Source organism: Butyrivibrio sp. VCB2006 (genome assembly GCF_000420945.1).
Classification (GTDB): domain Bacteria; phylum Bacillota; class Clostridia; order Lachnospirales; family Lachnospiraceae; genus Butyrivibrio.
The window spans coordinates 115,344-173,014 of record NZ_ATVX01000007.1 but is presented as its reverse complement, the minus strand read 5'-3'; the positions used below and the strand labels follow the sequence as shown (position 1 = coordinate 173,014).

The window sequence follows — 57,671 nt, the reverse complement described above, 5'->3', positions numbered from 1 at the left end:
AATTTCATATATAGTGTCATCTATATGTACATATGGATCATTATCATCATCTTCTATGGAATTAGGTGTTATTTCCCTAATTGCTCCCTTAACCTCAGCCTTAGGTATATTGGAAACATAAGAAATTGTAAACCTATCTTTCCAAACCGCGTATAGATCCAAATAGAACTTACCGGTTTCCTTATCCTTAGTCAAAAGAGCTTCATTCGGCCGCTGGATCTTGGCTGCATTCTTATAGACAAAGTCATCTGACAGTACCTTGTCTGTCAGTGTCTTGTCTGATAGTGTCTTGTCTGATAGTGTCTTGTCTGATAGTGTCTTATCTGATAGTTCCATATCTGTCAATTTCTCTTCAGACAGCTCTATGCTTGAAGCTATCGTCCATCCCATAAACGCATAGCCCTGATTCTTGAATGCATTCTTAGTAAGATTTGCCCCGGAGTCATACTTAATGGTCTGATCCTTCATAGTACCTGAAACTTCCTGCCCCTTCATTCCATTTCCATGGAATCTTACCACAAAGCTCATATCCCAGCGGGCATAGAGAGTCATGTCGCTTGCTGCTGACTGGGCGATGCTTGTCACCTTTGTCCTATAGCTGGGATCAGAATACCAGCCCACGAAGCTATATCCTTCCTTTGTAGGAGTTGGAAGCTTGTAGCCGCCTTTATGATTGAATTCATAATGAGCTACTAAACTCTCTCCGTCATTAGTTATTTCATTTCGTACAATAAGTTCATTAGTACCAAGCTTGGTATCTACAAGCTCAACCTCTGAACTTTCTGTATCATCGTAAACCTCAAGCTGCCCACCATTAGTCTTAAAATCAATATTATATTTTCTAGGCTTCCACTGGGCGTACAATGTGTAAGTCACATTATTTCTGACGCCGCCATCATTCTGTAAAAGATCCGCAAAATACCCCTGGGTAAAAGAAACCTCGCACTTATCATCAATATTTCCTGTATAGTCCTGTGCACCTTCTTCATCGACAGGAGTTTTAACTATATTCCAACCTTCAAAAGAGTATCCTTTTCTTACGAAGGTATTGGCTCTAAGACTGCCATCTATACCATACGAATACTTCGTAGCAGCCATACTGCCGGAAGTTGCTCCGTTTCCATTGTATTTCACGGTATAGGTGTAGGGTGTCCACTTAGCATAGAGAACAAAATCTCCATAATTTGATGCTGTAATGCTATTAACTTTAGTCTTGTAATTTGTATCCTTGTACCAGCCGCCAAAGGTGTATCCGGTCTTTACAGGAGTCGGCAACTTAACTGCATTGGTATATTTATATGATTTTTTATCCTCAATCGTGCCATCAAAATCACATTCCTTAAAACTATCTGCATTTGATCCCGTAGGATCTTTTTCCAAATAAGTGATGTAGAAGGTATCCCTCCACACAGCCTTTAATGTGATCTCACCGTCTGAATCGTTACGCCTTTCTACAAGGTCTGTAGTTACCAAATATTTATCCTTGTAATCAACAGCTACATTGCCCACTTCATCTTCTAATTCCCTAGCATTCTTTTCCATCGCATAGCCATCATAGGCTACAGCCCATCCCTGGAAGATAGCTCCCTTTTTAGCAAACTTGTTAGCATTAAGTGCCTTTTGCACGCCAAAAGAGAACACTTCATCAGGCATTGATCCTGATGTTGCGCCGTTTCCGTCGAAATGAACTGTGTATTTGTAGGGCACCCACTTGGCATAAAGGTCGTAGTTTGTGGTGGAGAACTGCTTGATCTGCTCCACTTTCTTTTTATATCCATTATCAGAGTACCAGCCGCCAAAGTAATAGCCTACAGGCCACTGATCCTGGTCCGGCGCCATGATGTCGAAGGTTTCATCCTCGGGAGTATAGCTAAGCTTAGTGTTTCCTGGGTTATTTACTCCGCCGTTTAGGTGGTAGGAAATGTTGTAGACATTGATTGCCCACTGGGCATAGAGATCCACAGTCTCACCATCTGTGGTGGTGAGGTTTTTAACGGTCTGTGCGTTGTTAAAAGATATACCGGTTCCGTCACTTTCGGTATTCCACCCGGTAAAAGAGTAGTACTGTTTCTTGAAGGACAGCCCTGTCAGCTTATAGTTTGTACCAACCTTAAGCCCGGTCATATCCTTCATAGTTCCGGTTACGTTTTCGGCATTTGAAATAAGATGGATTCTATAAGTATTAGGAATCCACTTGGCATAAACAGTCATATCCACTGCAGTATTGGCTTTTAGAGTCCCCACCTTGGTCCTGCACTGCTTATCCTTGTACCAGCCGCCGAAGGAATATCCTTCTCTGGTTGCTGTGGCCAGGGCATAGCCTGAATCCATGGCATTATTATAAGAATCTACATAGCCAACTCTACTGGTATCCAGCACTGCATGGAGCTCTGTACCAGCATCTTCGTTCAGATCATATCTGATTGTATACTGAGATTTGGCCCACTTAGCATAGAAAGTCTTATTTCCTGTGGTGCCTTTCTTGATTTCTTTTACCCTGGTCCTGAAGTTCTTGTCAGAATACCAGCCAAGGAAGGTGTCGCCGATAGCCTGAGGCTCAGCCAAAGTCACGGTGTCATCTATGGTATAGGCATCAGGGTTAGCACTATTATCGATATCTTCTACATTTTCATATGTGATTCCATAGGATATCTTTTCCCATACAGCATAAAGAGTGACTGACTCTTTGTACCCGGACTCCATCCCGGCCACATTTACATGATCAACCTTATCTCCTGCCATGTATTCAGGTCCGGCCTCCCCTCTATCCTCCAGCGGAAGAGTGGACCATCCCACAAATTCAAAGCCCGGAATCTTAAAAGAGCTGTTGGCAATAGCCTTTTCCGTGCCATAGATATAGCTTTGCGAGGTCGAAGTTGCTTTTACATTAGTTGTCGGAGAGTCGTTTTTATAAGTAATGGTATATTTATTGCCTGTCCATTTGGCGTATAAATCCTTATCTCCTGTGGTGTTTTTGGGAAAACTGGTTACCTTTGTCTTGAAATTAGGATCTAAGTACCAGCCGCCAAAAGTATATCCATCCATTTCAAGAACAGGAAGCTCAGTAATTGGCAGGGATTCAGCGTCATATTCTACATCCCCTATTTGCTGCTCAATAATACTTGCCGTTCTAATGGCCGGACCGCTCTTAATGAGGCTCTCAGTATTGGAACTATATCTAATACTAAATCTATTTCTCCAAACCGCATAAAGTCTGATATATGGTTTTTCTTCACTTCCATCTTTAGGATACACAAGTTTTTCCGGTCGAATTATCTTTTGACCGTTTGTATACATTACCTCTATGGTATCAACATATTTATCCGTAGTATTCTGCCCGTCATCTTCATCAATGACAGCCCATCCCATAAAAGTATATCCCGGACATTTAAACGCATTCTTTGTGAGGTTTGCACCAGCATCATATCCGATATTCTGAGGTTTCATAGTTCCCGAGAAATTGGTCACTCCTGGATTATTGCCTTCATAATAAACTGTAAAGGTTAGATTCCAGCGAGCGTAAAGTGTAATATCCGAGCATGAGCTCTGGGAAATGCTATTTACCTTTGTCCTGTAATTGTTATCGGAATACCAGCCCATGAAGGAATAATACTTCCTGGTTGGCGTAGGAAGCTTATAACCGCCCTTATGGTTATATTCATAGTAATAGGTGTTTGCGCCGCCCTCATCACCCTCGAAATTAGTCTTGGTAAAGCCAAGTTCGGCCACTAATTCAGGATCAACAGAGCCGCCGTTTGTGTCAAAAGAAACAGCATACTTTGTCTCTTTCCACTGAGCATAAAGAGTTATAGTGGCATTATTCTTGATCTGGCCATAGCCTGCCAGTACCTCTGCAAAGTATCCTTCATCAAAGGTCACACTACCACCGTCAGCGAAATTATTGCCGTAGTCCGCCTCTCCCTGATCATTCACCGGATTCTTAACCGCATTCCACCCCGCAAATTTATAACCGTTTTTAACAAAGGCATTTGTCCTGAGGCTTGCGGCCGTACCATAGGTGAACTTCTGAGCCGACATTCTGCCGGAGGTTGCCCCATTGGAGTTAAAAGAAATATTGAAGGTGTAAGGTGTCCACTTAGCCACCAGGTTCACATCCCCGGTGTTTGTCCTGGAAATGCTCTTAACCTGAGTTTTGTACGTGCTGTCTTTGTACCAGCCGTTAAAGACATAGTAGTCCCTTACAGGCGTTGGCAGAGTTACTGCTGTTCCGTAGGTATAGCTGTAAGGAACATTTGTATTTTCTGCAAATCTTCCGCTGGCCAGATCATAGTTAATCGCAAATTCAGACTTCCATACGGCATAAAGAGTGACTGTTGTGTCAACATCATTTCTCGGTGTTGTAATATTTTTTACCGTCTGCTTGTTCTGGTATGTAACCTTCAGCGCATCTGCATCTTCCTGGCTAACCGCCCAGCCCTGGAAAACAGCGCCTTTCTTGGAATAAGCATTTGCAGTAAGTGCCTTGCTTACGCCATAGGAGAACACCTCATCCACCATGCTGCCGCTTGTTGCGCCATTTCCATCAAAACGAACCGTATAAGTATACGGAATCCACTTTGCATACAGTTCAAGGTCTCCATAGGAGCCCTTTGCAACCTCAGTTATCTTGGTGGTATATCCGGAGTCTTTGTACCATCCTGCAAACTGATAGCCCGGGGCCCAGTTAGCTTTGTCCGGAGCGGCAATTGAGAAAGTATCTGTCTCAATTGTATAGGTTGCAGGGTTAGCCGGATTGTTCTGTCCACCATTGGTATGATAAGTTATCTTGTATTCTATCGGCTTCCACTGGGCATAAAGGGTAATATCCTCTGTTCCCAGGGATCCATCATTAATAAGCTCCGCCTTATCATCGTAGGCAGTTCCTTTTCCATCGGCCTCTGTATTCCATCCTGCATACTCATAGTACTTTCTGACAAATTTATTCGCTGTAAGGGTAATTGTCGCATTGGCATTCAGGGTCTGCTTGGCCATAGTACCGGAAGTTGCACCATTGCCGTTATAGATTACGCTTATATTCTTGATTTCAACAGCTGGAGGGAGAATTGTGTACTCTCCCGTGATTTCCTTACTGTACCTGTTAAGCCAGGTTGCGGTAATCTTCATCCTGGTTCCGGCAGGGACAATATCAGTCAAAAGAGCTGTCTCGCCAGCTTTTCTTGCTGTTCCGTCAAGAAGTACACAGTCAGTAGCATAGGTGTAGACAACTGCTTTGTCATAGTCCACACCACTTTCCAGCTTTTTACCATCCTTATCAGTTACCACATAGGTTGTGACATAGTTTCCGGCCTTATTCTCAAAGACTATATCCTCTGCAGATAGAAATGCATCATAAATCAGAACATCAATATAGAAGACAATGTCAACCGAGCCTGTAAAGTTGCCCTTACCGGTTATGGTGATTGTTGGCATTTTCTGAGGATTTTCGCCTTTGTTCGGTGCAGTATTATTCTTGTAACTTACGGTATAATCTTTGTCTTTTACCAGAGTCTTGGATGTTGCGGCATTTGCGTATGTGAGCCCTACTGAAGGCTTCACGTCTTCATCGTCATAGATATAAACGTAGTTTCCATTCTCATCCGGAGCCTTCACTGCGCCATTTTCGTCGTAAAGAGTAACGGTAATAAGCGGCTCTTTTAACTTAGAATCCTTCTGAATGTCATAGGCATTTATCGTATATGTCTTGGAAATAGTTCCTGTAAATCCGCCTTTTCCCACGTGGGAAACGGTCTTGGTGCCTGCATTTATAAGGTCGGCTCCGTAGTAGGTCTCGTAATCTTCGCCTTCTACAAGGTTAGTGTTTGCAGAATCCCAGATAATATGCGTATTCTGTAAGTGTTCCTGTCCATCGTAGTCAAAAGAGCTGACAAAGCCCTCCACTGCAAATCCGCTTATGTCAGTCTTGGAAAACTTCGCATAAAACGTAAGATCTGTTGTGTCGGATTGCAGAATAGAGATTCTCTTCTTGTTAGCACTGAAAGCAGCATCAAGGTACCAGCCTTCAAATACATAACCCTTGGAGTGGGTCGGTGTATAAAGGCTAGTGGTTGTGCCCAGAACATAGAAGCTTGGATTAGCAGGGTTGTTTGTTCCGCCGTTAAGAACATAAGTTATATTCGCAGTCTTTCTAAGTGTGACATCAAGTGAAACCTTATAGACTTTACCGGCTATCACATACCCGATGCCATAGGTGGTTTTGGCGGTATTGTAATTGTTTTTGAAGGTTGCATCTGAATAGGTATACTGGTTGTCGCCGTTATTTGCGCTAACTGTAGTGTATGAAGATGTATTGGTTCCCTTGTAAATGCGGTATGAAGTAGCATCTGAAGATCCATTCCACCACAGTTTGACAATATTATCCGAATAAACTGTGTATCCATAATCAGTGGAGGCCGGATAAGCATCAAAAGTCACCGACTTTGACACACCATCAAGCGTGGCTGTAACTGAACATGGACCGGGTCTTAGAACTTTTACCTCGCCGGTAGATTCGTTAACAGATACTCTTGTGGGAGTCGTGGTCGACCATTTAATATCGCCTTCAGGCTCGTAGTTACTTGGAACCATGGCAGCGGTAAACTTATAGGTATTTCCAACTGTAGCATTGCCTGACAGATTACTTGATATATTAAGATCCTCAAGTTCTACCTTGGGCTCTTCAGGTTCCTTCGGTTCCTGTTCCCAATCCGTAGTTACATTATTGGTATAGGCCTTGATACTGAAGTTTCCTACATTTCCGTAGTCTGTTAAATCACCCCATTTTCCGTTACTGTAATAAAAGCTCTGACCTTCGGAAAGAGTAACTGTTCCATAGGTGTAACTGAACTCAAGCCCATATGGCACTGTTTCTCCGCTTTTTTTCAAAGAAACCACAACAGAAAAAGTAGTGTTTGCAGGCATAGTAACACTATCTGCAAGCTCAATCGTGTACTGTCCTGAATAGGTTGTAGTACCTCGTGTAGTTGCAGAGGTGACATGAGTTCCGCTTTCCGGGTTATTAAGGTCTTTTAAATCCGTATAAATATCGATAGTATAGGAGACATTTGAGGAAGATGTATAAAAGTTAACCGCCTCCAGGCTTTCTCCATTCTCTCCTCCCTCAGCATGAGTTTTGAAAATATTGGCAGCTTTAGTAAGCTTCATTGAACTATAAAGCAGTCCTGCATCATACTGATAGTTATTATCATAGTTATCAGCTGTGGTAAACTCTGCTGCATAAGCCCTGCTTCCAAGACTGGCCTCATAGTATGACATCCAAAAATAACCGGAATAGCTGTAATCATCACTAGATCCATCGCCTGATCTCCAGCTATTTCTTACAAGAAATGCTCCATCTCCGGGTGCTTCCTGAGCAAAGTTTGTTTTCGGAAAATCATCATCCCAGCCCACTAAAACTACTGAATGGTTGGTTTTAGTGTCTGTACTTGGGTTGTAATAGGCATTGGTCTTAACATTGTAAATTTTGTCACTATATGAATCAGACATTGAACTATAGGCATAAAAATCTATACTTATAGCTCCAAAATCTCTGATCATTCGTTTTAAATTTGCATGTTTACCGGTAGTAATCAGCCCAGTATCCCGTTGAATAGGCTCCGTATAGTAATTGACTATATGCGCAACCGAACTATAGGCAAGACTGGAATCCAGACCTGTACTGTTTGCTTTACTGCCAAGAGAATACGGAACGGTTGCTTCATCAGCAACACCCATCCATCTCTCCCAGGCATTAAATCCCCATTCTGTCCTTCCACCATAATTGAGAATATTCCTGGCTCCAATCTTGCTGTAATCGCCTGCTGTTCCTCCAAGGGGATCTGTTTCTGTATTATACATAAAATATGCAAGATGTAACTCCGACAAGTCGGCATCAGGCATAATCCCTGACTTCATGAGATTAATCTCAGCCAGAGCTACCGCAGCGAATGCCCAGCAAGTTGCATAAGGGGATTGTTTTCTTAGTCTTGGTAAATCAGGGGTAACATAATATGAATCGAGATAATCGGCTTGGAGAAGACCTTTTCGACCATTGGAATAAGATTCAATATCAACCAGAGGTTCCAGATCAATTACTCCCCCGGTTGGATACTCTGTATAGAAATCTTCCGGAAGTTCCTCCGGGAGATCATCAGTACTAATATCTTCTAAATCATCCGCATTCTTAATGCGGTCTTCTTCTAAATTGTCAGTATTCTTAAAAAGATCCTTTTCTGTGTCATCAGTAACTTCAAGAAATCCATCATCTATATCGGCATCAGGTTCTGTAGATGATAAAGAAGCTGAATCTTCGCTTTCATCTGCCTCATCATCCGGAAAAATAATAATATCATTGCTATCAATAATTAATCCATCACTTAATCCGGTCGAGGCGCTGGTGTCCTCATTAGAAATGTCCGTTGGCTCCAGTGACAATTCATCTGCTGCAAAATCAGTTGAATAATCCACTGCTTTGGCTGTAATCTGGCCATTTCCAAGAGCCAATGTTCCAACAAGTAACAATGATACCAGCTTTTTGTACATTCTCATTTCCAGCTATGCCTCCATTATGATGTAATGAAAATATTATATATACTTTATTTCGTTAGTCGCAATTAAATTGATATAAAATTTCATTAATTTTCGCACAATTTTATAAATTAAATCGTTTTCGTACTATTATCAGAGTACTATTGCAGGCTCAATCTATTTGACCACCTATTTTCACACAAAAAACCAGCCCTGGCTATCGCCAAGGCTGGTTTAATAAGCTTCAACTATTTGATTTCAATTCTCATGTAATACCATTCCGATTGTCTATGATTCTTTGGTATTACCGCCGCCAGATTACTTACCGTAGATTACTTACCAGATCACTTGCCCTTCTTGAGGTTTGTAACTGTTCCGTTGAAGGTACAGCCATCAAATGTCATTCCATATCCAGAATAATTACCAAAGTAGCCGTTAAATACGCTGTTCTTGAACTTGACGTTGCTGGCTGTCTTGTAGTTCGAATTATAAGGATTGTAATGAGTCATAAAGCACATCCACTCAGGATCATTCTTGTTCTGATATGCTGTAATAGCGCAGTTCTTAACTGTAAGGTTTGTGCAAACCTTGTCGCCGCTGGAATCACTGTTAGGCTCAATATAGATTCCGCACTGAGGAGCTGTTCCGTGGCTATCATAGATAAGGCAGTTTGAAATGGTAGTATCATCAGCATCTGTAAGAGAAATGCCGTTTCTTCTGTTCTCATAGATTCTGCAGTTATTTACAGTTACATTTTCGCAGCCTCTATAGTCCTGTCTATCTTCATCAAATAAGTAAACTGCCTGAGTTCCGAGGTAAACACCATCTCCCCAGTTTCCGTAAATAGTCATGTTCTCAACAGTGACATTTTTTGAGCCATAAACGCCGACACCATGGCCGCCTTCGCCGCCTGTGTTTCCGTGCCTACTTCTGCCGCCGTCAATCTGTCCACCGCTAATCTGTACGTTACTTGCATTCTTGATTGCAATAGTATCGTATTCAGTAAAATCATTACCACCGACTCTGAGAATAGCGTCATTATCAAAAATAAGCTGTATTCCGCCCTCCCATATAACAATCATTGTGTCAAACTGATGATCAGGCCAGTAATTATAAGTTCCGGCAGGGAAATAAACGCATGTTGTGCCGCCGTTTTTGGCATTGCTTTCTGCCATCTTAATGACATCGTTGATTGCCTGCTTGTCCTCGGTATTATCATCGGGAATTACACCATAATCAGTAACATCAATGTAATCCTCAGGAAGTACTGTGCCGCTTGCTGAAGTGCCAATCCACTGGGCATAGAGGGTAACAGTCTCACCATTTGTAAAGGTGAGGTTAGAAACAGTATCACCATTGCTAAAAGAAATACCGCTTCCATCGCTCTCTGTATTCCAGCCCTTTACACCGTCATACTTCTTCTTGAACGCAGTGGCTGTAAGCTTATAGCTGCTGCCCACGCTAAGAGTCATGTCCTTCATGGTGCCTGTAACGCCCTCAGCATTAGGCTCAAAGTGAACCACATAAGTGTTAGGTACCCACTTGGCGTAAACAGTCATGTCCACGTATGGACTTGCAATAATATTGCTAACCTTAGTCTTAAGAGTCTTTTCCTTGTACCAGCCCTCGAGAGTATAACCATTTCTTGTAGCTGTTGCAAGAACGTATCCGCTGTCATAGTTAAGGTTATAGGAATTAACATATCCAACGTTCTCAGTATTCAAGCGAGCTGACAGATCGCTACCTGCATTCAGGTCATATCTGATAGTGTACTGAGTCTTGGTCCACTTAGCATAGAAGGTCTTTGTGCCTGTGCTTCCTGCCTTGATCTCTTTTACCCTAGTCCTGTAATTGGCATCAGAGTACCAGCCCTGGAAAGTATCTCCAATTAGCTCCGGCTCTGCAAATACAATATGGTCATCAATTGTGTAAGTGTCAGTATTTGCACTGTTATCAATACCTGCTACGTTCTGGTAGATGATAGGATAAACATCCTTCTTCCAAACGCCGTAGAGGGTGACTGTCGCCCTATACTCAGGCTCCTCACCTTTAGCGTAGATGCCTGTTACAACCTTGCCTGGTGCATAGTCTGCCTCGATGTCATTCTCAGCAAGATATCTGTCATAGTACTCAACTCTGAGAGCTTCAGTAATTTCAAAGTAGCCCTCTTCTGTCAGAATCTCATCAATCTCGTCAGCTGCTGCCTCAAGTCTGTCTGCATAGCTAAGAGTTGACCATCCCACAAAGGTATAGCCGTTTATCTTGTAAGCATTCTTGGCAATTGTGCCCTTGCCGCCATAAACAAAGCTCTGATTACCGATCTTGCCTGTTGCGGTTCTGCCTAGCGGAGCGCCATTTGAGTAAACAACAGTGTACTTCTTGCTGTTCCACTTAGCGTAGTAAACCTTATCTCCGGTGCTATTCTTAGGAATAGAAGTTACCTTGGTCTTGAAGCCTGCATCAGCAAACCATCCTGCAAAGTCGTAGCCGTCCTTAACAGGTGTAGGAAGTGCTGCAATAGGGAGCCTTGGCATTCCGTTTTCATCAGCTATAGTGTCAACGTTGGAGTATGCTGTAGCATAAGTTCCATCCTCAGGCATAACTCCGCCATTTGTCTGATAGCTAATAGTAAATACATTTCTCCAAACAGCATACAAGGTCATTCCATACTGCTCTGTTTCAGGATCGATTATCAAAAGACCTGCCTCAGGGCGAACAAGCTTCTGGCCATCCGCATAAGTAGCAATGCCATTTTCAGCATCTTCCTGACTTACAGCCCATCCCATAAAGGTGTATCCGGAATTCTTGAATGCATTCTTGGTGAGTGTCGCGCCAGCATCATACTTAATAGTCTGAGCTTTCATGGTGCCAGTGACATCAGCACCGTTTCCATCAAATTTAACTGTATAGCTCATATCCCAGCTAGCATAAAGAGTCTTATCGCCGCTGTCTGTCTTGGCAATGCTCTTTACCTGAGTCTTATAGCTTCTGTCAGTATACCAGCCCATGAAGGACCAGCCCTCTGAAGCTATAACAGGAAGCTTGTAACCGGCTGCATGGTTGAACTCGTAGGAAGCAGTATATATTCCATCTTCTGCCTCACTAAGATCCAAGTCACCATCGCTTTCAAAGCTTACATCTTCGCGGTCAGTTACAAGTGTTACATTATATGGAGTCTCTTCCCACTGAGCGAAAAGTGTGATTGTAGCGTTATTCTTGAGGGCATTTACAGAAGCCAGATAATCAGCGAAATCGCCTGCATCTGTGCTAAGCTCAAGCCCATCAACAAATTCAAATCCAGGATTATCATCAGTAGGATTCTTTACTGTATTCCATCCTGCAAATTCATATCCCTTTCTGGCAAAAGAATTACCGTTAAGAGCAATCGTTGTATCATAAGTGTACTTCTGGTTAGCCATCTTGCCTGATGTAGAACCATTTCCGTTAAAGGCAAGGTTGTAAACATATGGAGTCCACTTAGCCACCAGGTTGTAATCGCCATAAGCTGTCTTGGCAATGCTCTTAACCTGAGTCTTGTAGTTAGTATCTGTAAACCAGCCGCCAAATGTATAGCCGACCTTAACTGGATTCTTAAGTGTTACTGCTGTTCCATAGTTATAGCTGTAATCTACATCTGTGCCTTCAGCAAATTCTCCGCCTGCAAGATCATAGTTGATATTAAAGTCAGAACGCCATACTGCATAAAGGATAGCTTCACCATCTGCATCGTTCTGAGGAGCTACCAGATTAACTACGGTGTCCTTGTTCTGGTATGTAGCAACAAAATTATCTGCATCAGCCTGGCTTGTAGCCCATCCAAGGAATACACTTCCCTGCTTGGTGAACTTATTAGCATCAAGCTTCTTGCTAACTCCATAGGAGAATACTTCCTCATCCATGGAGCCTGCTCCGCCGTTTCCATTAAAGATTACTGTGTAAGTATATGGAATCCACTTAGCATACAGGTCGTAGTTGGTTGTTGAGTACTTGGTAACTTCAGAAAGTCTCTTCTTGTAAGCCTGATCTGTGTACCATCCACCAAACTGATAACCTACCGGCCATGTATCTTTTTCCGGAGCAAGGATTGCAAAGGTCTCTTCCTCAGGATTGTAGATAAGCTTGGTATTCTCAGGGTTATTCACACCACCATTAAGGTGATAAGTGATGGAATACTCATTAATCTGCCACTGAGCGTACAGTGTTACTGTATCTCCGTTTGTGGTGCTAAGATCTCTAACCGTCTGTCCGTTAGCAAAAGAAATACCACTTCCGTCACGCTCTGTATTCCATCCGGTAAATACATAGTACTGTCTCTTGTAACCCACATTGGTGAGCTTATAGTTTGTGCCCACCTTAAGGCCTGTCATGTTCTTCATGGTTCCGGTTACAATACTCTTGTTTGGATCTGAATCCTGGTTCATATCAAAATAAACAACGTAAGTATTTGGAATCCACTTAGCATAAACAGTCATATCCACAGTAGGACTTGAAATAATAGGTCCTACCTTGGTTTTGCAGTTCTTATCCTTGAACCATCCGCCGAAGGTATAACCTTCTCTTGAAGCAGCTGCAAGTCTGTAGCCGCTGTCATAGGCAAGGTCATAGGAATTGATATAACCAACTCCTGTAGTATCAAGAACTGCATGAAGAGTTGTATCTTTTTCCTCATTGACATCATATCTGATGGTGTACTGAGTCTTGGCCCACTTAGCGTAGAAGGTCTTGTTTCCAGTTGTTCCTGCCTTAATCTCTTTTACCCTGGTCTTGTAATTCTTATCAGAATACCAGCCAAGGAATGTATCACCGATAACTTCAGGCTCGACAAGTTCCACGTGATCATTTACATCATAGGTGCCAGGGTTTGCGCTGTTATCCACATCCTCTACGCCCACGTAGGTTATGGTGTAAACATCCTTCTTCCAGACTGCATATACACTAATTGATACAGCTTTCTTCTTATTTGCTTCATCGAGTTCGTTGTACAAATCGATGAACTTCTGATCTGTAGATTCTCTGAAAGCATCATCAGACATTACATCGTTTGCTGCCAGATACCTGTCGTAGTAGTCCATACGCAGGTTTTCATCTGTAGAGTCCACACCTGCTGCCATCAACTCTTCATCAATTGTATCTGTCGCAGCCTCAAGTCTGTCCCTATAACTGAGTGTTGACCAACCCACAAAGGTATAGCCTGTAAGCTTATACGCATTCTTGGCGATTGTATTCTTGCCGCCAAAGGTATAGCTTACATTTCCGCCCTTACCACTTGTTGTTCTTGCTACAAACGTATCTGAAGAAGCTGAATATTTAAGCGGTGCCTCTGAAGAAAATACAACTGTATATTTCTTGTTAGTCCACTTAGCGTAGAAAGTCTTGTTTCCTGTGCTTCCCTTGGCAATATATGTCACCTTAGTCCTAAGGTTTGCATCTGCATACCAGCCTGCAAAGTCATAGCCATCCCTTGTTGGAACAGGAAGAGCTGCTGCCGCAATAGGAAGATGTGCAAAGCCATTATCATCAGCAACTGAATCTATATTTGAGTATGAGCCATCTGCAATTGCTGTTCCGCCATTAGTCTCGTAGTGAATTGTAAATACATCACTCCAAACCGCATAGAGTGTTGTCTCATACTGGTTAGTATCAGTGTTGTATACCAAAAGAGCTGCATCAGGGCGAACCATCTTTTGTCCATTTGTATAAGTAACAACGCCGCTAATAGCATCGTACTCATTTGTAGCCCATCCCATGAAAGTATGGTTAGGATAATTAAATCCGTTCTTGGTAAGAGCAGCGCCTGCATCATACTTAAGCTGCTGTGGCTTCATAGATCCGGTAACGCCATCAATGTTGCCACTGTTTCCAACAAAGTTAATTACATAATTCTTGGCAGTATCCCAACGAGCGTAAAGTGTTCTGTCTCCACTATCTGCCTTGCCAATGCTGGCAACCTTGGTCTTATAGTTTCTGTCAGTATACCAGCCCATGAAGTTCCAGCCTTCCTTGGTTATATCAGGAAGCTTGTAACCTCCGTTGTGGTTAAAGCTGTAGCTTGCTGTAAAATCACCTTCTACAGTGCGGGTAAGATTCAAATCGCCGCCACTTGTAACTACTACATTCTCGCGGTCAGTAACAAGTGTGATCTGATAATCAGTCTCATCCCACTGCGCATAAAGAGTAACTGTAGCGTTATTCTTAAGCGCACTTACAGATGATAAGTACTGGGCAAAGGAGCCTGTATCTGAAGTAATCTCCTGCCCATCAGTAAATGCAAATCCGGGGTTAGCCTCAGTTGGAGCCTTTACTGTACTCCATCCTGCGAATACGTATCCCTTCTTAGCAAAAGAATTAGCGTTAAGAGTCGCTGTGCTGTCATAAGTGTACTTCTGGTTAGTCATCTTACCTGAAGTAGAACCATTTCCGTTAAAGGCAATGTTGTAGACATATGGAGTCCACTTAGCCACAAGGTTGTAGTCGCCGGAATTAGTCTTGGCGATGCTCTTAACCTGTGTCTTATAGGTAGCATCTGTAAACCAGCCATTAAAGGTATAGCCGGCCTTTACAGGTGTTGGAAGTGTAACTGCTGTTCCGTAGCTATATCCAGTAGGAGCAGTTACGTTTGCTGCAAAGCTTCCTCCAACCATATCAAAACTAATCTCAAACTCATTTCTCCAAACAGCGTAGAGAGTTATTCCGGCGTCAACATTGTTCTGGGCTTCCAGAATGTCTGCTACAGACTGCTTGTCTTTGTAAGCAACAGTCAAAGTTTCAGCATCTTCTTCGCTTGTAGCCCATCCCATGAAGACTGCGCCTTTTTTGCTGAACTTGTTGGCTGCGATAGCTTTTTTAACACCATAGGAGAAAACTTCTGTCTCCATAGTGCCTGCTGTTGCGCCATTTCCATTAAAGCTTACTGTATAGGTGTAAGGAATCCACTTAGCGTAGATGTCCAGATTTCCTGCAGATCCGTTTGTTACCTCATAGATTCTGGTCTTGTATGCAGAATCCTTGTACCAGCCGCCAAACTGATAACCAACAGGCCATTCATCCTGAAGAGGTGAATAGATTCTGAAGGTTGAATCGCTAGTCTTATAGCTAAGCTTGGTGTTATCTTCGCTGTTTACACCGCCGTTAAGGTGGTAGGTAATTGTGTACTCTCCGGACTCCCACTGAGCATAGAGAACAATTCCCTCTGCAGGGATTTCATCCTTAGGTATTACCTCTAAGTTCTCATAAGAAGTTCCCGGATTTTCCTCAGTAGGCACTGCTACTGTATTCCATCCGTTAAAGCTATAGTTCTTTTTAGCAAACTTGTTAGCTGTGAGCTTAACTGTAGCAGCGTTTCCAACAACAAGGTTCGCCATAGAGCCAGATGTAGAGCCGTTTCCGTTGAATATAATAGTAGTCTTGGATGGCATTGCAGCAATAGTAAAGGTAGCTGCCTTCTCGCCGCCGTAGTTACCCTGACCGGCTATTGTAAACTTGGCAGTACCAACCTTATTGTTAGCGCTGTAGCTATTCTCAACGATTTCATATTCCTCGTCTCCAAGGATATCGTTTCCAACCTTAACTACGATTTGGTTCTTGGTAAGCTCAACCGGTGTACCATCGTAGTACTGAGTATTTACAGTAACTGTAGCCTTAGAGATATCGCTTGCCACCATACGGTAGATTCCGGAAATAGATCCGGAGTAATTTCCCTTACCGGAGGCAGTAACTCTCATATCAGTTCTAACAGGAACAATATCTGTATCAAGAGCCACTTCTCCTGCTGCTCTGAAGGTTCCGTCAAAGAGATATGTATCATCAACATAGCTGTAAACTACGTTCTTGTCATAGTCAGTTCCGGCTACCAGTGCCTTGCCATTGGTGTCATAAACAGCAAAGCCTGTAGTAAAGTTCTTACCTGCCTGTGAAAAGACCTTATCATTGGCCTTAAGTACTATTCCATCTGCAGCTATACTCTGGGCAGTAATATTAAACTTAACAGAAATAATGCCGGTGAAGCTTCCTTTACCAGTGATAGTTACTGTTGGAGCCTTGGCATCCCCTGCGTTGGCAGAAACTGTGTTATTAGCATAGGTAAGAGTATAGTCAGTATTTGCTACAAGGACTCTCTCTTCATCCCCTGCAGTAAAGGTAACAACAGGAACAGGAGTTACTGCTCCCTTAGCATATGGGAATGAGTAGATTCCATTTTCATCAGGGCCATCTGCTGTATCGAAGGTAACTGCTATAGTTGGCTCCTCTGCACTAAATCCGCTCTGGATATTTACTGTATTGATCTTATAGGTCTTTTGAAGAGTACCTGTAAATCCGTTCTTACCTGTAAAGGTAACAGTCTTGGTTCCTGCATTTGTAATATCTGCAGAGTAGGAAACTGCGTAATCATCTCCCTCATCGAGATAGATTTTTTCCCCGCTAACATTCATGTACAGCTTAGCATCGTCTTGCCTGCGCTCTGCACCTGTGTAGTCAAAAGAATCTGCAAAGCCCTCAATCTTAACAGCGCTAAGGTTTGTCTTGTTGTACTTAGCATAAAACTTGAGATCACCTCTATCTGTAGCTGTGATGGAGCTAATAGGTGTCTTAAAGTTTGCATCCTTGTACCATCCGCCAAAGGTGTAGCCCTTTACAGGATGAGTAGGTGCCTTGAGCTGGAATGAGTCTCCGGCAGCGTAGTTATCAGGGTTTTCAGGATTCTGAGTTCCGCCGTATAATTCATAAGTGATGTTGTATCTCTCGGCAAAAGTCACATAGAAACTCATCTTATATTCAAGGTTTTCTATGACATAGCCAATAGTATAGTAGCCCTTTGTGGCAGTTAGATTTCCCTTGTAGGTCTCATCCACGTAGGTGTATTCTTCATCACCCTTATCAGCCGGAATATCAACACATTTGTCATCGATATATATACGATATTGCTGAGCGTCTGACGTTCCTTTCCACCTGATGGTCACTGTATTGTCGGAAGAAACCTTATAGCCATAATCAGATGATGAAGGAAATGCATAGTAAGTAAAGGTCCTTGTGACATCATCAATTGTTACCACGATGGTAAATGTACCTGGTTTTAATACCTTGGCAACACCTGTTGTAGTATTAACCTCCACTCTGGTAGGAGTAGTTGTAGACCAAACTGTCTTATTTTTTGCCTTATAGGAATCAGGTTCCGTGTATGCTCTAAATTGGTAGGTTCTTCCTACAATTGCATTTCCTAAAAAATCTTTGCCAAGGCCAATATCAAGAAGCTTTGTAATGACATTTATAGTAAAGTTCTTACTGATATTTGTATTTGCTATAGTGGCAGTAATTGTTGCTGTTCCCGCTGCCACACCTCTTATAATTCCTGTATCTGAGACAGTGGCTTTACTTGGATCACTACTTTCCCAAAGAATTGTTCTGTTAGAAGCATTTGCAGGGTCAACTGTAGCAATAGCCTTTACTGATTCTCCAACGCCAACAGAAAGCTCACCGTTATTATCAAGTCCGCTTATTATGATATCTTTTGCTACAGCAGTAGCGCTAGCTTCTATATTGTTTGTAAAAGCCTTAATGGACAGATTTCCTGTAGTCTCATTGGCACCATAATCAGACCATGCATTATTTCTATATACATAGCTCTGTCCTGCCTCAGAATGGATTGTACTGCTGCCAACTCCCATGAGACTAACTGTGTAATCTGCGCCAAGATATGCGCCCCCCTGCTTTTCAAGAGTGACAACTACAGAAAATTGCTCTCCTGCATTCAATGGAATACTTTGACCAAGGTCAACTGTATACTGTCCGGCATAAGTGGTACTTCCGGTTCTGGTTACAGTCAAAGCGCCGCTTTCAGGGTTCGATGGATCTGTGAATTCTCCTGTATAAACCTTTATCTCGTATTTTACATTTGAGTTATAAGTATAGAATGCTACCGCTTCTAACTCTTCGCCATAGTATCCATTGGCATGAGCTGTGAAGACATTGGCATATTTATCACCCCATACTGCCTGGTGATCCATGGCTCCGTCATACTGGTAGTTGTTGTCATAGTCAGATGCCAGCTCAAACTCCGCTGCTTGTGCTGATTGTCCAAAGCTGGTCTCATAATAGGACATCCAGAAATATCCTGAATAGCTATAGTCATTCTTGGAATCATCCCCTGTTCTCCAGCTGTTTCTAACAAGGAAAGCTCCATCGCCGGGTGCTTCAGTTGCAAAGTTTGTTGCAGGAAAAGAGTCATCCCAACCAACAAGTACTACAGCATGATTAGGATCTTGGGTCTGTGAATCAAAATCCGGATTATAATAAGCATTGGTGCTGAGCTTATAAACAGCATCATCATAGGCATCTGACATACTATTGTAAGCACAAAAATCAATTCCTACAGCACCACATTTCTGAATAAGGGCCTTAATATTAGAGTGTCGATCTGACTTAATCTTATCAACGTCATGCTCAATAGGCTCCTCATAGTAATTAACTACGTGAGCAACATCCTCATAAGCAAGCTTTCCATCAAGACCGGATGTATTGGCTGACATGCTGTCTGTTTCGTAATTAGCTGTTGCCTCATCTGCAACACCAATCCATCTTCCGAATGTTGTAAGACCAAACTCAATCAATCCGCCTTTTTTAAGGAGATTAATGTTAGGGGCAACATCAAAAACATCCCCTGCTGTTCCGCCAAGAGGATCTGTTTCTGTATTGTATGCGAAATAAGCCAGATGAAGCTCTGACAAATCAAGATCATATCCCTGCTGCGCCAGGTTTATTTCTGCCAGGGCAGTTGTAGCAAAAGCCCAGCAGGTACCATAAGAACCCTGATCCCTAAGTGCAGGAAGATTTGGAGTTTTATATGAAGAAGTTGATGATCCTGAAGATCTAAGAAGACGCCTTTTACCAACTGAAACGCTTTCTACGCTATACTCATCGTCTGTTCTGACAATTCCTCCGGTAGGAAATACCTTATAGAAGTCCTCCGGAAGTTCATCAGGAAGTTCTTCCAATTCCGGTCCTTCAGAAGATGCCAGATTAGCTGCGTCCTCTTCAGAAGATGCACTGGATGCTGCCTCTGAGCTCTCCTCCTCTGAGGATGCGCTTGAAGTCGCCTCTGAGCTATCTTCCTCATTGCTGTTATCCTTATCATCTCCGATGATGAGAAGATCATCTTCGCTCTTTATAGTATTTCCGGTTGCTGCTGCCCCGCTTCCTGTGGAGGCAGAATCATCGCCACCGTTATCCGGTGTGTTATCCGGATTTCCGTCCGGATCGTCATCATCAAAAATAATAATGTCACTGGCTTCTGATGATGCACTTGATCCTGCAGGGGAAGCCCCGTAAATATCTTCAGGCAGAATAGGGTCCGCAGCATATACCGGCTGCGCACTTCCAACCACCATTGTTCCTATGAGTAATAATGAAAGTAATTTCTTCGTCAACTTCATGAACCTCACAATCCTCCATGATACACATACTATCCTGTTTACATTATTACTAAAGGAGGTCTGCAATTCCATAAAAAAATCATAAAAAAACGCGCTTTTGGCAACTAAATTTCAATAATTTCAAGGAGGCGTTGATTTGTAATTTCGTTGACGCATAAAAAAGAGAGCCCCTTCAAAGAAGCTCTCCATAATTTAACTTATGAAATTATCATTCTCCCAAACCGTTTCCCGGAAGCAGGCCTTCTGTATCATAAATGTGATAGTAAATCATCTGCCTGTCAAAGAATGAATCTTTTCCCTTGGAATAAAGCATTCCGGCTGTAACTTCAACCACAACCATCAGCATCATAAGGCATACAAATGCGCATGCACCTTTTTTGATATCTGTAAGAATCTTCGAGTCACTCGATGCCTTGGAGTCTGCAATTCTTCTGACTATCTCACTAATTGACATAGTGAGGGACACCGCGAGGAGCAGCAGTGGCAGCTGGAATACTCTGTTGGCAAAGCCAGCAGCAAAGGTCAGTACATAAATGCTGACAAAAGCAAACAGCCAGAAGATATTGAATTTCTTTTTAGCAAAAAGAGACATGGCCACACAAATTGCAAAGGGAATAAGCAGAAACATCAAGCTATAGAAGGTTTCTCTTCCGATTCTGTGGGCATATATCCTAATAAAGCTTCCTGCCTCAGCGCTGCTGGATGCTGATACTCTCACAAAATTTCCCGGAGCCAGCATCAGCATTCCTGTTCCTATAAGGCAGAATATTGCGCCAACAATCTGCTCAACTTTTACTGCGTACTTATTTCTAATCATAAAGATAAAGAATAGAAGCAGTGCAAACATCATAGTGCAAGCGCCGGCCTCGTTGGAAAGACCTGAAAGGAAGCCAAGAACTGCGTAAAGGATAATTGAAACTGCAACGTTTCTTTTTCCATCTGATACTGTTTCTGCAGAATTCTTACTGTTATCAGATGCTCCAACTGTCTGTAATATTATGCCGTTCTTCTTTTTCAAATAGGCCCTATAATACATGAATCCAAAGGTCAGGATTATCAGATTAGTCCACAGATATGTGATAGTTCCTGTGGTCCAGGTAATAACCTCAGAAAAGTCCGGCATAAAGAACCACAAAAAGCTGTATAACAATCCGATTCTTACAAAATCGATGGTTTCATCACTGCCATCACTAAAGCTAAACCTGTCTATGGCCAGCACCACTAGCACATAAATAAGGCCATTGGCCAGTGCAAATACCACCTTGGGAAGCATTAAAAAGAGCTGAATAAATACCATAGAAGCTGCTCTTCCGCCCCAGGTCATGTAGTAGGTGGCAACCGACGGGAAAATATCCGCAATTGACGTAATCTGCGTTCCATCTGCAAATGATGTCATATGCTGATAATCATCCACATAAAGCGGTGCCTTGTAAGTTATGAAAGCTATCACTGCAAACCAAAATATATGCAGGAAGCTTGTTTTATTTAATCTATTCTTGGAGTTCATTCTTTCTTACCTATGCATTGTCATCGTTAGACATATACAAACCTACCGTTAATCGTTATCATGACCGACATCAATCTTCTGTCTGGTCATTTCAATGAACTCATCATAGTCCCTGATATAATCGCTCTCATCATAAAGCTCGGACGCAAGAACCATAAGTACAGCATCCGGTGAAAAATCGTACATTTCACGCCACATATCGTTGGAAATATAAAGTCCCTCATAGGGCTTCTCAAGCGGCACAATCTTGGTCTCAGTTCCGTTATCAAGCCTGATCTTGCAGCTTCCGTGAATACAAACCAGAATCTGCTCCAGTTTCTTGTGAGCATGCTTACCACGCACCACACCAGCTACAGTGTCGTACATGTAATAAACTCTCTTTATCTGAAATGGTATATCTTTAAACTCTTCCAGTGCCACCAGCTGGCCTCTGTCATCACCGTGGGGCTGGAACATATATTTAACTACCTGCATAACTTATTCCCTTCTTATCATTTCACTATGTAGTATTATAGCATACCGGCGCCATTTACACACAAAAACTCCGCGCAGGTCTTTACACCATACGCGGAGTTATCAAATCATATTCAAATTCCTTCTCAGGCCTGTGCTGAAAAGTCTTCCTTACCTACGCCACAGAGCGGACAAACAAAGTCTGCAGGAAGATCATCCCACTTTGTTCCCGGAGCAATCCCGTTATCAGGATCACCTGCTGCCTCATCGTAAATGTAACCACATGTATTGCATACGTACTTCATAAAAGATCCTCCTTCTGAAAAGATATCAACAAACTTGTCTATGAAAATTATATCAGCATTGTAATGCCCTATTTATAAAGATATTGTAAACTTTATACACACATAAATTAACTGTAATTTGAATTTTGTTGATTGGCAAAGCGATATACACGAATTCTTAAGAAATTTCGATGGTATTTCTTAAGAATTATGTGATAAGCTAGACTCTGTGCTCATTTCTGGGCACAATGCAAGGCTATTTGCCTTATCCTACTGGTTTTCACCAGATTTTTCCGACCTATGTGCACAGTAATCGGTATATTAGAATACACGCAAAGGAGATATTTTTTGACAACAATAACAACAAATAAAACGCTGCCCAAAATAACTTTGGAGCAGGCCAAAAGAGATATAGAGCAAATGACTCTTATTGAGAATTTCATGTTTGACAGCTCCATAGAAGACAATGATGATGCTCAGATTATCATAGGCAAGATTCTTAAATCTATTTATGGAAAAGAATTTAAGAATATCCGAATTGAATGTCAAAAGCAGCTAAACGGTCTTAATTCCAACTATCATGGAATCAGGATGGATGCCAGAATTACCCAGGATGAACTTGAAGATTATCTTGATGCATCGATAGTAGATATAGAAATGGAAAACAGACCTAAGGATAAAAAAGAGTTACCGCGAAGGCATCGATACTATGGAGCTCTTGAGGATTCAAAACGACTTGAAACAAATACCGCCTACAACGAACTTCCAAACTATGTATCAATAACCATATCTTCATACGATCCTTTTGATGTAGGCGATATGTGCTATGTTGCAGCATCGGCTCTCGTTTCACATCCTGCTATTAGCTACGATGATGGAGTAAAACATCTTTATTTCTATTGTAAAGGTCGCCCTAATTTTGATGAGGTTGTAAGTGAAGGGCTATTCAAATCTGATTCGCATAGCAAAAACCTGCAGGAGATGCTAGAATATATTGTATCAGGAAAGAAACCTGAAGTGTCCAATCCTGATATTGACGCAGTTGATAATGTCGTTACCAAGATTAAGCATAAAAAGGAGGTAACCACAAAATATATGAGATGGGTTGATGAGAAGCATTATATAATCCGTGATGCGAAATTCGAAGCTGGTCTTTCAACTATTCGTTTTGACCGCCAGATGAAAAGGCCAAAAGACGAAACCCGCAAAAGACTAATTGCTATGGGCATTAAAGATGATGATATAGATGATCTCTTCGCAGAAATCGATGCTGAGGAAAAAGAACCAATTGTAGCAGATTAAACCTACAACGAAGGCTGCCTATCATTGTGATAGGCAGCCTTTATTATATCTTTATTCAGTGTCTCTTCAACCTTCCAAACACAAATGCAAACATCTTCGGAATTGAAGTGATGTAAATCCCCTTGACGAACGGCTTCTTGTATCTATCCGGAATAGTCTTAATTATCTCACCATATCCCTTAAAATCCCTGCTGACCAGCATGCTAAGGAAGCCTGTGGCATATATATTTGCATACCACTTTGAAAAATCTATTTCGTCAGCCCATCTTGAGCTCATACCATTAAGTAAATCGATGTGATGTCTGAACTTTTCAATTCTTGAATACCTTGAATTATAGTTCTTTTTCTCTTCAGTAGAGCTAACTACCCTGTGAGCATCTGTTACTAAATCAAGGGCATACACTGGGCCTTTCCTTAGAATCAACACTTCATCTACCGCATCATCAACGAACTTACTAATTTCCTGGGCCTGTGCAAAATAATCTCTGCCTTCCTGCGTTAGGAAGAAATTCCTCATAACATTTCCATGAGTTCCAATCTGTACGCATTTTTCATAATCTCTGATTGTGTACTCTTTGTTTAGCTGCTTCTTATCCCCGGGAACAATAGCATAGCCCTTAGTCTCATTGTTCATTCGAAGTTCTACTGCATTGAGAGCCGCTATATATTCAGGATGTTTTTCCAAAAAATCAACTTCTATGTCCAGCTTATCATCTCTGATCCAATAATCATCTCCGGACAACTGGGTGATGTATCTGCCGCGGCACATGGTTCTCGCTCTATAGATGTTTGTTGGAATACCCACATTCTCTTCATTTAGATTCAGTCTGATTATTTCAGGATATTTTTCTGCATACTCTTTTAAAATATCCCTGGTACCGTCCTGAGAATAATCATCTGAAATAACCAGTTCATATGTATATTTTGTTTTCTGAGCCAAAACACTTTCTATGGCCTGTCTCACATATTTTTCATGATAGTAAGTAAGCATATATACGCTTACATCAATTTCTTTATTCATCTTTTTCTCCCAGCCGGTCCGATTATTACTGATTTTTCTTCGGTGTCACTGTCAACATAGGCATTTGCACCAATAATGGTTTCGTTCCCAATATGGATTTTGCCGCATACAGTAGCGCCCTTGTATATTGACACATTATCTCCAACAGAAGGAATTTCATCTTTCCATTCTTTTCCGTATTTTTTACTTCCAAGTGTTACGCACTGATACACAGTAAAGTTTTCACCAATACTGCTACAGTTAAGATATACCGCGCCTCCGTGAACAATATGCAAACCTTTGCCAATGTGAATATTTGAGTTTACATGAATATCATACTTGTATTCATAATGCCTCATAATGGCATAAGGCAACACTGCAAGGATTCTAAGTTTCTTCTGTTTCAAACAGCTTACCGCTCTAAGCCAGAAGATATATGGAAACGTAGTTCCCTTTGGAAAAAAATAAGTCTTTAGAAAATCGCCAAAAGAGGCATCTTTTTCTATTATTCTGCTCAGATCCGCAGCAATTATGCTAATAAATGAGTTCCCCTGTTTTTCATTTCCCATACTAAATGCTTCCCTCTTTTAATAACCGTACTCTGCACCGTACTGCTCTATCCACTGGTCTCTTGGAATTGACCAAACCTTCTCTTTGCCATAGAAGATTCTGGCCATGTAATTATCCACGTTGTCCGGATCACTTACAATAGGCATCTGCATTAGCGGTCCCTGCTCGTTGTTAATCTCAGGAACAACTGCCTCTGTGCCCTCACTATTAAGAATCCTTCTCTGAAGCTCTATCTGCGCCTTGTAGTCATCAGCCTGACCTGACAGATAGTACTCCATGCACACATAGTCTGTATACTTCTTGACTCCATGTCTTGAGACGAAGGCAATTACCAGCATTACAAGAACAAATCCGGTCCAAGATAATATTCCCATAATTGTACGCTCGCAGATATTCCAACCCTTCACCAGCATCATCCATCCGATAACATAAATCACAATACCAATTGAGCAAACAAAGAATGTCCAGAAATTGAAATTCATATATCCGCTTGATACGATTCCACCTGCATAAACTCTAGGCGCATAAATGCTGGCATTGAGGCAGAACATAACAAGAATAAATAGTATCGGATGTGAAAATGCCTTCCTTATAGCCTCATAATCCTTGTCTACCACATAGTTATGGGATATAGCAAGACTCTTTTCCTGAATTTCTCTAAATGCCGCAATCGTTAGCGGAATGATCAGCAGAAGCGCAATCAGCACAAAGCCCTTTTGTCCTATAAACAATTCCCCGGCCTCTTTTACAGATAAAACGAAAGAACTGATTATAGTATCAAAAATACCGCTTGTGGGCTGAGCTCCATCTTTAATGTCAGAAGCAGATCTCACCGCATTTCCCGGAGCAATCATACTGATAACAAGTCCTACAGCCAGCGCCGCCAACGGAATCAATAACCATAAGTCCTTCTTATCTCTTTTGCCACCAAGGACAAAATCCGCAAGCCACAGCAGGAATAGTGCTATAGGAAGAAGCAGCGCCGCAGGATATGTAGCACCGCCCATAAGAGCGCTGATAATAAAAAGACCTACCAAATCCCTTATCTTATGCTCCATAAGAAATTTATCGCCCCAGACAATTCCCAGAATTGCCATGAACATTGGCATTACATAATGTACGCAGCCAACCCACCAAAAGAAGGCTGATTTCTGAGAAGGTACAAGCTGAATTTCAAACAGTAAGTACAAAAGTCCAATCTGAAGCCAATAGTTTCCGGCAAGCTTCCATCTCACTTTGAGGAAATGGTGCGTCAGAACCAGAAACATCACATAGTGCATTATGAGGAATATATACGGCACTATCACGTAGGCTGAATCAGAGAATACCTCCGGATGCAGACAGAACACAAAGCAGTCAAACCAGGTTCCCTGCCAACCGCTCCAGGTATCAACAGTTGTCTTCCATGCAGCCTTAACCGCGGCCAGAACTGAGCCTGTAGCAAGAAACGCCTGATGCGCACCAGCCCCATAGTTGTAGTCATCTCCTGCTGCCGCATCATATCCCGAAATAATAAATATCGGTATCAGCGACAGTATCAACACTATGCCTAGGATAACGCATATTAGCTTTTGATGTTTGTTTATATATTTAATCAACCCGCACTTCATCCTTTAAACAAATTTCCAATGCCTTACCACAGCGAATTCCTTGAATTCACAAAATCATCCATGTTCTCAAAGCCATAAATGTACGCACTGTCACTGCCGTAGATCAAGTGATCTCCAAGGCCAAAGATCATGGCTGAGCCCTGATTTCCAAGATCATAGTCCCTTGCGCTTACGATTACGAAGAACTTGCCCTCAGGGAACTCCTCAGTATGTCTTACTTCCTGAAGCCATGGATACTCAGATCCAAGGTCATCGATATGATCAACATCCATAACAGTGTGCATATCGATTCGGCCGTTTGTAAGGGCCTTGATAACGTTACTGGACCAGAACATTCCAAAGCCTTCCTCGTAGTCTGTGCTATCTCTAAGCCACATGATAGCGTCGGTTATTGCATAATCCTGGTAAATATCCTGAGGATTGGGATCAGCGTAAACCGAGATACTTGCAAAAGCTATTGCAGCAGCGATGAAGCCGCAAATAGCGGTCTTGTAATGAGCAACATATGCTCCAACATTCTTGTGTGATCTTCCGTAGCTGGCATTTACCATTGATAACTCAAACTTGTCCCACTGCTCACCCTCATCAACACTAGGATTGAAAAGTGCAAGAGCCAGCACTATCAGGAAATACGGAATTACAGGAAGCCAATAATAAGAATAATACTTGTTACTGCAGGAAAGAACTACTGTTGTAATCAGTGTCAGAACTCCCACATAAACAAGGAACAGCTGGATTATGGGTCTGAATCTCCAGATATTCTTGATTACATAAATGATACTAGCCACAATCCCCACAATCAGAAGGAAGTTAAGGCAGTTGATAAGTCCCTGCCAGCTCACAAAGCCAACCTCAGCATGCCATCCAAAAAGTGTCAGGGAATCTGACAGTGTGTCCAGTATTCTGGAAAAAGAGAAATCTCTCCAGGTCTCTCTAAACTGATCCTGGAAGTTATATTTCTGGCAAAGGACTTTTCTGTTAACAGCAAGTCCGATGCAGGAAAAGACAAATGGAATAAGGGCGAATATAAATGCTAAATTTGCTGATGTTCCAAACTCTTTTGCACCTTCCTTTTTAGTAAAGTACGCAAAATGTGAAAAGAGCATTACTGCAAGGCTTGTAGCAAATAATGGTGCGTAGCAGATCATCAGAAGTCTTACGCCGCCAAGCCCGGCCAGGAAGGAAATCACTGCCAAAAGAACTGCATATACAATGCTCATACCTGTAAACGCGCTACCATCCTTTGCAGGAACAGAAGTCTTGGCATTATATCTCTTTCCCTGAACTGCTCTAAAGAACAGTCCCATGGAAACAAAGGCGATTATGAAATAAGTAACATAGGACTGACCAAAGGTTACGATTCTTACGTACCACTGTCCAAATGGCCATGTCAGGATACTTGCTGCAAGAAGTCCCTCTTCCTTAAGTCCAAGGGCCTTTGTCATAAACAGGAAGGATGCCACAATCAGAACCAGGAAAACTAACGCAGCGGCAAGCCTTACCATAAGCCAGTTATCAGGCCAGATATGGAACAGCAGCTTATACAGAAGCTGAGTATGGATCACATGAAGTTCTGTTGAATAGAACCAGTTTTTACTAAGGATTCCGCCCTCCTGAGAGAGAAGTTTTCCCAGAATCATGTCGGAGGCTATATCACTGTTCTCCATGTAGAAGTCTTTTTTCCATATGAGAAATAGGGTAAAAAGAGCTCCCAAGACCATGAATACCCACATGAAAACATTGGTCATCTTCTTTTTGTTACTTCCATTAGCTAATCTTACTTCGGCCATATCCACTCTCTCCAAATCAGTTCCGCTTTTTCTCATATTTAACCAATACAACCAGCAGCACAATACCAAGCACCATAAGAATAAATCCAGGAAGTAGTCCCGGTGTGTGGTATTTAAGAACTATCTCGTGATTTCCTGCAGGCATTTCAAGTCCCATAAACATGGTGTTTACCTTGAGAAGCTCACTCTTTTGCCCATCCACATAGGCAGTCCATCCCTTGCAATAGGGAAGTGTCAGGCACATAATTCCTGTGTCCTCTAAAGTAATGTTACCTGTAATCTTATTGGTTGCATAAGAAATCGGATTCTTATAAAGTTCTATATCTGTAAGCATGTTTGTGCGAAGAACGCCAAGCTGCTTAACATAATTATCCATCGGCTGGCAATATACTCCAAGATCGTCAAAGCAGTATGTTCCTGGAATCGTGAAGTTTATTACTATCTCATCCTTGGCACCCTGAGCATATCCCATATTGAGGAAGTAGTCGTGCCAATCGCTGTAGAACTGGTTGTCCTCAGTCTTGTACCAGATATCCTTGTGAGTTACTTCATTTCCCTGGGCAAGGGCTTTAACTGTAAACAACGGATAATCGGTGGCAGCGTCATTAACATAGAGTTCGTCAAACCAAAGGTATGTCTCGCAGTTCTCAGCGCCACTGAACTTGATGTGAACAGATGCGTCTCCGTCCACTACCCACTTACCATCCTCAGGCTGAATCTCGCCTTCAAAGGAAAGCTCAATAGGGCAGTTAATAAGTGAATACTCAGGCTCTGCATAGGAGAGAGAACTCTTTCCATCCTCTACAACAGCTCCGTACAAAAGCGCTTCCTGCCTGTTAACCGTAGGAATGCTCTGATACTCTGACTCCGGAATTATTGAATAATAGGTATAACCAAGAGACATTGGAGCCTGGTTTTCAAATATAGCAAAATTGTATCTGTCATGAATGTGGGCATAGCCAAAAGGCACATATCTCCACTCTTCTTCTGTGTTGAAACGAAGGCTGTAATACCTTACTCCTGCAAGAGAGTTCAAAATAGTTCTGTCATCCAGGGCATAGTAAGCAAAGTTCTGCTGATCGTTGTTACCCATTTCCTTGAAATAATCGGAAACAACGCCATTGGCCAAAGACCAATAGAACTGAGTTGATGAAATACCCTCGATAAGAGAGGCATTCCATACCATATCTCTGCCTGTATATCTGTAGAAGCTGTCTTTCTCGGTTCCTGTAGCCTCAGCAGCTTCCATAACAGCCTGAACTTCGGTACTCTCAAGAAGAATATGCATATCATCAGGAGTCACATCTGTGTAGTACTCCCTTATCATGTTGCCCTGGTTAGGATCGTAGCCATAATAACCGTTAAATACAATTGCAACCAGTGTTGCTGCCAGGATGATTGTTTCCCCAGACTCCTTAACAATGAAATGTAAAGGAGTTTTCTTTTTCGGATCAACGTTTCCACTCTCGCTTCTGATAACACTTCCTGCAAGGCTTACAATGCAGCAGACAATAAGTGCAATGCCTGCAATCACAAGCTCTGTCCTTGCATTTGCGTACTCAAGATTATGAGTGTTACGGCATATCAGGATAAACAAAGCCCCAATAATGATGGCTCCCGCTATTTCTTTTACATCCATGGTAAAAAGATCGTCCCACAGATCCACCAGCATAAAGGCTGAAGCCAGTGCAAAGGCAAAGGTCCATCTATTGATAGTGTAAGCAAAGCCTGTAAGTGCATAGCCTGCTGCCGGAATGCACACAAATAGGATGAGAACAGCCATTACCACAAATAACTGCCATCTGGACTTTATCTTATCTTTCTGCTTTTTGCTTTCATCCTTGGCTCTGAAGATCAGGCTGCAAACTAGCTTTACAATCAGCAGAATAAAGGGTAAAAGAATTATTCCGTTAAGGCCGATCTGTGTATCATAAAGGCCGTGATAAACGAAGCTAAAGAAATTTCTAATAAGCTCGTGATAGTACGTTTTGGTATAGAAAAGAGGAAGTCTTATTCCTGTGCTAACTCTTGGGTTTGCAGGAAAGGCCATAATTACAGGAAGAAGTGTAATCATTGCCATCATGGTACCGATAACTCCGGAAATCATGAACTTAGCAAGCATCTGTCCCCACTTAGGCATATCTTTCCCATAGGTAAAGGCTACCCTGATGATAACGTAGACGATAGTCAGAAGCACCATCATGTAAAAGAAAAAGAAATTGTTGCTGCCTGCAAGGAAAATCGAAACTGCAAATAATGCCGATTTGTTTTCTCTGATAATCTTCTCAGCGCCGAGAATTACAAGAGGAAAATAGATAAGCGGGTTTGCAAAAAAAGGATGCCAAATTCCAAGGAACATAAAGAATGTGCACAGTGCATAGCTGAACATTCCTGCCATTACTCCAACCTTGGAAGCCTTCGGACGAAGGTAGAATACAAGCATTGAGAATGTAATACCTGCAAGATAAGGCCTTAGCATCATTACAATCTGGAAATAGATGTAGATATACTGATTCTTAACAAATACCACCGGGAGATTTAAGAGATCTCCGATTGCGTAATACTGCAGGGTTGGATAGATGTCTGTTCCATAGCCCATTCCAAGGGAATAGGTCTGAAGGTCAAAAGAATGCTCTTTAAACAGATGATAGAGTACTCCCCTCATCCACTTGGAATAATAGGCCAGAGCCTTCAGGTGCTGTCTGAAAGCATCCGCCATATTTACGAAGGTAGCATTTGCCTCAAAGAACGCATGGAATACAGCGTAGACCATTGCTGCAAATAATGCTGTATAAATCAGGTAAAAAAACACAAAACTTTTCTTTTTCACAATATTTCCCCATTAGCTACAATTCTGCCGTCTCATCTTAACCGCAGAAATAACATAAACTTATTATCTGAAATCGTTTATTGCATCAATTACATACTGTATCTGCTCATCTGTCATGCCATAGAACATAGGAATGCTAAGCTCTGTAGCACTGATTTCCTCTGCAATAGGGAAATCTCCTTCTTTAAATCCAAGATCCTTATAGCACTCCTGAAGGTGCATAGGGATAGGATAATGTTTATTAGTTATGATTCCGCGCTCATTAAGGAACTTTTCAAGCTCATCTCTTCTCTTGCAGCGGATTCCAAAAATGTGCCATACAGGAATTGCATAATCCGGGACGAATGGAAGAATCACCTCAGGATTAGTTATTTCCTTAAGATATTTATCTGCAATAGCACGTCTATTCTCATTTACCTTATCAAGATGAGGAAGCTTGGCTGCAAGGAATGCTGCCTGCATCTCATCAAGTCTTGAGTTGTTGCCCTTATAGATATGGTGATACTTGTAGTCTGAGCCATAATTACCAAGAGCTCTGATCTTGTCTGCAAGTTCCTTGTTATTTGTGACTGTTGCACCAGCATCACCAAGTGCACCCAGGTTCTTGCCCGGATAGAAACTAAATCCTGCAGCATCGCCAAAAGAGCCAATGACTTTTCCTTTATATGTTGCGCCATGAGCCTGAGCACAGTCTTCTACCACAAAGAGATTGTGCTTCTTTGCAATCTCCATGATAGGATCCATATCACAGGCCTGACCATACAAATGAACAGGCATAATAGCCTTAGTTCTGTCTGTTATCTTCTCTTCTATAAGCGCCGGATTGATGTTAAAGGTCTTGATATCCGGCTCAACAAAAACAGGAGTTGCTCCAACATAGGTTACAGCCAGGGCTGTAGCAATATAGGTATTGGATGGAACGATTACTTCATCTCCATCCCCTACTCCAAGAGCCTTAAGAGCCAGCATAAGAGCGTCAAGTCCGTTACCAACGCCTACGCAATACTTGCTGTCACAGTACTTTGCAAACTCCTCTTCAAATTTCTCGTCTTCTTTTCCCTCGATGTACCAGCTGTTTTCGTATACTCTTTCAAAAGCAGCGCGGAGATCTTTATCCAGCTCTTTTTCCAAAGGTTTAAAACTAACAAATGGGATTTTCATTTCTGTACTCATATTCGTATACCTTTTATACTACCTGTCATTCATCATTACTGTATGTTACTGATGATTAGTGCTTATACTGTTTTCCTTAACTACATATACAAGATCACTACATGTCCATATTTCTCAAAGATTCTACAATGGAATCCACGTTCTGTGGAATTGCCTTGCTCTTATCGGACTTAATCGTCTCTCTGCAGCCTCCGGTATCATAGGTTATAACCGGTGTTCCGCAGGCTTCCGCCTCCAGATTAACTGTAGGCAGATTATCCTCAAGAGTAGGATTAACAAATACATCCGCCGCGGAGTATATCTTCGCAAGTTCTGTAGGGCTGCATGTTCTTGGTACAGCCAAAATATCTATATTGTTATCTTCCAGTTCTTTTTTCTGCTGGTCGTTTAGACCAACCAAGACAACCTTGTACTTGTCTTTATCAAGTCTTTGGGATAATTCAATAAAATCATCCAGGCCTTTTCTCTTTTCCCAAAAGCTTGCCACGCCCAACACCATTTTCTTTTCCTGAATACCGTGCGCAACCTTGAACTCGCTAGGAGTTGGCTTAAACACGCTCGTATCTATAGAATTATATTGAACTTCAACCGGATATTCAGAAAGAAAACTTTTATTAACCAGCTCCTTAAGCCATATGGAAGGAGTAATAATCGTCAAATTTGGTACACTCGTGAAAGCAGCCTTCTTGCGCCTGTAATTCTCCCGGCTATTATCCTTCATGGCAGCCGGATAAGAAGATAATTGCGGACAATCATTGCAGCCTTCCTTCCACTTATCGCATTTAGCGTACGTGAAATACGCACAGTGCCCTGTGAAAGTCCAGCAGTCATGCAGTGTCCATTTAACCTTCATCTGAGGCCTGGACTTTATCCATTCAAAGAGCATCTCATAGTTAATGTAATAACCATGAATGTTGTGCATCCAGAGGATATCGGGATCATACTCAGACGCCCATTTAAGGAACTTTTTGGTGACAGCCCTGGAATAAAGGCCGTGTTTGTCCGATAGCCTGGATAGCAAAACATGCGAATAGACGTCCATATCGTTTCCGATGCGAACGCCCAATCTATCATATTCAGAAGCCTTGTCGGAGGAACCTCCGCTCTGCTTCTTCATATTTCTTCCGTATGCAACTTTTACTTCGTAGCCCTTCTGCTCATAATCCCTGGCTATATCGAGGACGATTCGCCCTGTGGAGCCAAAGCCCAGAACAGAATTGATAATAAGTAGTCTACTCACTGCTACATTTTCCAATCACATATACAATATTCGTCAGTTCTTTTCTGCCTCAAGATACTCTCTCTTCATCTGATAATGGATCTCGTGAAGCTTCTCATTGGCCTGAGTTCTATCAATAATAATCTTAACAAGCTTATCCAGCTCGCTACCATCTGTGTAATCTGCAGGTGCAAAATATTTGATTCTGTCTTCCTGCATCATCTTGTAAACCTTGGTCTTATCGCCAGTCTCGGAATTGTAAACACCGATTGAATGTCCGCCATAAGCATTTACAAGTCTCATACAAGGTACATCTGTATCGCTATCCCCAATGTAAACCATGTTTCTAAAGGGCACGCGAACCTCTTCAAGAGGGATATAGTCGTTGACCATAGGGTCATTTGGATTAAGTACGCCCTTCTCGATTCTGAAAAGGAACTGGGTCTTGTTGGTATAGTTAACAACCATTGCAGGCCACTTAACTTCTCCTCTGTCGTCATAGTAGAAGCTGTTGGCATAAATCTGCTCAAACACGCCCTTCTTGGCAATTGAGGTTCCCTCAATCATCTCTTTTAACCCGGAGGAAATAATGTAGTGCTCTACAATAACGCCGTGCTCTCTTCCGTACTCACGGATTCTGTCGAACCATTCCTCCACGCCGTTAAAAAGCTGAACCTTAGAGCCATAGTCCATAAGAGCCTGTTTGTTAAAGACAAATCGTCCTCTTGCCTCGTCAAGCATCTTGTACATATAGGCAAGGTTCTGATCCATCTCATTGGCAAAGGCAACGCTGTTTGAATCCTTCCAGAACTCATCAACGTCATAGCCTACAGACTGGATGTACCCTTGGGCCTGCATATCGTTTGGCGAAAGAGTCTTATCAAAATCATAGCAAATTGCTACAACGGGTTTATCTTCCTTGGTTTTTCTTGTGAACATATTGTTCTCCTTTTCCCGTGATATCCCCCTAATCACTCACTAATCAGTGTATTTACTTCTGTTCTACAATTGCAGCTCAGATCTAAGTCTATCTACTATTCCACAATTTCCCTGTAGGTCTCAGGTCTTTTCTCATCGAATATCTCGTTAGCCCACATAACAGTTACCAGATTCTCAGTAGTGGACAGGTTGATGATATTGTGGGTGTATCCAGGAAGCATCTGCACTGCCTGAAGTTTGTCCCCTGATACTTCGAATTCTATAACGTCGTACTCTCTTCCGGTCTCCGGATTAATTCCAAGCTTTCTCTCCTGAATCAGAGCTCTTCCTGATACTACGATGAAGATTTCCCACTTGGAGTTATGCCAGTGCTGTCCCTTAGTCACTCCGGGCTTGGATACATTTATGCTGACCTGTCCGCAGTTAAGGGTCTTAAGTATCTCGCAAAAAGAGCCTCTTTCATCCTCTGCATTAGGAATATCATAGATCATCTTATCCTCTGGCAGGTATGAGAGATATGTTGAATATAATTTCTTGGCAAAAGAGCCATCGGGAATCTCAGGTATTATAAGGGTTCTCGGCATATCTTCAAAGGTATGAAGGAGATTAACTATCTCTCCAAGAGTTGCCCTGTGATAAACCGGCACGCAGCAATATCTATTTCCATTGCCGTAATCACTAGTTTCCTCGCTGGCATTCAACAATACATCCGTCATGTAATGCTCTTTTCCCTCAAGAGCATCCAACATCTCTTCAATAAGATCATCAATATAAACCAGTTCCAGCTCTGTGCTGGGGTCATTAACCTGAATAGGAAGGCTGTTGGCTATGTTATTACAAAATGTAGCTACTGCTGAATTGTAATTAGGTCTGCACCACTTTCCGAAGAGATTTGGGAATCGATATACCAATACCTTCGCCCCAGTCTCTTCTCCATATTTGAAAAAGAGCTCCTCTCCGGCAAGTTTGGATTTACCATACTCAGATCCGGCAAATCTACCGGTAAGCGATGCCTGAATTGATGAAGACAGCATTACCGGTGCCTTGTTATCAAATTCTTTTAATGTATTAAGAAGTACACTGGAAAAGCCAAAGTTTCCGTCCATGTACTCTTTAGGATCCTTAGGTCTGTTGACTCCTGCAAGATGGAAAACAAAGTCCGCTTCCTTGCAATAGTCTTTTAACAAAAGAGGATCTGTATCAATGTCATATTCAAATATTCCCTCAATGGTAAGATTTGGCCTTGTTCTGTTCTTGCCATCTCTTACATTCTTGAGATTTTCAACCAGGTTTCGTCCAACGAATCCCTTAGCACCTGTCACTAAGATTTTCATCTTTCGCTCCTTCGATCATTATTATCTTATTATCTTTACTGAGTCATCTTGCTAAGAAGTCTCTCAAGTTCCTCAAAGTGCTGATCTTCCATGAAGTTCTCACGGAAGTATTTGCGGGCTTTATCACCGCAATCAGCGTACTTCTCTTTGTAATCCACAAAATCAAGCAGGGCCTGTCCGTAAGCTGCTGCATCGCCTGCTGCCACGCACTTTCCGCACCCTGACTCATTGATTACTTCCATGGCTGCACCGTTTGCCGCTGCCAGAATTGTCTTACCTGCTGCCATGTAGGTCTGAAGCTTGCCCGGAAGTGTATCCCCGATATGAGTTGTTCCATCCAGTGTCAGAACGCAGGCATCAGCTTTGTTGTAATAGGCAACTGCTTCTTTAAAGGGCTTTGGTCCATAGAAAGTCACTATATCTGATATTCCCAGATCATCTGCCATCTTCTTTATATTCTCAAACTCTGATCCGCCGCCAATCATGTGAAGAGTCACATCGTTTCTACCCTTAAACACAGTCATGGCATTCATAAGGCAATCAAGATTCTGAGCCTTGCCGATGTTTCCAATGAAGAGGAAGTCGGTGTGGTCAGAAGGGTTTTTATGTGTATCCAGCTCCAACAGTCCGCCGTCCGCATACTGGGGCAGATAGCTCATCTTGTCTCTGGAAATTCCATTCTTTTCCTCCATGTACTGGAAGAAAGGCTTGGAAGATACTGCGATATGATCGCACTGTCTGTAAATTCTCTTGGTCCACCAGTGGATAAGCTTGTAAGGAAGTGTTCCTTCCTTGATGCTCATGGCCTTAACACACTCAGGCCAAATATCCATACAGTATAGGAACAGAGGCTTTTTATATCTCTTTTTAAGAGCAATTGCCGGAACTGCCATAGTTACAGGAGATACTTCCCACACATAGATAACGTCAAAGTCTGCGTCATCAATCTCTTTTCCCCAAACTAAAGTATGTTTCCAGTCCTGGGTCTTGGCTCTCATCCATCCTGCCACCACAAATGACAGGTAGCTTAGGCTTCTCCAGATTGGTCCGTGGTGTCTTGCAATAGTCTGAACTCGGTATACATCAGCGCCTTTATAATTCTGATGTCTGTTCTTGCCATGCCTGTATTCCGGGGGGATTTCTGTGGTCGTATAATCCGGAAGGCCTGTCAACACTGTGACTTTGTGGCCTTTCTGCACCAGCTTCTCTACTATGTCATTGACCGCATATATGTCCGGCCAGAAGCACTCTGTAACTACAAGAATACGCATAAATTATTTCTCCAGCTTAGCAAGCTCTTCCTGAACGTAGGATGTACCAAGGAGCTTCTTAACTGTGCCCTCTACATCAAGTCTTGTTGTATTGTGGCTTGTGTAAGCCTCTTTAGCTGCAGTCTGAACTTCGCCCTGAACATAGAACTTATCATAGTTAAGGTCTCTTGCATCAGCTACAACTCTGTAGTAGTCGCCCATATCCTCTGCGCGAAGTCTCTCTTCCTTGGTAAGAAGAGTCTCATAGAGCTTCTCGCCGTGTCTTGATCCGATGATCTTGGTCTCAGTCTCGCCAAAGAGCTGCTGAACAGCTGTAGCAAGGTCGCCGATTGTGGAAGCATCAGCCTTCTGAACAAAAAGATCTCCCGGATTGCCGTGTGTAAATGCAAACATAACAAGGTCAACTGCCTCATCAAGGTTCATCATGAATCTTGTCATGTTAGGGTCTGTAATTGTGATAGGATGTCCGTTCTTGATCTGGTTAACGAAAAGAGGAATAACTGATCCTCTTGAGCACATAACGTTACCGTATCTTGTACAGTTGAGGATTGTTCCTCTCTCAGCTGCCATTCTTGCGTTAGCGTATACGATGTGCTCCATCATTGCCTTGGAGATACCCATTGAGTTAATAGGGTATGCTGCCTTATCAGTTGAAAGACAGATCACATGCTTAACACCGTTCTCAACAGCTGCATGGATCAGGTTGTCTGTACCCTCGATATTTGTACGAACAGCTTCCATAGGGAAGAATTCGCAGCTTGGAACCTCTTTAAGAGCTGCTGCGTGGAAGATGTAATCAACACCAGGCATGCAGTCTCTAAGGCTCTGAATATTTCTTACGTCTCCGATAAAGAACTTAACCTTGTTGTAGTGCTCAGGATGAAAAGCCTGAAGCTCATGTCTCATGTCATCCTGCTTCTTTTCATCTCTTGAAAAGATTCTTATTTCCTTAAGGTCGCTGTCAAGGAAGTGATCAAGTACGCAGTGACCAAAACTTCCTGTACCGCCTGTAATAAGTAGTGTTTTATCTTTAAATTCGCTCATTTTCTGACTCTCCCATTCTTCTTTCATCAGTTTTTCATTCATCACTTTCTACAATTCATTCTGCCTGAAATTCATCAAACCTTCGTATTTACGTCATCCCCCTGCAGCTCAACCTCATGCATCTCCTCTACTCTCTCCTGTGAGAACCCTTCCGTACTCTCTTTTTGTACCAGGATTTTTACTGTTTCGAAGATGATCTGCAAATCCAGCAGCAGTGAATAATTGGTTATATAGTAAAGATCCATCTTAAGCTTGTTAAGAGGACTGGTATTGTATTTACCAAAAACCTGGGCAGGGCCTGTAAGACCGCCCTTAACCTTAAGTCTGAATTTAAACTCAGGTATTTCTTCGCAGTACTTCTGAACATGTTCAAGACGCTCCGGTCTTGGTCCGACAATAGACATATCGCCCTTCAGAATATTGAGGAGCTGTGGAAGCTCATCAATTCTGGTTGCTCTTATGAAATTACCAACCTTGGTAATTCTTGGATCCTTCTCACCGGCAGGATGTGGTCTTCCGTCCTTCTCAGCATCCACTATCATGGATCTGAACTTGAGAATACTGAATTCTCTGCCACCAAGTGTTGCTCTTTCCTGTCTAAAGAACACCGGTCCGCCGTCCTCCAGCTTAATTGCCAGAGCTGTGATAAGAAGTATCGGACTTGTAAGCACGACGCCTATCAAGGAAAAGATAATGTCGCAGGTTCTTTTTACAAAGGACTGCCAGAAGGTTAACCCTGAATTTCTGCACAGATAAAGCGGTGTATCAAAAAGGTTTATCTCCTCTGAATTCTTGCCGATTATGTCGGAAATCTTGGGAGTAAAATAAACTCTTTTATTTCTGTTAAAGCATTCCTTGAGAATATCGTTCTTGATTTCGGAAGGAATGTCGTTGATAAGGACTGCATCGTAGTCCTCCATCTTATCGAAGATTGTTTCAAGACCCTCATTGATGCTGATAATGTCCTTGATATGAAACTTATCAGGTCTGTCATTCATAAAGTGAAGCTTCTCATAGGAAGCATCCTGATAAATCTCAAGGATCTGGTGAGCCTTGAAAAAGTGCCTGTAGAGATCAACAAGTGGTATCACCAAAAGGCACAACAAAACTGACTGGGCAAGGGCGAGAAGCACGTATCTCCACAGGAAATCAGGAAAGAATCTGAACTGTCCCGTAATAGCACAGGATACGGCGATTTCAACTGCATCAACGGAAAACAATGTCAGCACCTGTGAAGCCAAGAGATTCGCTTTTCTATCTACGCCAATCCTGAAGGCCTTCAGGGCTTTGCCGATTATGTGATACAGCATAAAGTAAATGCCAAATGCCATGAGAAGGTTTCCCTTACCCATCAAGCTTCCTGTCTGGTTGTTGACCTTAACGAAGTTGGTCCAGACCCAGAAGAACATGCAGGTGGCAATCACTGATAAAATGACCATGCACAGCCATCTGTATACATATTTATTTGTAAATTTAGACTGCCCCATCAATCAGAACTTTCTCCATACCATTTTATTTACAACGCCTGTAAAACTCTGGATTATCTTAACGACCTTGTCGGAAACATTCTCATCCACATAGTCAGGAACAGGAATGCCATAATCGCCGTTGTTGTTCATCTCAACTGCAGTATCAACCGCCTGAAGAAGACTATCCTTGGTAATTCCCGCCAGGATGAAGTTGCCCTTATCCATAGCTTCAGGTCTCTCTGTGCTGGTTCTGATGCAAACTGCAGGGAATGGGCTTCCAACGCTTAAAAAGAAACTACTCTCCTCAGGAAGTGTTCCTGAATCTGAAACCACTGCATAGGCATTCATCTGCAGGCAGTTATAATCGTGGAATCCCAGGGGTTCATGCTGAATAACTCTCTCATCCAGCTTAAACTCTGAAGCCTCAATTCTCTTTCTGCTACGTGGGTGGCAGGAATAGAGAATAGGCATATCGTATTTCTTGGCCATCTCATTGATTGCTGTGAAAAGAGATGTGAAGTTTTCTTCTGTATCTATATTCTCTTCTCTGTGTGCAGAAAGGAGAATGTACTTGTGTGGCTCAATCTTAACGCCGGTTTCAGCGCTGAGTCTTGCGTGAACATCACTGGCTTTGATCTTCTCAAGATTATCGTGAAGTACCTCAGCCATAGGTGAACCTGTAACAAAGGTTCTCTCTTTTGGAAGTCCGCAGTCAGCGAGGTATCTTCTGGCATGCTCTGAATAAGCCATGTTTACATCTGAAATAATGTCTACGATTCTGCGGTTTGTCTCCTCAGGAAGGCACTCGTCCTTACAACGGTTTCCTGCTTCCATATGGAAGATTGGAATATGAAGACGTTTAGCACCAATAACAGAAAGGCAGCTGTTTGTATCACCAAGAACAAGAACTGCATCAGGCTTTATTTTTACCATGAGCTTGTAGCTCTTATCGATGATATTGCCCATGGTAGCTCCAAGATCATCACCAACTGCATCCAGATAAACCTCAGGCTCCTCAAGCTCCAGATCCCTAAAGAAAATTCCATTAAGGTTATAATCGTAGTTCTGTCCTGTATGTGCCAAAACCACATCAAAGTATTTTCTGCACTTCTTGATTACGGCAGCAAGTCTGATTATCTCCGGACGAGTTCCAACTATAATCAGAAGCTTAAGCTTTCCGTTATTCTTAAAACCTTTAAAATCTGACATAACGTCTCCTGTCTAAATTATATCTAATACATACTTACCGCATATGCATTGTCAGCATGCGTCAAATCTTACTTGCGATACCAGTTCACAATCTTCTTAACTGCTGCAATTGCGCTCTGTACATCCTCATCAGAGAGCATTGGGTATAGTGGAATACTCATAATTCCCTTGTAGATTTTCTCTGCATTAGGGCAAAGTCCCTTAGTGTAGCCCATGTTCTGATAGAATGGGAACCAGTAAACAGGCACATAGTGAACCTGACACTGAACCTTCTCGGCGCTCATAGCCTGGAAGAACTCAGCTCTTGTACAGGAGAGCTTCTCCAGGTCAAGCTGGATAATGTACAGATGTCTTGTAGTATCAGACTCAGGGATTTCCTTCTGAACAATGATCTCAGGAACATCAGCAAAGGCCTCGTCATACATCTTGACGATTTCTTTTCTTCTGTTTGAGAACTCCTCAAGCTTCTTGAGCTGGCTTGTAAGAAGTGCTGCCTGGAAGTCTGTCATTCTATAGTTAAAGCCGAGGGTCTGCATCTCGTAGTACCAGATTCCCTCAGGGTTCTTCTCAACAAAATCATCAGGGTTACGAACAATACCGTGCTGAGAAGCAAGTCGAAGCTTCTTGTATAATTCAGGATCGTTAGTAGTGATAGCACCGCCCTCACCTGCAGTAATAGTCTTAACAGGGTGGAAGCTAAAGCAGGTCATATCTGCAATAGACCCTTCAGGCTGTCCCTTGTACTTGGTTCCGATAGCGTGGGCAGCATCACATACATAAGTAAGATTGTGCTTCTTGCAGATCTCACGGATTCTGTCATGCTCTACAGCCTGACCTGTAAAATCAACTGCTACAACAGCCTTGGTCTTGTCTGTGATATGAGCTTCAATGCTATCAGGATCAATGTTATAAGTCTCAGGATTAACGTCTGCAAATACAGGCTTTGCTCCAACATATACAGCACAGTTTGCGGAAGCTGCAAAGGTAAGTGGTGTTGTGATAACCTCATCCCCGGGGCCAACTCCTGCTGCGATCATGGCGCAGTGAAGAGCAGCTGTTCCGTTACATACAACAACTGCATACTTGGCACCTGTAACCTCAGCCAGTCTCTTCTCAACTTCTGCCACTCTAGGTCCGCAGGTAATCAAAGCTCCTGTGAGGGCTTCAGCTACAGCCTTAACATCATCTTCTCCGATCCACTGACGTCCATAATCAATCCTGGTTTCTCTAATTGGATTACCACCATGTATCGCAAGTTTTTCTTTTTCCATTTTATTTCCTCTTTTCTGTCTTCTGATAAAGGGCAAGGGTCTCATCTACAACTCTGTCCCAGTTATATTTCTCACAAACGTAGTCTGCTGCTTCCTTCCTGTAAGCCTCAACCGTTCCCGGATTGGCCAGAAGGCACTGCATCTTGGTCTTAAGATCCAGTACGTCACTCTTGTGGAAGGTAAGGGCCTTATCTCCGATAAAATCAAGACACTCAGGAATGTCTGATACAAGGCAGCACTGGCCGTAGCTCATGGCCTCTAAAAGAGTAAGTGGCATTCCCTCAAGGTCTGACGGAAGCACATACAAATAGCAGTTGCTGAGAAGCTCCGAAAGAACTCTTCCCTGAACGAATCCGGTAAAGATAATCCTGTCATCGGAAAGTGCCAGATCCTTCATTCTCTCCTCAAACTCATGAGAGTCACTGCTGCCTCCAGCAATCACGAGTTTCTTGTTGGTATTTAAATCTTTAAAGGCCTTGATAAGATACTCCAGGCCCTTCTCAGGAACAAGTCTTCCCAGGAAAAGAATGTAACCATCCCTATCAATTCCATACTTTTCTTTAATCATCTCAGGCTGGAGAGTAACAGGCCTGTTAACACCATTAGGAATAAGGACTGTGTCCCTTCCGTAGGTCTCTTTAAAATACTGCTGGGCACTGCTGCTAAGGACAATGATCTCGTCCGCATATCTTACAGCACGCCTCTCGCCCTTCATAATGTAACGGCTTGCAAAATAGCCCCATTTTTGGCGCTTGTGATCCAGGCCATGAATAGTTGCGATACATCTTTTTCCAAGGAGCTTGGGAATCCACATGGTTGCACATGGCCCCTCTGCATGGAAATGAACCACATCGGCTCTTCCAAAGGCGGCGATAAGCGCCCCAAAGAAGGATGATGTAGCTGCTGCAAAACCTTTCACATTGATAGTAGGAACATTTTTGAGGCGAACGCCCTTATAAATATTACCAACGTATGCGTCGTACTCTTCTCCCGCTACATGATGACCGCTTCTGTTAAGACAGGTAACCTTGTGTCCAAGTCTGGCCATCCTGACTGATAATTCCTCCACAACGACCTCTACGCCGCCTTCCCTGGAAGGAATTCTCTTATGCCCCAACATTACTATATTAAGTTTTCTATATTCTCCGGTTGCTACCGCTTTTTTCACAAACTCAAGCTCCCTACACGTATAAATATAGTTACGCTAATTTTACATAATTCGACATACTATTATAGCATGTTAGTCAATACAAAAAAAGACGAGTGAATCACTAGTAATCCACTCGTCCTCTTATTCGCTATTTCACTTGGTGTCCCCAAAACGCTGTCGATCAAAGATCAAAGCTGCCTGTGACATCATTGTTAACAACGTAGTATGCCTTGCACTCCTCTGGCTTAACATAGATATCAAGGTTCTTGATGTCCTTTTTACCATATGCTGTCTTAGCCATGGAAACAAGCTGCTCTTCGTTGTAAGCCTTGTCGCCGAACTGAAGCTCGACCTTTGCGTTAACCTTTGCTGCCATCTTATTTCCTCCTCATTAAAATGTATTGCATACATTATAACTCTTTTTTGTAACGAATGTGAATATTTATTCGAAATTTTCAGATAATAATAAATTTACGGTTGTGCGAATGCCATCGCAAGGCAGATTGCTGCTATAACAACCAGCATAATGGAAAGAATTCTCATCCACCTATTTGTCTCCGGCTCTTCAACCTCTTTATCTTTTTTGAGGGTACCATAGGTAAAAAGAACTACACCTGCCACAAAGATAATTTCCGCATAAATTAGAAGTATCTTGTTCATACGCCCCTCCATGCAAACGTTTTTTCATGTATAATAATTATATCATATGATTTATCTTACATCCTAGCGAGGCATAAGTATGAACATCAAATTTTCTCTTTTCGATCTAAATAAAAGATTTAGGTATAGTCTAAAACAGCTTGTGGAGTTTGAAAATTCATCGGATGTCAAAAGACAGAAATGCAAAACATCCATCATTCTTCTTACAGGATTCATCTTTTACAGCCTGGTCGCAACTTTCTTTACCTCAGATAGTTACATGCATGGAAAGGTCACCAATATAAGCCTTGCGCTGTTTATGGTCTGCATATGCTTTTTGCTCAAAAAGGCCCATCGCCACACCATGATCAGCATCTATGCTTCCTTCGGCATGTGCACCATTCTTTTTTTCCATCTCATCATGGAGGTGGACTGGACAATCGGAATGGACGCCTTCTGGCTCTTTATCCTGATTATGCCCTTTATCACCAATTACCTTGCAGGAGTGGTCTATGGCTCAATAAGTGCATTAAGTGGCCTTCTTCTTAGCATCTTACTTTTCGATACCGATCTAAGGGGCTATCTCCAGCCCTACGGTCAGAACATGGTGGACTGGTTTCCTGTGATATATGTGGTTGTAATGATAGCCGCAGCTATTACGGAATATGAACTGACATCTTATCAGATTGAGAAAAAGATATCCGATGAAAAGATTTCTTTTTTCCAAAGAGAACGTACAAGCAGACTCAGAGAGCAGCTCTCTATATATGAAAGTAACGAGCTGACAATTAGAAAATATAAGCACGACATAAGACACTTTAACCGTGTATTGTCCGGGCTTTTAAATGATGGGGAATATGAGAAAGCCAAGCATTACCTGAAGGAATTCGACTCAATGCTTGAGCAGGTTACTACCGTTTCATTCTGCGACAACAAGATTGTGAATGAACTTCTGACAATCTACACCTCAAGATGCAACAAGCTTGGCTTTAAGCTAAGGGCAAAAGCTTCCGTTCCCGAGCTTTTCCCTATGGAAGAAATTGAGCTTACAAGCCTTCTTGCCAACGCTCTTGAAAACGCTCTTGAGTCCCAGCAAAAAGCTCCTGCAGATAAAAGATATATCTCTGTGGATATTTCCTATGATGGGCGAAAGTTAAGGCTACAAACAAAAAACTACTGCCCTGAAAAGATAAAGTTTAATAAAGAAGGTCTTCCAATCAGTACCAAGGCCATTCAAAGCGGCATCGGAACCCATCAGATCAAATCTATTGCAACCAAGTACAATGGTGTTGCAAGCTTCTCCATGGACGGAGAAATGTTTATTGTTAAGGCTGTGATGACTTGTCTGTAAGGCTAAGGTGCTCAGCAATCTTGTCCTTGATTCTGCCCTCTACGATTGCTGCTATTTCCTTGGTCTTAAGGTTCTTGTACTCTTCGTAAGGAATTGGGTCCATGTAATAAACATAAGTTGTAACAGGGCCGTAGTGGTCATCACTGTTGTAAACCTTGTAGGAATCAACAAGTGCTACAGGAACGATAGGAACCTTGGACATCTGAGCCAGTTTAAAGCTTCCGGGCTTAAAGGCTTCTACAACATTTCCGTTGTTTTCCTTGTATCCACCTTCCGGGAAAAGAATGAACTTTCTTCCCGCCTTAAGTTCCTCGGCCATCTCCTGGAATACTCTGATGGTCTGTCTTGGATTATCCATCTCTAGGCGCTTGCCGTTTACAAGATCAAGGAATTCCCTTACTAAAATAATATGGGATCTCTTTTCATCCATAATAAAGGAAAGTGGCTTTTCATGTGTGTTGAAAATGCCAAGGACGTCATACTTGCCCTGATGGTTAGGATAAAGCATGTATCCGCCTTCCTTGGGAAGTTTCTCCTGACCATAAGCGATAGTCTTATAGCCAACAGACTTGTTCATCTTGGTGATCATCTCATTGGCAAGGGCATAACGCTCTTCTTCTGTATGCTTGTCAGGATGACGCATCCAGATCCTGGATTTGCAAACATAATATATTATTCTGAATATGTTGATTATTATCGTGTGGTAGTAGTTACGCATCTAACCTCTGTAACAAAAATAATTTTTTCATTAAGATTATAACCGAAAACTCTGAGTATGTCTCACAGTTTCTCAACAAGGGATTTGAAACCATACTCCATAAAAAGAGCTTTCGCTTTATCTTTATCTATATTGATCTTAAAATCATCAAGACTCTTTCCTGTTTCGTAGTCTCTCCTGATCTTAGCCAGGTCTTTGGACAAAAATGCCATATCCCTGTACTCAATAAGAGCCTTCATAGGACTTCTGGAAATTCCAAGGTCATCCTTCCAATGAGCACCAAGAGCCTTGAGAGCCTTGGCATCGTCGCCGCACTCATCAATAACCTTGTAAATATCCTCAACTGTTCCATACTCTGCTAAAAGAGGTATAGCAGCACTGCTGACTCCCTTGACTCCGGGAATGTTATCACTTGAATCTCCCTGGATTCCCTTAAGGTCAGGAATCTGGTCTGGCTTTACACCATACTCATTAAGACAAAGAGGCGGTGTTACCTCAAAGGCCTTGTCAGGAATGGCAGTAAGCTTACTGTTCCAACCATACTCGGCGCCATATTTATTCTGAAGTTCGTCAGCTGTCTCCTGCTTGGTCTGAATGAGCCATACTCTTGTATAGTCGGAAACAAGCTGCAGATAATCGTGATCCTTGGTAATTATATATGAAGGGATCTCTTTTTCAAACTTGGTGACAACACTGCCTACGATGTCGTCGGCCTCATACTTGTTGTCATAAAAGACCTGAAAGCCCATATCCTGAAGGAGGTTTTCCATGTTCTCAAACTGCTCCTTGAGGGGAGCCGGAGTATCTCCTCTGTTGCCCTTATAGTCAGGATATTTCTCTCGCCTAAAAGTGTCCCTTGTCATATCGAAAGCAAACATCATATGTGTAGGCTTCTGCTCAGCAATGATCTTGAGTATGGTACGCATCATGCCATACATAGCATTGGTGTACTGTCCCTTTTCATTATGAAGAATCTGTGAGTAGAGCTTTTCTTTTTTCTCAGGATCTTTTTCAAACAAAAGAGCCTTGGGAAGATTTCCATAATAATTAGTAACCAGCATGGAACTTCCATCTATTAAAATAAACTTTTCATTTGCCATAATTGCCACCTTGCGGATGCTTTCTTGATAGTATCTGCCACAAGAAATTTGTAGCACAAACCAAGCTTTATTATATCTTAAAAAAAGAAATTTGAAAATAAGGCTTGCACAATATGTTAGCATATGCTAATATAATTTCGTTAGCAAAAGCTAACCAGTAAGACGTCAATGCCAAGGCGTCGTTACATACATGACATACAATAGTCATAAAAATCTCCTACCTAAAAAGGACGACCTTGCCAGTCGTCCTTTTTCTTGTTATCAATACAATATTCAAATTCAGTCATATGTACCGTGTACTTTCAACATTATCTTCAGTCGAAGACATCTTCTCCGAATCTTACCTTTGCCTGTGCTTTGATTGCTTCTACGCACTTATCAAATCCAAGCTTACTACTGTCAAGACACAGATCGTAGTTCATGGCATCAGTCCACTCATGACCTGTGTGGTACTTGTAATAATCTGCTCTGTACCTGTCTTCCTGTGCGCAGAACTTCTCCAGCTCTTTTCCCTTAAGAGGCTGAACCTTGGCCGCCTGTTCCATCAGGAAATTGTGAGGCGCATGGACAAATACACTGAGGACATTATCAAAGTCCTTAAGGACAAAGTCCGCAGCTCTTCCCACTATTACGCTGGGCTCATTTCTGACAATTTCCTTGATGCACTCCGCCTGCAGGTTAAAAAGATTGTCAGGGGATGTATATTCAGGACTGTCCGGTCCGATAATCTCTGATTTATAAACATGGACAGGAGTTCTGCCAAAAGCTCTTTTCCTGATTCTCTCATCGGCATCCAGGAAAAGACTCTCTGCAATACCACTCTTTTCCGAAGCTACCTTGGTAAGCTCTTTATCGTAGTAATGAATTCCAAGCTGCTCAGCCAGCCTGATTCCGACGGTTCTTCCGCCGCTTCCGTACTGACGTGCAATTGTAATTGTGATTTTCTTCATATTTCCTCCTACTCTGGGATTCTCACTAAGCTCGTAAATACCTCGCTAAGTGTTCACCCAAGGTTCGCACTAAATTCGAAACTACCTCATCAAGTGCTCTACTCTCCAAGATATGCTTTCTTAATTGACTCATCATTAAGAAGCTCGCTGGCAGGGCCCTCTTTTACAATTGATCCTGTTTCAAGAACATAAGCTCTGTTTGCGATGGAAAGCGCCTTCTTGGCATTCTGCTCAACCAAAAGAACTGTCACTCCATCCTTGTTAACGTCCTGAATGATCTGGAAAATCTCATTTACAAAAATCGGTGAAAGACCCATGGAAGGCTCATCCATCAGGATAATATCAGGATGTGACATAAGGGCTCTTCCCATGGCCAGCATCTGCTGCTCACCACCTGACAAAGTTCCAGCCAGCTGATTCTTACGCTCTTCAAGTCTTGGGAATCTCTTGTAGATCATCTTAAGAGTCTCATCCATCTCCGCCTTATCACTTCTGGTGAAGGCTCCCATCTTGAGATTCTGCAGAACCGTCATCTCCGCAAAAACTCGTCTTCCCTCAGGAACCTGGGCCATTCCCAGACTTACAATCTTGTGATTTGGAATCTTGGTCAGATTCTGTCCCTTGTAAAGGATGTCTCCCTTATTGGCATTGATAAGGCCTGATAAGGTGTGCAGTGTTGTGGTCTTGCCTGCACCGTTAGCTCCGATCAGAGCCACAACCTCTCCCTTATCTACATGAAAAGAGATTCCTTTAATGGCCTGGATCACGCCATAATATACACTTAAATCTTTTACTTCCAGTAATGGTTCCATATATAAACCTCGTACATAAATTTGTATATCGAATCAGATAGATCACTCTCCAAGATAAGCCTTGATAACTTCCGGATCACTTAGAACTTCTTTTGTCTCGCCCTGGCACAAAACTCGTCCGAAGTTGAGAACTGTAAGCTTTTCGCAGATTCCGGAAACCAGCTTCATATCATGTTCAATAAGTAGAATCGTCATATCAAATTCCTTGCGGACAAGGGCTATAGTATCCATCAGCTCCTTGGTCTCGTTAGGATTCATTCCTGCTGCCGGCTCATCCAGTAAAAGGAGCTTTGGATTTGTAGCCATGGCTCTTGCTATCTCAAGCTTTCGCTGTTTTCCGTAAGGAAGGTTTGAAGCCAGAATATCTTTTTCCTTATCAAGGTCAAATACCTTAAGGAGCTTTTCGGCCTCAAAGTCCATCTCTTTTTCCACCTTGCGATAATTACCAAGATGCAGAATTCCCTCAAGAGCGCTGTATTTGAAGCGCTCTGTAAGGCCAACCTTAACATTATCTATAACGGACATATTCTTGAAAAGCCTTATGTTCTGGAAGGTCCTGGCAATTCCGGCGTGATTGATCTCAGTGGTAGACTTCCTTGTGATGTCGTTTCCATCAAGCTTAATCCTGCCCTCGTTAGGTTTGTAAACTCCCGTAAGAAGGTTAAAGACTGTAGTCTTGCCGGCGCCATTAGGTCCGATAAGACCGTAAAGCTGCCCCTTTTCAATTGTAAGATTAAAATCATCAACGGCTCTCAGACCGCCGAATGATATGCACAGATTGTTTACTTCAAGTAGTGCCATATTGCTACCTCTACAAAGTTTTTATCAGATATTTGCCTTCTTCCATGGAAGATTGATCTTGCCAAGAGTTCTTTTTCTCCACTCCAGTACCTTAGGTGACCAGGTGTAGATCATCATAACAATGAGGACAATTGAATAAATCAGCATTCTGTAGGTGTTAAGTCCACGAAGGAGCTCCGGTAAAAGATAAAGCACGCAGGCCGCAATTACGCTTCCCCTGATGTTACCGATACCTCCAAGAACCACGTATACAAGGATCATGATGGATGCGTTAAATCCAAAATACTGGCTGGATGCTGTAAGGGTAGTGATGTTATGGGAAAAGAGAACTCCTGCTGCCCCTGCTATTGCTGCTGATATTACAAAAGCCATCATCTTGTAGCCGGTAACGTTGATTCCGGTTGCCTCTGCCGCGATATAGTTATCACGAACAGCCATGATTGCTCTTCCGTCCCTTGAGTTAATAAGGTTTAAAACTACGAAAAGGGATAGTAAAAGAACTATGATTCCCACTGTGAAACTTGAATTATGAGGAGTTCCTGTGATTCCCATGGCTCCGTTTACAATGAGCTGTCCGTCCGGTTCCATGTTTAGTTCCATAGCGTTCTTCAGAGAAAAATGAACTCCGTTTTTGTCTACGCCGATGTAAAAAGCATTGATTACATTCTTGATAATTTCGCCAAAGGCCAGAGTAACGATTGCCAGATAGTCACCTTTAAGTCTAAGAACCGGGATTCCGATGAGGAAGCCAAACAGTGCGGCGAAGGCAATTCCTATAATGAAAGCCAGAATAAAACGTGGTGCCGCAGGAATAGACGCTTCTGTAAGCTTTGAGAAAAATGCACTTGTGAAGGCACCGATACACATAAACCCGCAATGTCCGATACTGAGCTCTCCCAGGATTCCAACGCACAGGTTAAGAGCAACAGCGATAACCGCATAATAGGTCATTGGAACCAAAAGGCCCTTCATGTGACTTGATAAAATTCCTGTGACCGCAAGAGTCTGAAGAATAATGTAGGCCACGATTACAATTCCGTATGTAATGAGATTGTCTTTTGTCTTGTTCATTGTCTTTTACTCCATCTTTTATAATGAAGTTCTGCTCTCACATATACAAGTATATGTGAGCCAGAACAAAGGTGCGACCTAGCCTCGTATAATACCTCTTCAAGGTCAGACCTTTTCCTGTATCTTTTTACCGAGGATTCCCGTAGGCTTAACAAGAAGCACCACAACGAGAATACCAAACACTATTGCATCAGAAAGCTGTGATGAAATATAGGTCTTACTGAGAATCTCAACTATTCCAAGAAGAAGTCCGCCGATCATGGCTCCGGGGATTGATCCGATTCCTCCAAGAACCGCCGCAACGAAGGCTTTGATACCGGGCATTGCTCCTGTATACGGAGAAAGAGAAGGGTAAGCTGAGCAAAGAAGCGCGCCTGCAATGGCTGCAAGAGCAGAACCAATTGCAAAGGTCAGCATGATTGTATTGTTTACGTTGATACCCATAAGAGTTGCTGCGCCTTTGTCCTCCGCAACAGCCAGCATAGCCTGACCCTGTTTGGTTTTTTTGATAAAGAGCTGCAAAACTAAGAGAACAACAAGACTTACAACTATAGTAACAATGGTTACGCCCTGGATCCTGAGATTTCCATCTGCGAAGGTAAGGCCTTCCCATTTAATTACAGAAGTAAAAGATTTAATGTCAGCGCCAAAGATAAGGAGCGCCAGGTTCTCAAGGAAATAGCTGACGCCAATGGCTGTAATAAGAACCGCCAGTGGAGAAGCTGCTCCTCTAAGTGGCCTGTAGGCTACAAATTCAGTTGTAATACCAAGGAGTGTGCAAAGAACTATTGCGACTATGATTCCCACAATCGAATTGCCGGAAAGGGCTCCGCTTACGGTAAAGATTATATAGCAGCCCACCATGATGAAATCTCCGTGAGCAAAGTTAAGCATCTTGGCAATACCATAAACCATGGTATATCCAAGGGCTATTATGGCATATATACTTCCCAAGCTAAGTCCGCTAATGAGATATGTAAGAAAACTACTCATCTAAGGCACCCCCAAAACGTCGATATTATAACTATTATTATATGATAAAAAACATCAAGATATATATTTTTTTATAAAAAACGAGGGGCACCTGTGACAGCGTCCCTCGCTGAATATGACAAAAACTAAGGTCGGTTAGTTATAAAGCTTAATTACTGTGCAGAAACGTAAGCACCATTCTTGATTACAACAGCCTTAGGCTCCTTGTTAGGCTCGCCGTTTGCTTCCCATGTCATCTTGGCTGATGTAAGACCTGAAGCCTCGATCTCTGTCATTGCGCTCTTAAGAGCTTCGCAGATATCTGATGTGCTCATGTCAGGTGTTACGTTCTTGGCTTCGATTGCCTGCTTGATGATGTAAACTGCATCGTAAGCATCTGCTGCGAACTGGTTAGGAATCTCACCATACTTTTCCTGATAATTCTTAACGAAGTTAACTGTAAGATCATCAGTAGCATCTGCTGCGAAAGGTGTAAGAAGCATTACGCCCTCTGCAAGTGATGTATCAAAGTTCTCAACTGTAAGGATTCCATCGAGTCCATCAACGCCAAAGAAGATTGGTGCATATCCCATTGTGTTAGCCTGTGTAAGGATAAGTGAAGCATCCTTGTAATAGATAGGAAGGAATACCAGGTCAGCGCCTGCATCCTTAGCCTTCTGAAGCTGAACTGAGAAGTCTGTGTTGTTGTCCTGTGTGAAAGCTTCAGCAGAAACGATCTCGAAGTTCTTGCCTGCTGCTTCCTCTGTAAACTTCTGATAGATACCGCTTGAATATACGTCTGAGCTATCGTAGATGATACCTACCTTTGTAGCAAGGTTGTTATCTGAAATGTACTGAGCAGAAGCAATTCCCTGGTTAGGATCTGAGAAACATACTCTGAAAGCGTTGTCATACTTAACGCAGTCCTCAGCTGATCCTGAAGGTGTGAGCTGGAACATGTTGTCAGCCTTGGTGTTCTCTGAAACTGCAATTGAACATGCACTTGTTGTTGATCCAACAAGAATCTTCATACCCCAGTCCTTAAGGGTATTGTATGCATTTACTGACTTCTCTGCGTTGAGCTCATCGTCTTCTTTTTTGTACTCAACTTTGTATCCGTTAATACCACCTGCTGCGTTGATTTCCTCAACAGCAAGCTCTGCTGCATTACAAACTGCATTACCGTAAGCAGCTGCGCCACCTGTAAGTGGTCCGATTGCACCGATCTTGAAAGTATCACTGCTGCCGCCGTCTGATGCTGCGCCGCATCCTGCAATCATTGAAACTGCCATGACTGTAGCTGCTGCTAAACTAACTAATTCATTGAACTTCTTCATATAGCAATTCCTCCTCGTGATAAAAATGTATATTTGTATACAATCTTATACTTTTAAAGATTAAAGCATTGTAGTGTAAAAGTCAACAAAAAAAAGTAGATTGCATTAGTACATTAACATTGTTAGAATTAATACATAGAGGGGGAATTGAATATGCTTCAATTATCTTATTTGGGAATTGCCTTTGCGGCAGTTTTCTATTTGGTATTTGGAATCACTGTTCGTCTGATGTCACTTAAAGACACCACCAGGAACAAGGCGAGACTTGCCATCGTTTTGACATCATTCTCGTTGATTTCATTTTTTTCACTTTTCGCCAGCCTTCTGAACTTTAATAGAGGGAAGCTCTTTTTGGGTGTGATTTTTATCTTACTTTCAGTCGCAGCCTTTTTTATTTTTGCGGCAATCCTCATCGAACTCCACCATATTAAGACTAAAGTTAAAATGCGCAGATTCATGGTTTTGTTTGATATCGTCGACAGATATATTAATGAAGGCAAGACCAGAGAAGAAATTCTCTACTACCTTGTAGAGATTCAGAAACTTACTATCAGAGAGGCCAAGGATTTCCTGGATTTTATAACAGATCCACAGAACCATCAGTTCCTTGCTGATGTAAATGAAAAGATACATGAAGCCCAGCTTCTTAAAAACCTGACCAAATAAAAAGAAAATTATATGTAACGTTTCCTTTCATACAAAGAAGCGGCACCAACCCGATAGAATCAAGTTGTGCCGCTTCTTTTCTATATGTATCCTACCTTTTTACTACATAAACTTTTGGGTTTCGTCGCCCTGTCGTCCTTATGCAAATAAATCCAGGTTTCCTCCTGAAATACCATATGACATTGCTCCCTGATTTTGGGTGTAGCCTACTGTCATTCCTTGGAATTTCTGAGCCACATCATTGTACATGCGGTTTGCATCCTGAGATTTCTTGACCATATCAATGGCCATCTGCATTGGATCTTCTTCCTCGTCGCCGGCTTCTGTAACAGCCTGTGCATTAGGATATGCAACCGGGGCGACGTTTGTCACAAGTCCCGAAACGCCTTTCTTTGTGAACTCGTCCGATACCTCTGATTGATTCTTAATTGTATAATTCATCGGCTGGACAAAGCTCATTCCATATGAACTTCCAATTGACCCGATAGAAATTCCCATACTATCACTTCCTCTTGACCGGAGTTTTCCGACCTTGAATCACTACCGTATTTCTCTGTCTAAATACTATAATATAGCGACTTTACATGCAATTATGCCCCTCGGAATTCTGCGTAAACTTTTTGTAATGATTTATAAAAATTAGTTAAAAAATATGATAAAATAATAAAGAGGGTTACTAACTTCATTTTGCAACTAGAAAGGAGCAACGCCAGATGGGCAACAACCAACTGCAGTATTCTCCGTTCAAACCAAATTTGAAGACAGCGCAAGTATTTGCATGGGGAGATCCGGAGTACAATTTATTCGACCAGCTTAACGAGAAATATGAAAAGAGTCATCCAGAATTCTGTGAGCTCTCTTCATATGAGAAAATGGTGATAAGACAACAGATTCACCACGAAGCAATTGGAATTACGCCGCTGAATCTCATCAAAGCTTTCGTTGAAGACCCTCAGTTTGACGAGTTCAGAGCTGAAACAATTTAAAATGAGCTAGGGGATACCCTAGCTCATTTTTTACTTAGTTTCTCTGTTTACATATTTATTGTGGAACTTAGAGTATGCAATCCTCTGACTGCTATACAAACTTGAGTAGCCGGAGAAGGTGTAGCTTAAAGCCACCGCCAAAAGATAATAGGGCATACCCTTAAAGCCAAAGAGCTCGAAGCAGATAAACAGTGAAGATATCGGACAGTTCGTAACTCCGCAGAACAAAGCCCCCATTCCGATAGCTGCGCAGAGAGCAGGATCAAAGCCAAGAATCTGAGAATAAAGGCATCCAAAGGTCGCTCCGATATAAAGAGCCGGCACAATCTCACCGCCTTTATAGCCTGCTCCCAGTGTGAGAGCTGTAAATATAATCTTGAAAAGGAAGGCCAGATAGGGCGCTTCACCCTTGATGGCCATCTCAATAACATCCATTCCGGCGCCGTTGTAGTAATGAACACCGCTTACGTAGTGGAGTCCTGTCGCGTCAATTCTAATTCCCATAAGGATGGTCAGTGCCACCACAATACAGCCTCCAACGAATACTCTGATGTATGGATTTGGCAAAAGCTTCTTATAGTTTCTTCCCGCAAATTTCAGGGTCTGGCAAAAGAGAACGCTGACTACCGCACACAGTATTCCAAGAATTCCGGTAAACACTGCATGATAAACATCAAAGGCAGGGACAACTTCTACAGTAAATACCTCAGCTGTAACTCCCAGGAGCCTAGCCACTCCCTGAGCTGTGAGGGCTGAAATAACACAAGGGACAAGGGCTGAGTAGTACATGACACCTACATTTTCAATTTCCATTGCCATGAAAGCTGCTGCCATTGGTGTTCCGAATAGCGCTGAGAAAGCAGCACTCATACCACACATGGTGATGATCTTGATATTTCCCTCTTTTAATTTAAAGAGCTTACCCAGGTTATATCCGATGCTTCCGCCCATCTGAAGAGCGGCACTCTCTCGTCCTGTAGAACCACCAAATAAATGAGTCAAGGCTGTAGAAATGAAGATCAAGGGCGCTTTTGTTATAGGAAGGTTATCTCCCTCCTGAATTGACTTGATAACAAGGTTAGTTCCCTTGTCCTCATAGTCCTTGCAGAGTCTGTATAAAAAGACAATCACAAGTCCCGCAAGAGGAAGCGCCAGAATAATGTAGTCATGGCCTGTTCTAAATCCTGTGGCCCATACAATTGCGTAGTAAAAGACTGTTCCTATAACGCCCACAACAAGTCCAGTTAGGCATCCAAAAAACAGCCATCTGAATAACACTCTCATACGTCCAAAAAGATCCACATCCGGCATATGCTCAATGATGTACTCTATTGGATTTTCTTTCTTTTCCATAAGTTCTCCTCATTACACTTACAAAAGTTCCAGTAGTCCCTGAATACCTTTTTCCTGATAGATTCCTTTATAAAAGCTTACTTCGTCCTTGATAATAAGGTCAATCTGTTTCATTCCAAGAAGTTCAACCGGAGCCTTGTCATCAGTAAGGACATGGCCCTGGGAAACGTAAGGCACAAGATTTTTTTCCACATGATCCATCATGGCTTTCAGGTTGTCATTCTGTTCAAAAACAATGTCATTTCCAAGTCTGGTCTTAAGGTCATCTCCGTTTGTTGCAAAGAGCTCCTTGTTAGTTGAGCCGAGGACATCAACAATCATAACCTGATCAAATACAGACGAAATGGTATCTGCAAGGTAGGTGTTGATTGATGCGTCTTTCTGTGAAGCTGTAGCTTCTGAGTCTTCTGAAAGCGTCGCATCATCGCTGTACATGTTCATATTAACCACCATGACGCCCTGGTCTGTCAGGTGCTCTTTTACCTGGGTAAAAAACTCTGCTGAAGACATCTGAAAAGGAATTGTAATATCCTGATAGGCGTCTACCATGATAACATCGTACTTTTTATCTATCGCATTAAGATATGCTCTGCCATCATAGGTGGTTACTGTGGTTGTCTCCGGAAGCTCGAAATATTTATGAGCCAGGTCTGTGATCTTATCGTCTATCTCAACACCTTCCACATTTACATTGTCAAAATATCTTGAAAGCTGGGTTGCATAAGTTCCTGAGCCCATACCAAGGATCAGCACATCCAAGGGCTTTTCTCCAACCTGCTCCTTTATCTTGGCACTGGCCATATAGGGCGCTGCAAGAGCATAGTCATAGTACATTCCGGTAAGAGATCCGTCTTTTACCAGAACGGACTGAACACCAAATAAAACGTTAGTCGAAAGAATCACCTGGTTCGGTGTTTCTTTTACCTGAAGATAGTTATACACAGACTCCCCTTCAAAGGTGAGGTCTTTTTCCCAAAAAGCAAAGCTTCCGCTGTTACCAAAGACGCAGCAGATTGCAAAGATCAGGACGCTGGAGATGATCCTTGCAGTATGGGCCTTTCCACCCGGACTTACAAAATAAAGTATAGACAAGGCTAGCAAAATTCCTGCGAAAATCAGGAATGTAGCCGCTGTTCCAACGGCCGGGATTGTCACAAAAGTAGGCATGAAGGTTCCGATGATGCTACCAATTGTATTAAAGGCACCAAGAGTTCCGATTATCTTGCCGTTATCCTCAAGGGAATCTGTGGTGTACTTGGCAAGACTTGGTGTTACGGTTCCCAAAAGAAAAAGCGGAAATACAAAAACGATCATGCAGGCCGCAAAGGCTGCAATCACAAGGAAATTGCTGTTTACTGCAAATATCAGAACTGCCGAAATACCAAGAATTATATATTTACCAAGGACCGGAATTGCCGCAATCCACAAAGCTGCAATAATGATCCTTCCATAGAGTTTTCCCGGATCAGGGTCTTTATCTGCCTTCCTTCCGCCGTAGATATTTCCAAGGGCCATGGCGATCATAATGGTTCCGATAATAA

General features: G+C 42.3%; 37 protein-coding genes (2 of these 37 cut by a window edge). 4 read left to right on the top strand and 33 right to left on the bottom strand.

Features of this window, described 5'->3' with window-relative positions; all coding sequences use genetic code 11:
• The 5 genes from G613_RS19475 to rd form a co-directional block, all read right to left on the bottom strand.
• A protein-coding gene (locus G613_RS19475; protein ID WP_029232356.1) for an InlB B-repeat-containing protein crosses the window boundary here: on the bottom strand, nucleotides 1–8,544 show its 5' portion. 648 nt of this gene lie to the left of the window's left edge; only the first 8,544 of its 9,192 coding nucleotides appear in the window; the start codon lies at nucleotides 8,542–8,544; its stop codon lies off the left edge, out of view.
• Nucleotides 8,545–8,867: 323 nt separating this feature from the next.
• Nucleotides 8,868–19,943 carry an InlB B-repeat-containing protein gene (locus G613_RS19470; RefSeq protein WP_196805050.1) on the bottom strand — a complete coding sequence of 3,692 codons (11,076 nt, stop codon included), beginning with the start codon at nucleotides 19,941–19,943 and terminating at the stop codon, nucleotides 8,868–8,870.
• 214 nt (nucleotides 19,944–20,157) lie between these two features.
• The gene (locus G613_RS0109025) at nucleotides 20,158–21,456 is read right to left on the bottom strand and encodes a DUF6056 family protein (RefSeq protein WP_029232354.1); all 1,299 of its coding nucleotides are present in this window, start codon (nucleotides 21,454–21,456) and stop codon (nucleotides 20,158–20,160) included.
• 48 nt (nucleotides 21,457–21,504) lie between these two features.
• Nucleotides 21,505–21,930, bottom strand: coding sequence for a sugar 3,4-ketoisomerase (locus tag G613_RS0109020; protein WP_029232353.1), 426 nt, complete (start codon nucleotides 21,928–21,930; stop codon nucleotides 21,505–21,507).
• A gap of 125 nt (nucleotides 21,931–22,055) precedes the next feature.
• Nucleotides 22,056–22,214: a rubredoxin gene (gene rd, locus G613_RS0109015; protein WP_029232352.1), complete on the bottom strand. Its 159-nt coding sequence runs from the start codon at nucleotides 22,212–22,214 to the stop codon at nucleotides 22,056–22,058.
• Nucleotides 22,215–22,541: 327 nt separating this feature from the next.
• Between rd and G613_RS0109010 the strand changes: the two genes are divergently transcribed.
• Nucleotides 22,542–23,495, top strand: a complete 954-nt coding sequence (locus G613_RS0109010; RefSeq protein WP_029232351.1) for a hypothetical protein — start codon at nucleotides 22,542–22,544, stop codon at nucleotides 23,493–23,495.
• Between the two features lie 55 nt (nucleotides 23,496–23,550).
• Here the strand turns inward: G613_RS0109010 and G613_RS18615 are convergent, their stop codons facing one another.
• From G613_RS18615 to G613_RS0108925, 17 genes are all read right to left on the bottom strand, one after another.
• Complete coding sequence (locus tag G613_RS18615) at nucleotides 23,551–24,516, bottom strand: glycosyltransferase (protein WP_029232350.1); 966 nt, start codon at nucleotides 24,514–24,516, stop codon at nucleotides 23,551–23,553.
• Nucleotides 24,513–25,064, bottom strand: coding sequence for a serine O-acetyltransferase (locus tag G613_RS18610; protein ID WP_029232349.1), 552 nt, complete (start codon nucleotides 25,062–25,064; stop codon nucleotides 24,513–24,515). Before G613_RS18610 ends, G613_RS18615 begins: the two co-directional genes overlap by 4 nt.
• Nucleotides 25,065–25,082: 18 nt before the next feature.
• Entirely contained in the window at nucleotides 25,083–26,663 is a 1,581-nt protein-coding gene (locus G613_RS0108995; RefSeq protein ID WP_155828055.1) for a hypothetical protein, read from the bottom strand.
• A gap of 35 nt (nucleotides 26,664–26,698) precedes the next feature.
• Nucleotides 26,699–28,465, bottom strand: coding sequence for a hypothetical protein (locus G613_RS0108990; RefSeq protein WP_029232347.1), 1,767 nt, complete (start codon nucleotides 28,463–28,465; stop codon nucleotides 26,699–26,701).
• A 16-nt stretch (nucleotides 28,466–28,481) separates the two neighbouring features.
• Complete coding sequence (locus tag G613_RS0108985; protein WP_029232346.1) at nucleotides 28,482–31,295, bottom strand: YfhO family protein; 2,814 nt, start codon at nucleotides 31,293–31,295, stop codon at nucleotides 28,482–28,484.
• 63 nt (nucleotides 31,296–31,358) lie between these two features.
• Complete coding sequence (locus tag G613_RS0108980) at nucleotides 31,359–32,468, bottom strand: DegT/DnrJ/EryC1/StrS family aminotransferase (protein WP_330361453.1); 1,110 nt, start codon at nucleotides 32,466–32,468, stop codon at nucleotides 31,359–31,361.
• A gap of 97 nt (nucleotides 32,469–32,565) precedes the next feature.
• Nucleotides 32,566–33,708: a glycosyltransferase gene (locus G613_RS0108975; protein ID WP_029232344.1), complete on the bottom strand. Its 1,143-nt coding sequence runs from the start codon at nucleotides 33,706–33,708 to the stop codon at nucleotides 32,566–32,568.
• A gap of 33 nt (nucleotides 33,709–33,741) precedes the next feature.
• Nucleotides 33,742–34,626: an HAD family hydrolase gene (locus G613_RS0108970; protein ID WP_029232343.1), complete on the bottom strand. Its 885-nt coding sequence runs from the start codon at nucleotides 34,624–34,626 to the stop codon at nucleotides 33,742–33,744.
• Between the two features lie 95 nt (nucleotides 34,627–34,721).
• Entirely contained in the window at nucleotides 34,722–35,960 is a 1,239-nt protein-coding gene (locus G613_RS0108965) for a polysaccharide biosynthesis C-terminal domain-containing protein (RefSeq protein WP_029232342.1), read from the bottom strand.
• Nucleotides 35,961–35,995: 35 nt separating this feature from the next.
• Nucleotides 35,996–37,231 carry a glycosyltransferase family 4 protein gene (locus G613_RS0108960; RefSeq protein ID WP_029232341.1) on the bottom strand — a complete coding sequence of 412 codons (1,236 nt, stop codon included), beginning with the start codon at nucleotides 37,229–37,231 and terminating at the stop codon, nucleotides 35,996–35,998.
• 3 nt (nucleotides 37,232–37,234) lie between these two features.
• Nucleotides 37,235–38,275: a polysaccharide biosynthesis protein gene (locus tag G613_RS0108955; protein ID WP_029232340.1), complete on the bottom strand. Its 1,041-nt coding sequence runs from the start codon at nucleotides 38,273–38,275 to the stop codon at nucleotides 37,235–37,237.
• A gap of 74 nt (nucleotides 38,276–38,349) precedes the next feature.
• On the bottom strand, nucleotides 38,350–39,762 hold the full coding sequence (locus G613_RS0108950) for a sugar transferase (RefSeq protein WP_029232339.1): 1,413 nt from the start codon (nucleotides 39,760–39,762) through the stop codon (nucleotides 38,350–38,352).
• A gap of 3 nt (nucleotides 39,763–39,765) precedes the next feature.
• The gene (gene wecB / locus G613_RS0108945; RefSeq protein WP_029232338.1) at nucleotides 39,766–40,953 is read right to left on the bottom strand and encodes a non-hydrolyzing UDP-N-acetylglucosamine 2-epimerase; all 1,188 of its coding nucleotides are present in this window, start codon (nucleotides 40,951–40,953) and stop codon (nucleotides 39,766–39,768) included.
• A gap of 68 nt (nucleotides 40,954–41,021) precedes the next feature.
• Entirely contained in the window at nucleotides 41,022–42,224 is a 1,203-nt protein-coding gene (gene pseC / locus G613_RS0108940) for a UDP-4-amino-4,6-dideoxy-N-acetyl-beta-L-altrosamine transaminase (protein WP_029232337.1), read from the bottom strand.
• Between the two features lies 1 nt (nucleotide 42,225).
• Nucleotides 42,226–43,344 (bottom strand): glycosyltransferase family 4 protein, encoded by a 1,119-nt coding sequence (locus G613_RS0108935; RefSeq protein WP_029232336.1) that lies wholly within the window; start codon nucleotides 43,342–43,344, stop codon nucleotides 42,226–42,228.
• 211 nt (nucleotides 43,345–43,555) lie between these two features.
• Nucleotides 43,556–43,750: a DUF6465 family protein gene (locus G613_RS0108930; RefSeq protein WP_029232335.1), complete on the bottom strand. Its 195-nt coding sequence runs from the start codon at nucleotides 43,748–43,750 to the stop codon at nucleotides 43,556–43,558.
• Nucleotides 43,751–43,845: 95 nt separating this feature from the next.
• The gene (locus G613_RS0108925; RefSeq protein ID WP_029232334.1) at nucleotides 43,846–44,034 is read right to left on the bottom strand and encodes a hypothetical protein; all 189 of its coding nucleotides are present in this window, start codon (nucleotides 44,032–44,034) and stop codon (nucleotides 43,846–43,848) included.
• Between the two features lie 79 nt (nucleotides 44,035–44,113).
• Between G613_RS0108925 and G613_RS0108920 the strand changes: the two genes are divergently transcribed.
• Nucleotides 44,114–45,364, top strand: a complete 1,251-nt coding sequence (locus tag G613_RS0108920; protein WP_029232333.1) for a sensor histidine kinase — start codon at nucleotides 44,114–44,116, stop codon at nucleotides 45,362–45,364.
• Here the strand turns inward: G613_RS0108920 and G613_RS0108915 are convergent.
• The 8 genes from G613_RS0108915 to G613_RS0108880 all read right to left on the bottom strand — a co-directional run bounded on the left by G613_RS0108915 (nucleotide 45,339) and on the right by G613_RS0108880 (nucleotide 53,125).
• Nucleotides 45,339–46,082, bottom strand: coding sequence for a lysophospholipid acyltransferase family protein (locus G613_RS0108915; protein WP_029232332.1), 744 nt, complete (start codon nucleotides 46,080–46,082; stop codon nucleotides 45,339–45,341). The genes G613_RS0108920 and G613_RS0108915 overlap by 26 nt on opposite strands.
• A gap of 62 nt (nucleotides 46,083–46,144) precedes the next feature.
• On the bottom strand, nucleotides 46,145–47,182 hold the full coding sequence (locus G613_RS0108910; RefSeq protein WP_029232331.1) for a 5'-3' exonuclease: 1,038 nt from the start codon (nucleotides 47,180–47,182) through the stop codon (nucleotides 46,145–46,147).
• Nucleotides 47,183–47,496: 314 nt separating this feature from the next.
• Nucleotides 47,497–48,132, bottom strand: coding sequence for an AAA family ATPase (locus G613_RS0108905; RefSeq protein ID WP_029232330.1), 636 nt, complete (start codon nucleotides 48,130–48,132; stop codon nucleotides 47,497–47,499).
• A gap of 98 nt (nucleotides 48,133–48,230) precedes the next feature.
• Entirely contained in the window at nucleotides 48,231–48,944 is a 714-nt protein-coding gene (locus G613_RS0108900) for an ABC transporter ATP-binding protein (protein ID WP_029232329.1), read from the bottom strand.
• 42 nt (nucleotides 48,945–48,986) lie between these two features.
• Nucleotides 48,987–49,745 carry an ABC transporter ATP-binding protein gene (locus G613_RS0108895; RefSeq protein WP_029232328.1) on the bottom strand — a complete coding sequence of 253 codons (759 nt, stop codon included), beginning with the start codon at nucleotides 49,743–49,745 and terminating at the stop codon, nucleotides 48,987–48,989.
• A 24-nt stretch (nucleotides 49,746–49,769) separates the two neighbouring features.
• Entirely contained in the window at nucleotides 49,770–50,816 is a 1,047-nt protein-coding gene (locus G613_RS0108890) for a branched-chain amino acid ABC transporter permease (protein WP_029232327.1), read from the bottom strand.
• A gap of 105 nt (nucleotides 50,817–50,921) precedes the next feature.
• Complete coding sequence (locus G613_RS0108885; protein WP_029232326.1) at nucleotides 50,922–51,809, bottom strand: branched-chain amino acid ABC transporter permease; 888 nt, start codon at nucleotides 51,807–51,809, stop codon at nucleotides 50,922–50,924.
• A gap of 152 nt (nucleotides 51,810–51,961) precedes the next feature.
• Nucleotides 51,962–53,125: an ABC transporter substrate-binding protein gene (locus G613_RS0108880; RefSeq protein WP_029232325.1), complete on the bottom strand. Its 1,164-nt coding sequence runs from the start codon at nucleotides 53,123–53,125 to the stop codon at nucleotides 51,962–51,964.
• 153 nt (nucleotides 53,126–53,278) lie between these two features.
• Here G613_RS0108880 and G613_RS0108875 point away from each other — a divergent pair, with 153 nt between their 5' ends.
• Nucleotides 53,279–53,791, top strand: a complete 513-nt coding sequence (locus G613_RS0108875; protein ID WP_029232324.1) for a hypothetical protein — start codon at nucleotides 53,279–53,281, stop codon at nucleotides 53,789–53,791.
• Nucleotides 53,792–53,929: 138 nt separating this feature from the next.
• Here the strand turns inward: G613_RS0108875 and G613_RS0108870 are convergent, their stop codons facing one another.
• Nucleotides 53,930–54,289, bottom strand: coding sequence for a hypothetical protein (locus G613_RS0108870; RefSeq protein ID WP_029232323.1), 360 nt, complete (start codon nucleotides 54,287–54,289; stop codon nucleotides 53,930–53,932).
• Nucleotides 54,290–54,504: 215 nt separating this feature from the next.
• On the opposite strand from G613_RS0108870, the gene G613_RS0108865 reads away from it, so the two are divergent.
• Complete coding sequence (locus G613_RS0108865; protein WP_029232322.1) at nucleotides 54,505–54,777, top strand: hypothetical protein; 273 nt, start codon at nucleotides 54,505–54,507, stop codon at nucleotides 54,775–54,777.
• 30 nt (nucleotides 54,778–54,807) lie between these two features.
• Here the strand turns inward: G613_RS0108865 and G613_RS0108860 are convergent, their stop codons facing one another.
• Both G613_RS0108860 and G613_RS0108855 read right to left on the bottom strand, forming a co-directional pair.
• The gene (locus tag G613_RS0108860; RefSeq protein ID WP_029232321.1) at nucleotides 54,808–56,130 is read right to left on the bottom strand and encodes a chloride channel protein; all 1,323 of its coding nucleotides are present in this window, start codon (nucleotides 56,128–56,130) and stop codon (nucleotides 54,808–54,810) included.
• Nucleotides 56,131–56,148: 18 nt separating this feature from the next.
• Nucleotides 56,149–57,671, bottom strand: partial view of a spermidine synthase gene (locus G613_RS0108855; protein WP_029232320.1) — the 3' portion only. It continues 142 nt past the right edge of the window; only the last 1,523 of its 1,665 coding nucleotides appear in the window; the start codon falls outside the window, past its right edge; its stop codon occupies nucleotides 56,149–56,151.

Excerpts from the sequence above, each read along its gene's own strand:
- G613_RS0108910 (WP_029232331.1), bottom strand. The coding sequence starts at position 47,182 with ATGGCAAATGAAAAGTTTATTTTAATAGATGGAAGTTCCATGCTGGTT.
- G613_RS18615 (WP_029232350.1), bottom strand. The coding sequence starts at position 24,516 with ATGAATAAAGAAATTGATGTAAGCGTATATATGCTTACTTACTATCAT.
- G613_RS0108960 (WP_029232341.1), bottom strand. The coding sequence starts at position 37,231 with ATGCGTATTCTTGTAGTTACAGAGTGCTTCTGGCCGGACATATATGCG.
- G613_RS0108870 (WP_029232323.1), bottom strand. The coding sequence starts at position 54,289 with ATGGGAATTTCTATCGGGTCAATTGGAAGTTCATATGGAATGAGCTTT.
- G613_RS0108880 (WP_029232325.1), bottom strand. The coding sequence starts at position 53,125 with ATGAAGAAGTTCAATGAATTAGTTAGTTTAGCAGCAGCTACAGTCATG.
- G613_RS0108990 (WP_029232347.1), bottom strand. The coding sequence starts at position 28,465 with ATGGCCGAAGTAAGATTAGCTAATGGAAGTAACAAAAAGAAGATGACC.
- G613_RS0108865 (WP_029232322.1), top strand. The coding sequence starts at position 54,505 with ATGGGCAACAACCAACTGCAGTATTCTCCGTTCAAACCAAATTTGAAG.
- G613_RS0108860 (WP_029232321.1), bottom strand. The coding sequence starts at position 56,130 with ATGGAAAAGAAAGAAAATCCAATAGAGTACATCATTGAGCATATGCCG.
- G613_RS0109020 (WP_029232353.1), bottom strand. The coding sequence starts at position 21,930 with ATGCAGGTAGTTAAATATATGTTCCAGCCCCACGGTGATGACAGAGGC.
- G613_RS0108930 (WP_029232335.1), bottom strand. The coding sequence starts at position 43,750 with ATGGCAGCAAAGGTTAACGCAAAGGTCGAGCTTCAGTTCGGCGACAAG.
- G613_RS0108955 (WP_029232340.1), bottom strand. The coding sequence starts at position 38,275 with ATGAGCGAATTTAAAGATAAAACACTACTTATTACAGGCGGTACAGGA.
- G613_RS18610 (WP_029232349.1), bottom strand. The coding sequence starts at position 25,064 with ATGGGAAATGAAAAACAGGGGAACTCATTTATTAGCATAATTGCTGCG.
- G613_RS0108965 (WP_029232342.1), bottom strand. The coding sequence starts at position 35,960 with ATGAAAATCTTAGTGACAGGTGCTAAGGGATTCGTTGGACGAAACCTG.
- wecB (WP_029232338.1), bottom strand. The coding sequence starts at position 40,953 with ATGTCAGATTTTAAAGGTTTTAAGAATAACGGAAAGCTTAAGCTTCTG.
- G613_RS0108875 (WP_029232324.1), top strand. The coding sequence starts at position 53,279 with ATGCTTCAATTATCTTATTTGGGAATTGCCTTTGCGGCAGTTTTCTAT.
- pseC (WP_029232337.1), bottom strand. The coding sequence starts at position 42,224 with ATGGAAAAAGAAAAACTTGCGATACATGGTGGTAATCCAATTAGAGAA.
- G613_RS0108920 (WP_029232333.1), top strand. The coding sequence starts at position 44,114 with ATGAACATCAAATTTTCTCTTTTCGATCTAAATAAAAGATTTAGGTAT.
- G613_RS0108950 (WP_029232339.1), bottom strand. The coding sequence starts at position 39,762 with ATGGGGCAGTCTAAATTTACAAATAAATATGTATACAGATGGCTGTGC.
- rd (WP_029232352.1), bottom strand. The coding sequence starts at position 22,214 with ATGAAGTACGTATGCAATACATGTGGTTACATTTACGATGAGGCAGCA.
- G613_RS0108900 (WP_029232329.1), bottom strand. The coding sequence starts at position 48,944 with ATGGAACCATTACTGGAAGTAAAAGATTTAAGTGTATATTATGGCGTG.
- G613_RS0108915 (WP_029232332.1), bottom strand. The coding sequence starts at position 46,082 with ATGCGTAACTACTACCACACGATAATAATCAACATATTCAGAATAATA.
- G613_RS0108980 (WP_330361453.1), bottom strand. The coding sequence starts at position 32,468 with ATGAGTACAGAAATGAAAATCCCATTTGTTAGTTTTAAACCTTTGGAA.
- G613_RS0109025 (WP_029232354.1), bottom strand. The coding sequence starts at position 21,456 with ATGAACTCCAAGAATAGATTAAATAAAACAAGCTTCCTGCATATATTT.
- G613_RS0108970 (WP_029232343.1), bottom strand. The coding sequence starts at position 34,626 with ATGTTCACAAGAAAAACCAAGGAAGATAAACCCGTTGTAGCAATTTGC.
- G613_RS0108905 (WP_029232330.1), bottom strand. The coding sequence starts at position 48,132 with ATGAAGAAAATCACAATTACAATTGCACGTCAGTACGGAAGCGGCGGA.
- G613_RS0108895 (WP_029232328.1), bottom strand. The coding sequence starts at position 49,745 with ATGGCACTACTTGAAGTAAACAATCTGTGCATATCATTCGGCGGTCTG.
- G613_RS0108935 (WP_029232336.1), bottom strand. The coding sequence starts at position 43,344 with ATGTTGGGGCATAAGAGAATTCCTTCCAGGGAAGGCGGCGTAGAGGTC.
- G613_RS0108885 (WP_029232326.1), bottom strand. The coding sequence starts at position 51,809 with ATGAGTAGTTTTCTTACATATCTCATTAGCGGACTTAGCTTGGGAAGT.
- G613_RS0108890 (WP_029232327.1), bottom strand. The coding sequence starts at position 50,816 with ATGAACAAGACAAAAGACAATCTCATTACATACGGAATTGTAATCGTG.
- G613_RS0108925 (WP_029232334.1), bottom strand. The coding sequence starts at position 44,034 with ATGAACAAGATACTTCTAATTTATGCGGAAATTATCTTTGTGGCAGGT.